General features: G+C 46.8%; 47 protein-coding genes (2 of these 47 cut by a window edge). 22 read left to right on the top strand and 25 right to left on the bottom strand.

What is annotated here, in order from left to right; translation table 11 throughout:
• Together NCI00_RS22165 and trpF are read left to right on the top strand one after the other, a co-directional pair.
• A protein-coding gene (locus NCI00_RS22165) for an SdrD B-like domain-containing protein (protein ID WP_253531349.1) crosses the window boundary here: on the top strand, positions 1–3,001 show its 3' portion. The gene continues 203 nt to the left of window position 1, outside the view; only the last 3,001 of its 3,204 coding nucleotides appear in the window; its start codon lies beyond the left edge, outside the window; its stop codon occupies positions 2,999–3,001.
• Between the two features lie 111 nt (positions 3,002–3,112).
• Entirely contained in the window at positions 3,113–3,730 is a 618-nt protein-coding gene (gene trpF / locus NCI00_RS22160; protein WP_253531346.1) for a phosphoribosylanthranilate isomerase, read from the top strand.
• A 177-nt stretch (positions 3,731–3,907) separates the two neighbouring features.
• Here the strand turns inward: trpF and NCI00_RS22155 are convergent, their stop codons facing one another.
• The 4 genes from NCI00_RS22155 to NCI00_RS22140 form a co-directional block, all read right to left on the bottom strand.
• On the bottom strand, positions 3,908–4,540 hold the full coding sequence (locus NCI00_RS22155) for an NAD(P)H-dependent oxidoreductase (protein ID WP_253531344.1): 633 nt from the start codon (positions 4,538–4,540) through the stop codon (positions 3,908–3,910).
• Between the two features lie 207 nt (positions 4,541–4,747).
• On the bottom strand, positions 4,748–5,299 hold the full coding sequence (locus NCI00_RS22150; RefSeq protein ID WP_253531342.1) for a hypothetical protein: 552 nt from the start codon (positions 5,297–5,299) through the stop codon (positions 4,748–4,750).
• A gap of 51 nt (positions 5,300–5,350) precedes the next feature.
• On the bottom strand, positions 5,351–6,961 hold the full coding sequence (locus tag NCI00_RS22145; protein WP_253531341.1) for a SusD/RagB family nutrient-binding outer membrane lipoprotein: 1,611 nt from the start codon (positions 6,959–6,961) through the stop codon (positions 5,351–5,353).
• Positions 6,962–7,054: 93 nt separating this feature from the next.
• Positions 7,055–10,345 carry a SusC/RagA family TonB-linked outer membrane protein gene (locus NCI00_RS22140; protein WP_253531340.1) on the bottom strand — a complete coding sequence of 1,097 codons (3,291 nt, stop codon included), beginning with the start codon at positions 10,343–10,345 and terminating at the stop codon, positions 7,055–7,057.
• Positions 10,346–10,983: 638 nt separating this feature from the next.
• Here NCI00_RS22140 and NCI00_RS22135 point away from each other — a divergent pair.
• The 6 genes from NCI00_RS22135 (at position 10,984) to NCI00_RS22110 (ending at position 18,944) form a co-directional block, all read left to right on the top strand.
• On the top strand, positions 10,984–12,339 hold the full coding sequence (locus NCI00_RS22135) for an enolase C-terminal domain-like protein (protein ID WP_253531339.1): 1,356 nt from the start codon (positions 10,984–10,986) through the stop codon (positions 12,337–12,339).
• Between the two features lie 56 nt (positions 12,340–12,395).
• Positions 12,396–13,637, top strand: coding sequence for a mandelate racemase/muconate lactonizing enzyme family protein (locus NCI00_RS22130; RefSeq protein WP_253531337.1), 1,242 nt, complete (start codon positions 12,396–12,398; stop codon positions 13,635–13,637).
• Between the two features lie 5 nt (positions 13,638–13,642).
• Positions 13,643–14,614 (top strand): hypothetical protein, encoded by a 972-nt coding sequence (locus NCI00_RS22125; protein WP_253531335.1) that lies wholly within the window; start codon positions 13,643–13,645, stop codon positions 14,612–14,614.
• Between the two features lie 143 nt (positions 14,615–14,757).
• Complete coding sequence (locus NCI00_RS22120; protein ID WP_253531333.1) at positions 14,758–16,965, top strand: outer membrane protein assembly factor BamB family protein; 2,208 nt, start codon at positions 14,758–14,760, stop codon at positions 16,963–16,965.
• Between the two features lie 36 nt (positions 16,966–17,001).
• On the top strand, positions 17,002–17,643 hold the full coding sequence (locus NCI00_RS22115) for a bifunctional 4-hydroxy-2-oxoglutarate aldolase/2-dehydro-3-deoxy-phosphogluconate aldolase (protein ID WP_253531331.1): 642 nt from the start codon (positions 17,002–17,004) through the stop codon (positions 17,641–17,643).
• Positions 17,640–18,944, top strand: a complete 1,305-nt coding sequence (locus NCI00_RS22110) for an MFS transporter (RefSeq protein ID WP_253531328.1) — start codon at positions 17,640–17,642, stop codon at positions 18,942–18,944. The genes NCI00_RS22115 and NCI00_RS22110 overlap by 4 nt, the downstream gene beginning before the upstream one ends.
• A gap of 103 nt (positions 18,945–19,047) precedes the next feature.
• Here the strand turns inward: NCI00_RS22110 and queG are convergent, their stop codons facing one another.
• Entirely contained in the window at positions 19,048–19,992 is a 945-nt protein-coding gene (gene queG, locus NCI00_RS22105) for a tRNA epoxyqueuosine(34) reductase QueG (RefSeq protein WP_253531324.1), read from the bottom strand.
• A gap of 123 nt (positions 19,993–20,115) precedes the next feature.
• On the opposite strand from queG, the gene NCI00_RS22100 reads away from it, so the two are divergent.
• From NCI00_RS22100 to dnaG, 4 genes are all read left to right on the top strand, one after another.
• The gene (locus tag NCI00_RS22100) at positions 20,116–20,535 is read left to right on the top strand and encodes a lysozyme inhibitor LprI family protein (RefSeq protein WP_253531321.1); all 420 of its coding nucleotides are present in this window, start codon (positions 20,116–20,118) and stop codon (positions 20,533–20,535) included.
• A gap of 9 nt (positions 20,536–20,544) precedes the next feature.
• Positions 20,545–20,892: a PD-(D/E)XK nuclease family transposase gene (locus tag NCI00_RS22095; protein WP_310586786.1), complete on the top strand. Its 348-nt coding sequence runs from the start codon at positions 20,545–20,547 to the stop codon at positions 20,890–20,892.
• A gap of 34 nt (positions 20,893–20,926) precedes the next feature.
• Positions 20,927–22,150, top strand: coding sequence for a dipeptidase (locus NCI00_RS22090; protein ID WP_253531314.1), 1,224 nt, complete (start codon positions 20,927–20,929; stop codon positions 22,148–22,150).
• A gap of 426 nt (positions 22,151–22,576) precedes the next feature.
• Positions 22,577–24,634: a DNA primase gene (gene dnaG / locus NCI00_RS22085; protein WP_253531311.1), complete on the top strand. Its 2,058-nt coding sequence runs from the start codon at positions 22,577–22,579 to the stop codon at positions 24,632–24,634.
• A 6-nt stretch (positions 24,635–24,640) separates the two neighbouring features.
• Here dnaG and NCI00_RS22080 read toward each other — a convergent pair whose 3' ends face one another.
• A complete protein-coding gene (locus NCI00_RS22080; protein WP_253531306.1) occupies positions 24,641–25,624 on the bottom strand; it encodes a phosphotransferase in 984 nt (327 codons plus the stop codon).
• A gap of 330 nt (positions 25,625–25,954) precedes the next feature.
• On the opposite strand from NCI00_RS22080, the gene NCI00_RS22075 reads away from it, so the two are divergent.
• Together NCI00_RS22075 and NCI00_RS22070 are read left to right on the top strand one after the other, a co-directional pair.
• On the top strand, positions 25,955–28,075 hold the full coding sequence (locus NCI00_RS22075; RefSeq protein WP_253531303.1) for a Tex family protein: 2,121 nt from the start codon (positions 25,955–25,957) through the stop codon (positions 28,073–28,075).
• Between the two features lie 118 nt (positions 28,076–28,193).
• Positions 28,194–28,850, top strand: a complete 657-nt coding sequence (locus NCI00_RS22070) for a hypothetical protein (protein ID WP_253531300.1) — start codon at positions 28,194–28,196, stop codon at positions 28,848–28,850.
• Positions 28,851–28,944: 94 nt separating this feature from the next.
• On the opposite strand, the gene NCI00_RS22065 is transcribed toward NCI00_RS22070, so the two are convergent.
• From NCI00_RS22065 to NCI00_RS22040, 6 genes are all read right to left on the bottom strand, one after another.
• Complete coding sequence (locus NCI00_RS22065) at positions 28,945–29,517, bottom strand: DinB family protein (protein ID WP_253531297.1); 573 nt, start codon at positions 29,515–29,517, stop codon at positions 28,945–28,947.
• 67 nt (positions 29,518–29,584) lie between these two features.
• On the bottom strand, positions 29,585–30,172 hold the full coding sequence (locus tag NCI00_RS22060) for a Crp/Fnr family transcriptional regulator (RefSeq protein ID WP_253531294.1): 588 nt from the start codon (positions 30,170–30,172) through the stop codon (positions 29,585–29,587).
• 29 nt (positions 30,173–30,201) lie between these two features.
• Positions 30,202–31,329 (bottom strand): acyltransferase family protein, encoded by a 1,128-nt coding sequence (locus NCI00_RS22055; protein WP_253531290.1) that lies wholly within the window; start codon positions 31,327–31,329, stop codon positions 30,202–30,204.
• A 331-nt stretch (positions 31,330–31,660) separates the two neighbouring features.
• Positions 31,661–32,353, bottom strand: a complete 693-nt coding sequence (locus tag NCI00_RS22050; protein ID WP_253531287.1) for a formylglycine-generating enzyme family protein — start codon at positions 32,351–32,353, stop codon at positions 31,661–31,663.
• Between the two features lie 11 nt (positions 32,354–32,364).
• The gene (locus NCI00_RS22045) at positions 32,365–33,588 is read right to left on the bottom strand and encodes a hypothetical protein (protein ID WP_253531284.1); all 1,224 of its coding nucleotides are present in this window, start codon (positions 33,586–33,588) and stop codon (positions 32,365–32,367) included.
• Positions 33,589–33,666: 78 nt separating this feature from the next.
• Positions 33,667–34,383 carry a DJ-1/PfpI family protein gene (locus tag NCI00_RS22040; protein ID WP_253531282.1) on the bottom strand — a complete coding sequence of 239 codons (717 nt, stop codon included), beginning with the start codon at positions 34,381–34,383 and terminating at the stop codon, positions 33,667–33,669.
• A gap of 206 nt (positions 34,384–34,589) precedes the next feature.
• Here NCI00_RS22040 and NCI00_RS22035 point away from each other — a divergent pair, with 206 nt between their 5' ends.
• Positions 34,590–36,605, top strand: coding sequence for an aceric acid hydrolase (locus NCI00_RS22035; RefSeq protein ID WP_253531280.1), 2,016 nt, complete (start codon positions 34,590–34,592; stop codon positions 36,603–36,605).
• 100 nt (positions 36,606–36,705) lie between these two features.
• Here NCI00_RS22035 and NCI00_RS22030 read toward each other — a convergent pair whose 3' ends face one another.
• Positions 36,706–37,266, bottom strand: coding sequence for a DUF3841 domain-containing protein (locus NCI00_RS22030; protein WP_253531278.1), 561 nt, complete (start codon positions 37,264–37,266; stop codon positions 36,706–36,708).
• A 242-nt stretch (positions 37,267–37,508) separates the two neighbouring features.
• Here NCI00_RS22030 and NCI00_RS22025 point away from each other — a divergent pair, with 242 nt between their 5' ends.
• The gene (locus tag NCI00_RS22025; RefSeq protein WP_253531275.1) at positions 37,509–39,053 is read left to right on the top strand and encodes an SBBP repeat-containing protein; all 1,545 of its coding nucleotides are present in this window, start codon (positions 37,509–37,511) and stop codon (positions 39,051–39,053) included.
• Positions 39,054–39,388: 335 nt separating this feature from the next.
• Here the strand turns inward: NCI00_RS22025 and NCI00_RS22020 are convergent, their stop codons facing one another.
• From NCI00_RS22020 to NCI00_RS21995, 6 genes are all read right to left on the bottom strand, one after another.
• A complete protein-coding gene (locus NCI00_RS22020; RefSeq protein ID WP_253531273.1) occupies positions 39,389–40,165 on the bottom strand; it encodes an alpha/beta hydrolase in 777 nt (258 codons plus the stop codon).
• A gap of 78 nt (positions 40,166–40,243) precedes the next feature.
• Entirely contained in the window at positions 40,244–40,831 is a 588-nt protein-coding gene (locus NCI00_RS22015) for a Crp/Fnr family transcriptional regulator (protein WP_253531271.1), read from the bottom strand.
• Positions 40,832–41,116: 285 nt separating this feature from the next.
• Positions 41,117–43,033, bottom strand: a complete 1,917-nt coding sequence (dnaK, locus tag NCI00_RS22010) for a molecular chaperone DnaK (protein WP_253531269.1) — start codon at positions 43,031–43,033, stop codon at positions 41,117–41,119.
• A gap of 226 nt (positions 43,034–43,259) precedes the next feature.
• A complete protein-coding gene (locus NCI00_RS22005) occupies positions 43,260–43,976 on the bottom strand; it encodes a LytR/AlgR family response regulator transcription factor (RefSeq protein WP_253531266.1) in 717 nt (238 codons plus the stop codon).
• Positions 43,948–45,051 carry a sensor histidine kinase gene (locus NCI00_RS22000; protein ID WP_253531263.1) on the bottom strand — a complete coding sequence of 368 codons (1,104 nt, stop codon included), beginning with the start codon at positions 45,049–45,051 and terminating at the stop codon, positions 43,948–43,950. The genes NCI00_RS22005 and NCI00_RS22000 overlap by 29 nt, the downstream gene beginning before the upstream one ends.
• A 31-nt stretch (positions 45,052–45,082) precedes the next feature.
• Entirely contained in the window at positions 45,083–46,147 is a 1,065-nt protein-coding gene (locus tag NCI00_RS21995; RefSeq protein WP_253531261.1) for a sensor histidine kinase, read from the bottom strand.
• 290 nt (positions 46,148–46,437) lie between these two features.
• Here NCI00_RS21995 and NCI00_RS21990 point away from each other — a divergent pair, with 290 nt between their 5' ends.
• Positions 46,438–46,842 (top strand): hypothetical protein, encoded by a 405-nt coding sequence (locus NCI00_RS21990; RefSeq protein ID WP_253531259.1) that lies wholly within the window; start codon positions 46,438–46,440, stop codon positions 46,840–46,842.
• Between the two features lie 76 nt (positions 46,843–46,918).
• On the opposite strand, the gene NCI00_RS21985 is transcribed toward NCI00_RS21990, so the two are convergent.
• On the bottom strand, positions 46,919–47,896 hold the full coding sequence (locus NCI00_RS21985) for a Smr/MutS family protein (protein ID WP_166558861.1): 978 nt from the start codon (positions 47,894–47,896) through the stop codon (positions 46,919–46,921).
• A gap of 77 nt (positions 47,897–47,973) precedes the next feature.
• Complete coding sequence (locus NCI00_RS21980; protein WP_253531257.1) at positions 47,974–49,878, bottom strand: RecQ family ATP-dependent DNA helicase; 1,905 nt, start codon at positions 49,876–49,878, stop codon at positions 47,974–47,976.
• A 220-nt stretch (positions 49,879–50,098) separates the two neighbouring features.
• On the opposite strand from NCI00_RS21980, the gene NCI00_RS21975 reads away from it, so the two are divergent.
• A complete protein-coding gene (locus NCI00_RS21975) occupies positions 50,099–50,572 on the top strand; it encodes a c-type cytochrome (protein ID WP_253531255.1) in 474 nt (157 codons plus the stop codon).
• Positions 50,573–50,680: 108 nt separating this feature from the next.
• Here the strand turns inward: NCI00_RS21975 and NCI00_RS21970 are convergent, their stop codons facing one another.
• From NCI00_RS21970 to lipB, 3 genes are all read right to left on the bottom strand, one after another.
• Positions 50,681–51,034: a HepT-like ribonuclease domain-containing protein gene (locus tag NCI00_RS21970; protein WP_253531252.1), complete on the bottom strand. Its 354-nt coding sequence runs from the start codon at positions 51,032–51,034 to the stop codon at positions 50,681–50,683.
• A complete protein-coding gene (locus NCI00_RS21965; protein ID WP_253531249.1) occupies positions 51,031–51,312 on the bottom strand; it encodes a nucleotidyltransferase family protein in 282 nt (93 codons plus the stop codon). The genes NCI00_RS21970 and NCI00_RS21965 overlap by 4 nt, the downstream gene beginning before the upstream one ends.
• A gap of 100 nt (positions 51,313–51,412) precedes the next feature.
• The gene (lipB, locus tag NCI00_RS21960) at positions 51,413–52,129 is read right to left on the bottom strand and encodes a lipoyl(octanoyl) transferase LipB (protein WP_253531246.1); all 717 of its coding nucleotides are present in this window, start codon (positions 52,127–52,129) and stop codon (positions 51,413–51,415) included.
• A 451-nt stretch (positions 52,130–52,580) separates the two neighbouring features.
• Here lipB and NCI00_RS21955 point away from each other — a divergent pair, with 451 nt between their 5' ends.
• Positions 52,581–53,423 (top strand): N-acetylglucosamine kinase, encoded by an 843-nt coding sequence (locus tag NCI00_RS21955; protein ID WP_253531242.1) that lies wholly within the window; start codon positions 52,581–52,583, stop codon positions 53,421–53,423.
• A gap of 3 nt (positions 53,424–53,426) precedes the next feature.
• On the opposite strand, the gene nudK is transcribed toward NCI00_RS21955, so the two are convergent.
• Positions 53,427–54,008 carry a GDP-mannose pyrophosphatase NudK gene (gene nudK / locus NCI00_RS21950; RefSeq protein ID WP_253531240.1) on the bottom strand — a complete coding sequence of 194 codons (582 nt, stop codon included), beginning with the start codon at positions 54,006–54,008 and terminating at the stop codon, positions 53,427–53,429.
• 63 nt (positions 54,009–54,071) lie between these two features.
• Here nudK and NCI00_RS21945 point away from each other — a divergent pair, with 63 nt between their 5' ends.
• From NCI00_RS21945 to NCI00_RS21935, 3 genes are all read left to right on the top strand, one after another.
• Positions 54,072–54,824 carry a DeoR/GlpR family DNA-binding transcription regulator gene (locus NCI00_RS21945; RefSeq protein ID WP_253531238.1) on the top strand — a complete coding sequence of 251 codons (753 nt, stop codon included), beginning with the start codon at positions 54,072–54,074 and terminating at the stop codon, positions 54,822–54,824.
• Positions 54,825–54,934: 110 nt separating this feature from the next.
• The gene (gene rbp / locus NCI00_RS29515) at positions 54,935–55,570 is read left to right on the top strand and encodes an RNA-binding regulator (protein WP_310586785.1); all 636 of its coding nucleotides are present in this window, start codon (positions 54,935–54,937) and stop codon (positions 55,568–55,570) included.
• A 187-nt stretch (positions 55,571–55,757) separates the two neighbouring features.
• On the top strand, positions 55,758–57,671 hold the 5' portion of the coding sequence (locus NCI00_RS21935) for a DUF7133 domain-containing protein (RefSeq protein ID WP_253531235.1). The gene runs 678 nt beyond the window's last position; the window shows 1,914 of its 2,592 coding nt (coding positions 1–1,914); the start codon lies at positions 55,758–55,760; its stop codon lies off the right edge, out of view.

Below are 57,671 nucleotides of genomic sequence, written 5' to 3'. Positions count from 1 at the left end.
TATATCGCCAGGGGTATCATGGACGCAAGCCTTTGGATTTAACGTTAGTGGAAACCTCGTCATCAACAATTATGGTACGTTCAACATGAATGGTAGCTATAATATCAACGGTGGTGGCACAATGGAGGTTAATAATCAGGCGGGGGCCACGCTTAACACCGACTCACAGGGGTTTGGCTCAGGAGTAATTATTACCAACAGCAGTACTATGACCTGGACGGCAACTTCTGCTATCAACAATCAAGGTACTTTTCAACTCTATAACGACACTCCGACGTCGATAATGACTGCCACTGTCACGTCTTTGTTTAAGATTGGCAATGGCAATACTTTTGAGAATTACGGCATTTTTACGGTGTCCAACTTAGAGAATGAAGAAGCCTTTCGTTTTTATAATGACGCTAGCGGCAAGATTACGATTGGCCGTTACTTCTATAATCATGGGGCTTTTTTGAATGAAGGGTTGGCCGAAACAATTTGTGGTAACTTTGGCTCAGTTGCGTGTGAGTTTATTGTCGGAGATAAAGGCCCGGGAAAAGAATACATCAATAGTGGATGTATGAAAGTGAAGGGGAATGTGAATTTTAACGGGCCAGGTAAATTGAACGAAGGTACGCTCATCATTGAAGATGGTAACCTGACAATCAACAAACAAGTAACGGGAACGAATGGACGAATAGTGGTCTTAAACGGCACGAGTACCATTTCGGTCAGTGGTGGTTTTAACGGTACAAACATGAAGTTTTGTGATCAAAATACCGCTGGGAATGCCTTTGATGTAGTGAATGCCAACAATCAAGCGACAGCGGTTGTCTACACCGTCGATTGTTCAATAACAGATTGTGGAAGTGCTCCCGTATGTACACCCCCCACGCGCACAGTAGTAGCCACCGACCCTACTTGCATCCTACCCGGCAAAATCGAATTGACGGCCACCAATGGAGATAAATACGGTATCAGTAAAGGCAATACCTATACAGGTCCAGCCTATGTGGCAGCCACGGCGGTAGGAGCACTGCCGATGGTGTTGAAAAATAACATAAGTCACACAGCCGATTCGACATGGACCATTCGGGTGTTTAACGCAGACAACGATTGTTTCAAAGATACCACTGTCACAGTGAAAGCTTTGGTGAAAGAGGCCGCTGTTGTAGTCAACAGTGGTTTTCCTGCTTGTCGTCAAAACGGTACGGCCTACACCATCAAGTTTACTAAATCGCCTTCGGGTGCGGTTGTGACGGCCAAAAATATCGCCTCAGGTGCGGCCATTGCCGTAACTGGAGACTCAGTGGCCAACATACCGCTGACGGTCGCAGGTGTGCGATTGATTGTGACCAACGGAGTTTGTATAGATTCTGTGGAAGTCACGGCCCCCGCCTGCGACAAGCCAGTGGGTAGCATTGGTGATTTGATTTGGAAAGATACCAACGACAACGGCTTGCAGGACTTGCCCGCTGAAACAGGCGTGGCAGGCGTAAAAGTAAACTTGTACGCAGCTTCGGGAGGCACCAAAACAGGAGCTGTATTGCAAACAAAAACCACCGACAATGACGGATTGTATTTGTTCAGCAATCTGCCCGCAGGCGACTACATCGTCGAAATCGACCCAACGAGTTTACCAGATACCTGTGTTATTACAACCAAACAAAATACTCCAAGCGACGATACGAAAGACTCTGACTTTGACCCCGCTACGGGCTTGAGCCAGGTCATTAAGCTGGCTCCCGTCTTTAATCCAACGACACCCGCCGATAGCTTAGCAACCAATAATCTGACGATTGATGCAGGCTTGGTGGTTCCTTGTATCAAATCAAGCGTCACGTTGACGTCGGCGCCTGTTTGTTCGCCCGACGTGCAAACCTACAGCCTGAATTTCAATGTAACGAATAAAATGGGTACGGTAAAAGTTGACAAAGGCGTATTGACGGGCAATAATCCTTACACCGTTACGGGTATTCCGTCGGGAGCTACGCTGAAAATCACCGATAGCTTGAGTGCGGTGTGTAAATTCGACACCCTGATTACGGGCCCCAATTGTAACTGTACTCCACCATTACCCGTATTAATTACCCCAAGTTTAACGGCTTGTATTGGCGATACCTTCCCGACCATCAAAGCAACTGTCGTTGGTTTGGCCACGGTCGAGTGGTTTACAGCTTCCTCCGGCGGTGTGGCGGTCTTTACAGGCCTCAACTATAAACCAGCGGGAAGCATCACGGGCGACACCGTCTACTACGCACAGGCCCGCAGCACCGATGCTAGTTGTCCAGCCGCCATCAGTACTGGGCGGGTAGCCGCCACCGTCAACGCGCAAAACTGTACCGTTGAAGTAGATTTGTCGCTTAGGAAGTCCATCAATACCAAGATAGCCCAGCTCGGCGATACGCTGACGTATACGATTAAGGTTTTCAATCAATCCAACACGGCGGCCACGGGCGTGGAAGTGGCCGATAGCATTGCCACGACGGTACAGTTTGTAGCGGGTAGTCTTGTGGCGAGCCGGGGCGGTGCAACCATCAATGGAAATGTGATAACGTGGACGATTGGCAGTATAGCGGCCAATACAGGAGCCGATGGCGACACCGTCACGCTGACGTACAAAGTAAAAGCCGTTCAGGAAGGGGTTCATTTTAACACGGCAGAAATCAGCAAGACCAATGAGGAAGACATTGACTCCACCCCAGGAGATGGCAAACTAGGAGAGGATGACATCGAAAGTCAGTGTTTTACGGTTCCGTTCAAGCTGTGCCCAACTGAAAAAGTGGAGGTCAATGTCCCAGCGTTTTTAACCAATGTGCAATGGTTTAAAGACGGAGGAACAGCCCCGATTGCCGCTGGCAACACCGTATTATTGACCGAATTAGGAACGTATACATTCACGGCCTCCAATCAGACCTGCCCTGCCAATGGCTGTTGCCCGATCATCATTGAGCTGGGTGTCAATTGCTGTCCCGAAGATTTGTGCATTCCGTTTACCATCCAAAAAGTTAAAAAGAAGTAAGGAGAAGGTAATTGCGGGCGTAAGTAAATTCGTAGAGAAATCACTGTGGGGCATTTCCCGCAGTGATTTCTCATTTTCAGCCGTATATTTGTTCCTCAATTTTATGGAAGTATGTTAAAAACCATTGTAAAAATTAGTAATGTTACCAACCTGTCCGACGCCCGCTATTGTGCGGGGATGGGGGTTGAGATGCTTGGATTTTCGATTGATGAAACAAGTGATACCTACGTTGACTTAAAGCGTTTTCAAGATATTCGTTCTTGGGTATCGGGGGTTCAAATTGTGGCCGAAACCGACTCCCTTGAGGCCGAGACCTTGCTGGAAAGGTTGATTCAGTACCAACCCGATGCCATTCAAGTGAGCCATGCCGAATTGTTGCCTTGGCTCAAAAGTGAAACAAGTAAGCCCCTTATCCTCCGCATAGAAGCCGATCAGGATGCCGATACGATTGAAGAAATCATGACCAATTACACGGCCTACGCGACGTATTTTTTGCTCGAATCAAGTTCAGACACCGCTTTAGATGGCGACTGGCCCTCATTTTTGAACACCTTGGCCGCTCGTTTTTCCATTTTATTAGGCTTCGGAGTCACCGTCGACAATGCAGATTTTCTCCTTGATGACGTAAACATTGCGGGCATTGCCCTGCGCGGAAGCGACGAAATTCGTCCGGGCTACAAAGAATTCGGGGAATTGATGGATGTGTTGGAAGCTTTAGAAGAGGAATAATTAAAGGGCGGCAGTTTAAGTAATACCCGTTTTTTACACCGATGTGTGGGATTTCTTTCGTCAGTTCAGGGTGTTGCCTCATGAATACAAAAAATGCTCTCTGCGGCGAAACAGAGAGCATAAGTACTACTTAAAAAACACAGGTAAAGTGTTGACTATAAACCCGTAAAGAGTTTATTAGTTCAAGTGGGTGTACAGCAACTCGCTAGGAGTTCTTACTTTTTTGAGTTTTGCCAACCAGTCGTTTGCTTCATCGCGGTAGCCTAAAGCTAGGATGGCGGTGCTTTTTAATCCCTTGTCTTTCAAGCCCAAAAGCTCATCCAGCGCTGCTGCATTGAAACCTTCCATCGGGGTGGCATCTACTTTTTGTTCGGCCGCTGCCAGCATCGCAATGCTCAAGGCAATGGCTGATTGCTTGGCGGTATGCGCAAAATTTTGTTCGGGTGTTTGGGTCGTGGTCATCGTAATCAACCGCGTGCGGTAGGCATCGGTGGCGCTGTCGGGCAGGCCTCTTTCGGCGTTTGAAAAAGCAAAGAAATTATTGATGCGTTGCTCGGTATATTTATCCCAAGCGGCAAAAACCAACAGATGCGAAGCATCCGTGATTTGGCTTTGGTCAAAGGCGATGGGCCGTATTTTTTCTTTCAATTCCTGATTTGTAATGACCAAAATCTCGTAAGGTTGCAAACCCGACGAGGAGGGCGACAGGCGTATAGCTTCCAGTATATAGTCAATTTTTTCCTGCGGAATTTTCTCTCCCGTCATTTTCTTAGTGGCGTAGCGCCACTGCAAATTTTCAAGTAAGCTCATATCTGTAAATACATTAATTGTAATTGTATATATTACAACTGCCTACTTAAAATCGTTCATTTATTGAATGGAATGAATATGTTTTTGCTGGTAAATATTTGTATATCAACAGGTTGGTATGTGCATAATTTTGGTGTATCAATAAATCAGGACATAAAAAAAGCGGCCCGCAAATCCACGGGCCGCCAAGTTTATTTTGATTTTGTGTTATTGTAACAACACATCAAGCAGTGGCGTAAAGGTGCTGCCGAGTGGGTTGACGGTGATTCCCGGCCCTGAATTTTGCCATGAAAATACCCGGCCATCTTTCATCGTGGCCACAAAACGCACCCGAATACGGTCGTTGGCGCGCAAATTGGCGGTCGCAAATCCCGTCTTGGTCAGTAACTCGCTGACTGAGATTTGCTCTTTTCCGTTGAGTGCCGTGATGGATTTTACCATTACTCCGTGGGGGGCGCTTGTCGTAGCCGCTGGCGTAACGACGGTTCCTCTGACGTGGCTGACGTACGCATCCACTTTCTCAATTTCAACTGCGTTTTGGCTTTTGGTGGTAAAACTCATAGAAGCCGAAGTCACACCTGTCAATGGTACGGTAATAGTGTTGACATTGGCGGCGGTAACGGCCGTGGGTAGTGGGTCGGGCAATGCCACGAAATGGGCACCGTTTTTAATTTCAGGAATAGGGCTTTTCTGCTCGCAGCCCAAAAAAGCGACGGCCAGTAATGCGCCAACAAAGGATATTTTTACGCTATTTTTCATGTTTTTTTTCATTATTGATTAACAAATGAGGAGTTACTCTTCAAGAGACAACTACTTTTGCCAGAACACTTTATCGTTGGCAACCACGCGTTGTGCGGGGGCATTGGGGTTCAGTTGCAGCTCTCCGGGAGTGGGGTAGGGGTACGATTGCGGATATCCCCGGTTGACGTTGGTAAAGGCGATGCCGTCGGTGTTGGGGTCATAAATTTTTGGAAAACCCGTCCGACGAATATCGTTGTACGATTCAAGCGCAAAACCAAAATTGGAAATCCACTTTTCGGTCATGATAAGCTCCAATTTACCGCTGTCGTTAGCCGCGTCGTACTTCACCAACACCGCATCTACGTATTCTTTGATGGCGGCCGCTGTGATGGCAGGCGCTCCGCCCCGGGCGGCGGCAGCGTTGACTTCGGCAAATGCCGCGTTGATGGCGTCGCTGAAAAGCTGTTTGGCATTTCCAGTACTTACCCCCGTTTGGGCCAACTCGGCCCGGGTAAATAGGTGCGAGTGATACGGCAAGATACGTTGGGGCCCGTCGCCGCGCGCGGAAGCTCCGCTTACCCCAGCGGCGCTTACGCCATTTCCGTCGTCAAAACGCCCTCCACAGTAGTAAAGCCCAATGATTGCGATGGAAGAAGATTGGTCAAATCCTTGGTTGGGCCCTTGCGACGAAAAGTAAATAGAAACAAAGTTGCCGTTGCGATATTCCACCGCGTTTTGGGCGTTGGGACGCGCCGCCGAAAGCTGATTGAAATAATAATACGGAATCCGGGGGTCTTGAATGCCCGTCAAAATGGGGTTGAGCGTACTCGTTCCGAGCAAGATTTCGTGAAAATACGGGCTGATGTAATTGTCACGCCCCGTGGTGGTGATGTTGTAATCTTCCCTAAACGCAGGGTGACGGTTGTCGGGGGCGCTTGAGGTGCCGTAGTTCAGCGAAAAATTCCCGCCGGGTTTCATTAAGTCGTCTTCTGCAATCAGCGCATTGACAGGCGCACTTACATTTTGGACCAACCGAATTTGGTTATACAGTTTTAGTTTTAAAGTTTTGGCAAACTGCCGCCAACGCACCAAATTGCCCGCGTAAATCAAATCATCGGTACGAGGGCTAAGTGCCGACGCTTTGGCGAGGTTGGCAATTCCTTCATCAATCAGGGTAAAGAGCTGCGGATAAATATCCTGCCCCTTATCAAACTTCGGAAATTGAATTTTGGCCGCTGTACTGGCTTCCGTAAACGGCACATCACCCCATACATCGACCATGTAACTAAACGCCAGCGCTTTCATGATCTGGGCCACCCCAGCGTAGGTAAATTGTTGATTGGCAGTGGCTTGGTCAGATAATACATTTAGGTTCTGGATGGCGCGGTAGAGGTTGGCCCAGGCCTGCGTTCCCGAAAAATCCTGCCCAGTGATGGCATATTGGTCATTGGTACTGCGTTGGGTTACCTGATGCACAAAAACGCCCGCAGGGTTGGACAATCCGGGAGGCCCTGACCCAATCGAATTGACGATGTCCAATTGTGCATTGGTCAGCAACTGGGCCGTCGAGACTGCCGAAGGGTTGTTGGGGTCGGTGTTGATGTCGAGATTACAGGCGTTCAGGAGCAGCATGGCCACCGTCAGCATGGCATATTTTATATAATTATTTATTCGGTTCATTGTGTTGCAGAATTAAGTGATGTAGTCATTTACCTTGGTCCGTTTTACAGAATTTTGGATTTACGATTGCATTTTCCATTTTCTGTATTCCGTTTAGAATGTAACGCTCAAATTGACCCCGAAACGACGCACGGACGGAGCCGAGAAAAAGTCAATTCCTTGGGTATTGGTGTTTCCAAACGTGTTGACTTCAGGGTCAAAGTTGGCGTGTTTGGGGAAGTGGGGCGCAAAATACCACAGGTTGCGGCCGCTCAATGTGAGGCTTACGGCGCCAAATGGCGTTTTGGTCAACAACGTTTTTGGCAAAGAATATCCCAAGGTGATTTCGCGTAAGCGGACCACGGATGCATCCCATACCGAAAATTCGTTGGGGCCGTTGATGGCCAAGGCACCGCCCGCCGCCTGAAACCACAGGTTGTTTTCCATCACCTGAATGTTGTTGGGGATGGGTTGTCCGTCGCCGCCGAGCAGTGGTTTGAGGGTATTGGCATCGCCCAAAACGCCCGCCACTACTTTAGGCACTTCGCGGTCTTCGGTGTCTTGTGTTACTCCACGACCCAACAAAAACTGGTTTGTCCACGAGTACAGGTCGCCGCCGTGGCGATAATCGACCACACCGCTGAGGGTAAATCCTTTGTATTTCAGCGTGTTGGTTACTGCCAAAATAAATTTGGGATTGGGATTGGCGATGATTTTCTGTTGGATGTCAGGAATGGTCAGGCCCGTATTGGGATTGATGAGGGCGTTACCTTTTTCGTCGCGGGCCACGGCCGTTCCCCGCAATACCCCAAACCACTCGCCGGGGCGAACCACGGGAATCGGGTTGTTGGTAAAAATATTGCGCAATGTCACTTCTTCGACGCCGTCGGCCAGTGATTCTACGATGTTTTTATTTTGGGTGTAAGCGGCGAAAATATCCCATTTAAAACTATTGGCGAGTTGAATTGGAACCAAGGTAATCCCCGCTTCGATGCCTGAGTTGCGAATCGAGCCGAAGTTGGTCACAAAAGAAGTATAACCCGACGACTGCGGCAACGAACGACGGGCGATAATATCGGTACTGAGACGATTGTAGTACGTAAAGTCAATCACGGCCCTACCGCCAAAAAACTCAAGGTTGGTTCCGAGTTCAATCTCTTTCGTAAATTCAGGTTTTAGGTTGGGGTCAAAGGCCGAAGAAGCCACCGACGCACCCGGCTGACCGTTGAAAGGATAATCGTTGTAGCGGGTGGAGCCCGTTTGTCCAGAGCTTTCTCCAAAATTGATTCTGAACGTATTGAGCGTTTGGTAAGGGTCGGCATCGCGGCCTACTTTGGCGTAACCCAATCGCAGTTTGGCGCTGGTCAAGGCTTTCGATTTTATATTAAACGCCTCGGTCAAAATGAAGGAAGCACTGCCAGAATAGTAAAAATAACTGCGGTTGGAGGCCGGCAGGGTAGACGACCAGTCGTTGCGGCCCGTGAGGTTTAAGAATAAGTAATTTTTGTACCCCAAAGTCATGTCGGTAAAGGCCGCGTACATCCGGCGCTTGCTGATGCCCGTATTTCCAGTATTGGGCGTTACGGTACTGACGTTGGTTATCAAATCAATGCCTCGGGTGACAATGCCTAACCCGTTTACGCTCGTTTGGTCGTTGCCGCGTTGGTTGTAGTTGGCGCCCACAATGGCTCTCAGATTAATGTCCGAGGTTAGGTTTTGCGTGAGATTAAACAGCAGGTTGTGGTCTTGTTCTTGAAATTCAATGGCGTCAAACTGCATACTTCCCACTCCCTGAGCACCCGACAGCGAACCCGCCGAAATACGCTGAAAACGGTTGTCGTTGTAGCTGTTGAAACCTCCTTTGTAGGTCACGTTCAACCAATTGGTAATGTCGTACAAAATGCTGCCATTCAGGGCAATACGGTTTACTTTGCTCGTAAAAATGCTGTTATTAACCGACCAATACGGGTTGTCGGCCTGCCCAAACGGGAAGAAAAAGACGCCATTGCCAAACGGGTCTTCGTAGGGCAGCTGGTCGAGTGGCCAGTTGCGGGGTTGTTGAAACATCCGCGCTAGGGGAGAGGTTCCGTCACCCCCAAAAAGCGGGCTGTTCTGAAGGGTGTTGGTATAAGCTAAGTTGGCTCCGACGATAAAGCCGTTGTCGAGGGTGGAATTTCCGCCCACGCTGATGTTGGTTCGTTCAAAACCCGACCCCGGGAAAAAGCTCTGCTGGTCGGTACGCGAAATCACCGATGTGATGCTGGCTTTGGGGCCGCCACCCGTGATACTGACCGAGTTTTCGTAGACACTCCCCGTGCGGAAGAAATTTTTCACGTTGTCGGGATATGCTTGATACGCCACGTTTCCGCCGGGGCGCAGGCCGTATTGCGCGGCCAGTGCAGGGTAGTTGGTGGCGTAGGTGTTGTAGCCAACCCAAATCGGGATGGAGTCGACGGGGGCGGTAGAATTGGCCCAACCGCCCGCCGCGTTGTAGGTGCGGCCTAGGCCGAATGCTGGCCCCCAAGTTCCGTTGGCGTTGGCGTAGACCTGCTGCGAACCCGAGCCATATTTGTTTTGGAAATCAGGATAGCTCGCGATTTTCTCGGCCGAGTAGGACGTATTGTACGTAATTTCCAATCCTTTCTTTGACAGCTTGTTGGTGCCCGATTTGGTCGTGATTACAATCACCCCGTTGGCGGCGCGGGTTCCGTAGAGGGCAGCAGCGGCGGCTCCTTTCAAGACCGTCATAGAGGCGATGTTGTTAGGGTCAAGGTCGGCGATGCGGCTAGAAAAGGCCGCACCGTTGTCACGGAAATTGCCGCTTTCGTTCAGGTCATTGTTGTACGGAATGCCATCCACCACAAAAAGGGGTTGGTTACTTCCAAAAAAAGAGTTGGCTCCCCGAATGGTAATCCGGGACGAGCTCCCCGCTGCCCCTCCTGAGCCGTTGATGTTGACCCCTGGAATCTTGCCCTGCATGGCTTTCAACACATCAGGTTCTGATTTCTGCACCAACTTGTCGGCCGAGAGGCGCTCCACCGAATAGCCCAGAGATTTGTTGCTACGCTCAATCCCGACGGCCGTTACCACCACTTCGGTCAATTGCTTGACATCGTCGCTCAGAATAACGTTAATGGTGGTCTGGGCCCCAACGGCCACTTCTTTGGAGGAATAACCGATAAAGCTGAATACCAGCGTGGCGTTGTTGGGAACCTGGATTTGGAAGGTCCCGTCGGAGTTGGTGGTGCTGCCTGTGGCAGAGCCTTTGATAACGACGTTAACGCCCGGTAGTGGGGTTGCGTCGGAGGCGGCGGTCACTTTGCCCGAAACGGTGCGATTTTGAGCATGGCCGTGGATGACACTCAGGAAAACCCCAAGCATCAGGAACAATAAATTTTTTTTCATAAATGAATGGAAAATTTGGTTTTTTAAATCTGTTGTGAGCAACCTTTTACGATTGCTGACAACAAAGTTCTCCAATTCAATTTTGTTAAAAATCACCCATTTATAGGGGTTTATCAGTGGCGATGTTATCTAAATATGAAATTGGATTTTGCCCAAAAAAGGCGAATATTTTAAGCATGGAGCAGAATTGCACCTTTGGGGAAAGACGCTTGCTGACCAAAAAATGAAATATTCTATCGTCATATCCCTCATTTACGGTTACCCCTATTGTTAGGGAGGGGAAAAAACATAAAGAAAGCCTAACAGCCAAAATGCAGATACATCAAGCTCCGAAAACTACTTTTGCCCTGAAAATAATGGGTTAAAAATGGCGCAATTAGGGTGATTTGCCGCATGATTTTTTTCAGGAGCTTTGTCCCATCAATCAACAATGACTTTCTACTGCAAATAGTATGAAGTAGACATTTGCAGGTATTCATAGATAAAAGATTCTCATACGATTTAGTTTAGGTTAAGAATTATAGCCGCAGGACCTTGTCTTGCGGCTATTTACTTTTTATCCCCTGGGTCAATAAAGGCTGAAAGTAAAATAGTACGATAAAAGACTTTTATTTTCATAAACCTTTAGCACGCTGAAAATGAACAAAATAGATGTAAACCGCCGGGAAACCATGAAAATACTGGGCCTCGGTGGCTCTGCCGGACTCCTTGGACTGTTCGGTGGTGTATCCAACGCCCAAGCACGGGAAGAAAAAGGTACGCCGTCGTACGCCAAAGCGATGAAACCCGTCAAAATCACGAGCGTAAGGGCCATCGCTACGGCCCCCCAAGGCTCCAATCTCATTGTAGTAAAAGTCGAAACTTCGGAGCCGGGCCTCTATGGTTTGGGGTGTGCTACCTTTACCCAGCGCGCGGCTACCGTGATTGTGGCCATCAACACCTACCTCAATGAGTTTTGTGTAGGGAAAGACGTCGACAACATTGAAGATATGTGGCAGGCCGCTTATGTGAGTTCGTATTGGCGCAACGGCCCCGTGCTGAACAACGCCCTTAGTGGTTTGGACCAAGCCCTTTGGGACATCAAAGGCAAACGCGCGGGAATGCCGCTTTATCAATTGCTCGGTGGTAAAGTTCGTTTTGCTATTCCGTGCTATACACACGCCAACGGTAACACTCCTGAGGCCACGGTAGAGAGCGTAAAAAGCATCATGGAGCGCGGTTTTAAGTACATCCGAATCCAGCAGGGCGGCTACGGCGCCGTGGGTAGTACCGAACAAAAACCCGATTTTAAAGCGGCAGGTTTTGGCGGAGAAACCGACAACTATATGAATGAGCGCACGTACCTGAAATCTATCCCTAAATTGTTTGAAACCGTGCGGAAGGGCTGCGGCGACGACATTGAACTGCTGCACGATATACACGAGCGGGTGCAGCCGATGGATGCCATCAACATGATTAAAAAATTGGAAGATTATCGCCCATTTTTTATTGAAGACCCCTTTTCTCCCGAAAATATGAAGTGGTTTAAGCAACTGAGGGCCAGTACTTCGGTGCCGATTGCGATGGGTGAGTTATTTAATAATATCAATGAATTTGTGGAACCAATGGTTAACCAGTGGTTTGACTACATTCGCATCCACGTTTCCCAAATCGGGGGAATTACGCCTGCCATGAAGGTAGCGAGGCTGGGCGAATGGTTCAATATCAAAACGGCTTGGCACGGCCCCGGAGACGTGTCGCCCGTGGGACACTCGGCACACGCTCACATTGATTTGGCGGTTTGGAATTTTGGAATTCAGGAGGCCGTCTCTTTCAACGAAAAAACGCTGTCGGTTTTTTCGGGTTGCCCAACCATGAAAGACGGGTACATGTCGGTCAACGAAGTGCCGGGTATCGGGGTGGATATCAACGAAAAAGAAGCCGCCAAATACCCCATCACCACCAAATCTAACTGGCAGGTAAGGAAGTTTGACGGAACCATCATCCGACCGTAGGGGCAGGGGTTACTACGTTTGCCCTTTTTTATCTTCCATCCAAACCTTGCTACTACATGCAACGAAGAAACTTTATAAAAACGGCGGTGTTAGGCTCAACTGCGCTGGCGATTGGATTGCCATTGTACGAAGCAGAGGCCGCTTCCAAGCTAAAAATTACCAAGATTCGCTATTATGCAGCGCCCGGCTACAACAAACCCCTTTTTAATCAAGCCCGTGGCATTGTTGAAATAGAAACCGACGGCGGTATCATTGGCATTGGCGAAGGCGGCTCCAAAGATATGATTGAGCAATGCGCTCAAATGCTGATTGGCGAAGACCCGTTCCGTATTGAGCACCTCTGGCAGTATCTTTATCGTGGCATGTTTTATCCACCCGGCCGCGAAAAACTCCACGGACTAGGCGCGTTGGAAATGGCCCTTTGGGACATCAAAGGCAAGGCCCTGAACGTGCCCGTTTATGAACTATTGGGCGGTGCTACCCGCGATTACATCGAATGTTACGCTACGGGTTTTCGTGCCTCCAAAGCCACAACGGAAGAAGGCCGAGCGCAAGACTGCATCGCGGCAGGCTTACGCTCGTACCGCATCGGTCCTACGGGTGGAAATGGCACCGAGCCTTTTGATTTTTACGAAAATGTCAAAAAAACCATTGACTTCTGCAAGCGAATCGACGCAGCCGTGGGTGGGGGCGGTAAGTGGGCCATTGACCTGCATACCCGTTTTGACATGACCGACGGCCTTAAGATTTGTACGGCATTGGAAAACCTCGAACCCTATTTTGTCGAAGACATCGTGCGTTCTGAAAATCCTGGGGTGTATAAAACCGTACGCGCCATGACCAAAGTGCCGATTGCGGTGGGAGAACAATTTGGGGACCGTTGGGATACCAATGAACTGATTGAAAATCGGCAGATTGACTACACCCGCTTTACCCTGCCCAACACGGGTGGTATCAGTGAATTTAAGAAATTGGCCGCAATATGCGAAACGCATTATGTGGGTATGATTCCGCATTTTACGGGGCCTTTGTCCACGGCTGCCCTCGTGCACGTGTTGGGGGCGAGTAGCCCCATGCGTTGCTTGATGGAACTCGGCGGGGGCGAACCCGAACGTCCGCCGTATTTCAACGAAGATTTTATTAACTTCAAAAATGGTAAACTGTACCTCAACGACAGCCCCGGTTTGGGCGTGAAGTTTGACCCCAAAAAAGCTACCTTTGTGATGGAAATAAAAGAAAAAACCAAGTTTCCACACCCTATTTTAAAGGCTCCCGACGGTTCTATTCATAATTGGTAGTTGATATGAAACATACATTTTTACCCCTGATGCTGTTGGTAATCGGATGGACAGGTTTTATTGCCTCCGCAGATTTTCCCACGGCCAAAATTTCCAATGGCCTGATTGAGGCCGAACTATACCTGCCCGATGCCCAGCGAGGGTATTATCAGGGAACCCGCTTTGATTGGTCGGGTGTGATGCCTCGGCTAGAGTACAAGGGCCACAGTTATTTTGGTATTTGGAATCCCGCCCCTTACGACCCCAAACTGCACGATGCCATTGCAGGCCCCGTGGAAGAATTTGTGGCCGTAGGGATGAACGAAGCACCCGTTGGCGGAGAATTTCTGAAAATCGGCGTAGGAACGCTCATCAAACCCGATGCTAAACCCTACTCTTTTTTGACGCCCTATACCCTCAAAAATGGCGGAAAATGGACGGTGAAAACCTTTAAAGACAAAGTGGAATTTACGCATGAGTTGACTGATGCCGCGGGCTACGGGTATCTATATCGTAAGACCGTAAAACTCACCAAAGGAAAGGCAGAATTGGTTTTGGAACACAGCCTGAAAAATACGGGTACAAAACCCATCGAAACTCAAACCTACAATCATAATTTCTTCATGATTGACAATGAGCCAACAGGCCCAAATATGCAAACCCTTTTTCCGTATGAAATCAGCGCCGAAGGCAAAGGGTTTGGTACAGTGGTGAAAGCAGAAAATCGGATGCTCGTTTTCACCAAAGAAGTGCCGCCGGGCGAGAATGTATTTAGCAGCGGCGTAAAGGGATTTGACGCTACGCCCGAAGATTACGACATCCTGATTCAAAACCTGAAAACGGGTGCCAGTGTACAAATTAAGGGAGATAAACCTCTGGAAAAATTGGTATACTGGGCCTGTCATACCACTTCTTGCCCAGAGCCTTACATCAAGCTGTCGGTGAAGCCGCAGGAGGAAGTAAAGTGGAAAATTAATTATATGTTTATTGCCCGTTAGAACGCCCGATTTGTTTCGAGTGTAGGTAGTGTAAGATTACCAACAAATCAGTCTTTGTGAAACTCAGTGTAACACTTTGAGCACCTCATGTGTTAAAAAAACGCCTAACAACCGTAGAATTTTAAGGAAGAAAAAAGACAAATATGAAGTATTGGAAACACGCTTTGGGCGGTTTTTTTGCCTTATTGATTTGCGGAGCTGCGTTTCAGCTAACAACCGATAGCAATACCGACTGGCCCAAATACGGAGGCAACAGCGCGGGAAGTAGGTACGCGGAGTTGACCCAAATAAATGCGGATAATGTCAATAAATTGCAACTGACATGGTCGTACGATACGGGCGAGAACAACAATCCCGACGGCAAAGGCAACGACATTCAGTGTCAGCCCATTGTGGTCAATGGTATTCTTTATGGGACTACTCCGCGCTTAAAATTGTTTGCTGCTGATGCCGCTACGGGCAAAGAATTGTGGAAATATGACCCTTTTTCCAATCCAGAAGTAAAGCCCAATTTTCATCCCGTCAGAGGGGTAGTATACTGGGAAGATGGTGCTGATAAAAGAATCCTGTATTCCGTCGGAGCTAAGCTCATGGCGGTCAATGCTTTGACGGGAGAGTTGATAACTGATTTCGGTGAAAATGGCTTGGTTGACCTCCACGCTGGGCTCGGCGACCAGCAAACACTGGGCTACGACGTTAATAATTTCAACATTCGTTCCACAACGCCCGGTGTCATTTTCAAAAATTTGCTCATCATGGGTTCGTCGGTTTCGGAAGGCGGCGACGCACTCCCTGGCAATATTCGGGCGTTTGATGTGCGCACTGGCAAATTGGCGTGGGTATTCCGCACCATTCCGCTGCCGGGAGAATATGGCTATGAAACTTGGTCGAAAGATTCGTATAAGAAACTCGGCGGGGCCAACTGCTGGGCAGGTATGGTTTTGGACGACAAACGCGGCACGGTGTTTTTGGGAACGGGTTCGCCTTCGGTTGATTTTTACGGCGGCGCGCGCAAAGGCACCAATCTGTTTGCCAACTGCGTTATTGCCCTCAATGCCGAAACGGGCAAACGCCTCTGGCATTTTCAAACGGTTCACCATGATTTGTGGGATCGCGATATTCCCTGTCCGCCCAATCTGATTACGGTGATGCACAAAGGCCCCGACGGTCGCTCCCTAAAAGTGGATGCCGTAGCGCAGGCCACAAAAGACGGCCTTATTTTTGTTTTTGACCGCGACACTGGCAAGCCGCTTTTTCCCATCAAAGAAGTGCCCGTGCCCAAAGTTGCGGCGCTGCCCGGCGAAGCCCCTTGGCCGACCCAACCTGTGCCCGTAAAACCTGCGCCCTTTGCCAATCAGACATTTACCAAAGCAGATTTGACCAACATTTCTCCAGCATCAGCGTCGTATGCGCAATCGGTTTTTGAAAAAAGTAGAGGAGGATTGAAAAACCTTCCACCGAGCACGACCGAAACCCTTTATTACGGCATCGGGGGTGGCGCTGAGTGGGGAGGCAGTGCGGTTGACCCCAACGGAATAATGTACGTTAATGCCAATAATATGCTTTGGTTGTTGAAAATGCAGGCCACCAATCCCCCAAAAACCACGGAAGCATTGACCAAAGGCGAGAAATTGTTTACCACTAACTGTGCCGTTTGTCATGCAATGGATGCCAAAAATACCGCCCTTGCGACTACGCAGGCGTATCCTAATTTGCAGGATGTGGGTAAAAAACTTACCCGTCAACAAATCAATACACTCCTCGAAACGGGTCGGAGCAGAATGCCGTCTTTTCAGCACCTTGCTAAGCCCGACCGGGAAGCCATTGTTCACTTTTTACTAAAAACAGAAACCCCTACGAAGTCCGATGATATACATCGGGTAACGACGGTTGAGACCAAAACGGGGCGGGATTTTCCGTATACGCCTTTGTACCAAAATAAGGGATTTCGTCAGTTTAGGGATGCCGACAATTACCCAGCCATCAAACCGCCTTGGGGCACGCTGAATGCCGTGGATTTGAACACGGGGGAATATCTTTGGAAAGTTCCGTTGGGAGAATACCCCGAATTGGCAAAAAAAGGCATTCCGACCACGGGCACCGAAAACCACGGCGGCCCCCTCGTAACGGCGGGTGGTCTGCTTTTTATCGCGGCCACTTACGACGAAAAACTGCGGGCTTTTGATACAAAAACGGGAAAAGTGGTGTGGGAATATAAACTACCAGCGGGTGGCTTTGCCACGCCGATTACGTATCAGGTCAAGGGAAAACAATACATTGCCATCGCGGCGGGAGGCACCCGGTATGACTTAAAACCTGGCGGCAAATACGTGGCGTTTGCCTTGCCTTGATTACAATCACTATTCACAAATTCACTGTTAATTTTTATGAGTAAAACTGCATTTTCGTGGGAACTATTTAACAAAGCGCCCATCGTTGGTATCGTTCGAGGACTGTCGTTGGAAGAAGTAAAGCAAATTCTGCCACTGTATCGGGAAGCGGGTTTGACCACCATCGAAATCACGATGAACACTCCCGATGCCGAGAAAATTATTGAGTATGCCGTTGAAAATGAACAATATGGCCTGAACATCGGTGCAGGAACGGTGTGTACAAAAGATGATTTGAAGAAGGCTCTGGAGGCAGGCGCACAGTTTATTGTGACGCCTATTCTGGATAAAAAAGTAGTCAAGGCCTGCGTCAAAAAAGAGATACCCATTTTTCCCGGGGCGTTTACACCTTCCGAGATTTTTAAAGCATGGAGTTTAGGCGCGAGCATGGTGAAGGTGTTTCCGGCTACGCAAATGGGGCCGTCTTACATCAAAGAATTGAAAGCACCGCTGAATCAACTCAAATTACTGCCCACGGGAGGCGTGAGCTTGGACAATATCGCTGAGTTTTTAAAAGCGGGTGCCGACGGAGTAGGAATGGGGGGGCAATTGTTGGATAAAAAGTTGATTCAAGAAAAAGATTGGCAAAAGCTCAAACAACATTTTTCACAATTTATTAAACAACTCCCTCGCCGATGAGCGCCCCTAAAATAAAAAACTACCGTTGGTTGATTGTGGTTTTGCTCTTCACCGCCACCACAATCAACTACTTAGACCGGCAGATTATTGGGTTGTTGAAGCCTATTTTAGAAAAAGAATTTGCGTGGTCAGAAACAGACTACGCGCGTATCATCATGGCGTTTACGGCGGCGTATGCCATTGGTTTGTTGGCATTGGGCTGGTTGATTGATAAAATCGGGACCAAGCATGGCTACTCCATCACCATAGTTTTTTGGAGTGTGGCCGGAATGCTGCACGCGCTAGCCCGCAGTGCCTTCGGTTTCGGCGTGGCCCGGGTGGGTCTAGGCTTAGGTGAAGGCGGAAACTATCCAGCGGCGGTGAAAACGGTGGCTGAATGGTTTCCCAAAAAAGAACGCGCGTTGGCTACTGGGCTTTTCAATGCAGGTACTAGCGTGGGCGTGGTGGTAGCCCTGATTCTTGTACCCTGGATTTTGACGACCTACGGCTGGCAGGAAGTTTTTTGGATTACGGGGGCGCTCGGTTTTGTGTGGTTGATTTTTTGGCTTATCTATTACGATATTCCAGCCAAACAAAAACGCCTGACCACGGAAGAGTACGAATACATCGTCAACGGTCAAGAAAAGGAAGAACAGCACAGTAGCGAGAAAGCGAGTGTCAATTGGATGAAGTTGTTTTCTTTTCCCCAAACGTGGGCGTACATTACTGGAAAGGGATTAATTGACCCGATTTATTGGTTTTTTCTGTTTTGGTTGCCGTCTTATTTTGCCTCCACTTTTAACCTTGACCTCAAAAAACCGAGTTTGGAATTGATGCTTATTTATACCGCTACCACCGTGGGAAGCATCAGCGGCGGTTGGTTTTCGTCGCAACTCATCAAGCGGGGTTGGCCCGTCATCAAAGCCCGAAAAATGGTCATTTTGGTGATTGCGGTTCTTGAATTGTCCGTCATTTTTATTCAGTTTGCGCCCAATGTGTGGGTAGCGGTTGGGTTGATTAGCTTTGCGGTGGCGTTGCATCAGGCATGGGCGACCAACGTATTTACATTACCGTCCGACATGTTTCCCAAGCAAGCCGTGAGTTCCATTGTGGGCATTGGCGGGATGGCGGGCGCGTTGGGGGGGATTCTTTTTCCGATGCTAATCGGCAGTCTGTTGGACACCTACAAAGCCGCCGGAAACCTCGCGGGCGGGTACAATATCATCTTTACCATTTGCGGTTGTACTTACCTGATTGCGTGGGGTATCATTCATTTGCTGACCCGTAAATCCAAAATGCTGGAATTGACGGAGTTGGAGTAGAATGGTCGCAGTCGCTCGCGTCTCGCGACGGGGCGGCCCGAGCCGTGATGGCTATTGGTAGGCCTCTGGCCGTAAAATCGTAGATAATGACCAATAATAGCACTCATTCTCCCCGTACAAACGCCACATTTCGTTGTATTCCTTCCAATTTCGTGCGTTTAACGGCGGAGCGGCGGAAGATTTCCTGAAATACTTCCTGCGTGATTTCTTCCCAATCGCGGTTGGTAAATTCGGCCAACTCGGGATGCAGATTGAACTCGGGTGTTTGGTGCGGTTTGGAAAAACGATTCCACGGACACACATCTTGACAAATATCACAACCAAAAATCCAGTTCTCAAATGTCCCTTTTGCTTCTGAGGGGATAGCCTCTTTGAGTTCAATCGTAAAGTAACTAATGCAACGGCTGCCGTCGACCACGTACGGCTCCACGATGGCGTCGGTAGGGCAGGCATCTACGCAACGCGTGCAAGTGCCGCAATAATCCCGAACGGGCCCGTCGGGCCACAAATCAAGGTCACAGATGATTTCACCGATGAAAAAAAAACTGCCCATGTCGCGGTTGAGTAAATTTGAGTGTTTCCCTACCCAACCTAAACCACTTTTGGCCGCCCAAACTTTGTCCATTACGGGAGCTGAATCCACAAAAATACGCCCGTTGATTTCGCCAATTTCTTCCTGCAACTGCGCCACCAACTCCTTCATTTTGTCTTTTAGTACAAAATGATAATCGTTTCCGTAGGCGTATTTGGAGAGTTTTAGGTCATTTTCTCCTTCGGGGAGGCGCTGTTCGGGGTAATAATTGAGCAATACCGAAATAACCGACTTGGCACCCTCGACCAGTTTGCGCGGGTCGAGGCGTTTGTCAAAATGGTTGGCCATGTAGTGCATTTGTCCGTGGCGGTGTTGATTGAGCCAATGCTCTAGCCGAGGGGCTTCTTCTTCCAAAAAAGTGGCCGTCGATATGCCGCAAAAATCAAAACCTAGCTCGGTGGCTTTTGCTTTGATGCTTTGACTTCGCTGCTGCCTGACAAAATCGTCGGTGGTCATGGAGAAAAAGTTTAAAACGAAACTTAAATGCCAAACAATGTGCGTTCGGTGGTCAGGCAAAGTTATGTAATCAAGGCCAAGTTTTGTTAATTTGTGGTTAGTACAAAACCTTTTTCCTATTCAATGAGACCGTTTGCCTTTTTATTGCCCGCGTTTATTGCACTGCCACTTTTCGTATTTTCGCAGGAAGAGCCTGAAAAACACCCGATTGATGTCGCGTTAGACAACTGCATGGACAAAAATCCTTCCACGCAGGGCATGGTGGGTTGTTTGGATGCCGCCTACAAAAAATGGGACGCCGAACTCAACAAACACTATAAAGCCCTGACGAGCCAACTGAACGCAACTCAGAAAGCCGCCCTGCTCGCTGCCCAACGCAAGTGGATTGAGTACCGTGATTTAGAGTTTAAGATGCAAACATCCGTTTATGCCACCATGCAGGGCACCATGTATCAACCCATGGCCATCAACGATCGCATGGAAGTGGTAAAGAAACGTGCCTTAGATTTGAAAAACTATCTGGATTTACTGGAAATAAAGTAACTTAAACGAATTTATTACAACGGATGTTTTTATTGGGCAGAAAGCCAAGAAAATAAAATGACAAAAGAAAAGGTTTTTGGAAAGCTGTTTGAAGCAGCTGAAATTGCCAAATTTACCCCCGAAGAACAAGCTGGTTATGAGGCTAGTTTAAAATACTATCGAGATTTAAAAAATGTCATTGACACGGCAGTTGCAGAAGGAGAATCAAAAGGCAGATTAGAGGGTAAAATAGAAGGTAAAATAGAAGGGATAAGTAAATCTCTACGCCGAGGTAAACTGACCATTGAAGAAATAGCTGAAGATTTTGAAGTAACCATTGAATTCGTCCTCCAAATAAAATTACAACAAGGTCTTTAACTATCCATCACAAACAAAAAACAAACAAATCGTAATGAAGCTATTCCTAACTTTTCTTCTCGCTTTTTCAGTGTTTGCTTTCAATTCTAAGGCACAAAAATCGGACGAAGAATTGCGCCAATTGGCCGATAAAATTGCCCACAAATACATCCTCACCGATGGCCATGTCGATTTGCCGTATCGGCTCAAAATCAAAAACTTTCGGCTCGAGCGCCAATATTTAGGTATTCCCATCAGCACTACCGAGGGCGATTTTGACTACGAGCGCGCCAAAAAAGGCGGACTTTCGGCACCGTTTATGTCGGTTTATATTCCGTCGTCGTACCAGCAAACGGGTGGTGCCAAGCAGTTGGCCGATACACTCATCACGATGGTGAAGGGCATCGCCAAGGCGCATCCCGACAAGTTTGCCGTGGCTACAACCCCCCAACAAGTGGATGCTAATTTCAAGAAAGGCATCATTTCGTTTCCGATGGGAATGGAAAACGGCGCCCCGTTGGAAAAACTCTCCGACGTGGCGTATTTTCGCCAGCAGGGTATCAGCTACGTGACGCTCACGCACGGAAAAGACAACCTGATTTGTGATTCTTCCTACGACAGTACCTTCACCCACAAGGGTTTAAGTGCCTATGGCAGGGAGGTCGTAAAAGAAATGAACCGCGTTGGCATCATGGTTGATGTATCGCATATTTCCGACGACGCTTTTTATCAGGCCGTGGAGCTTTCAACCGTTCCCGTGATTGCGTCGCACTCGTCGTGTCGTTATTTTACACCGACATTTAAGCGGAACATGTCTGATGATATGATAAAGCTGTTGGGTAAAAAAGGCGGCGTGATTCAAATCAATTTTGGTTCCAGTTTTTTGGATGAAAACTACCGTCAACAAGCGGAAGTTTTGCAGGGGAAATTTATGAAAATACTGAAAGACAAAGGTTTGAAATTCACCGACCCCGCCGCGCAAGACTTGTTGAAGCAATTCCAAAAAGAAAATCCTGTGTTGTTTGCCGACGTTGAAACCGTAGCCAATCACATCGACCACGTGGTGAAACTAACGGGCAGCACACAGCACGTCGGCATCGGCTCTGACTTTGACGGCGTGGGCGACAGCCTGCCAACGGGCCTGAAAGATGTATCGCAGTATCCCAACCTGATATATGTATTGCTCAAACGAGGCTATTCCGAAAGCGACATTGCCAACATCATGTACAAAAACGTATGGCGTGTGTGGTCAAAAACCGTGGCCAATGCCAAAATATAATTGAAGGACTTATAACTACAAAAAGCGCTGGTTGACCCGTTTTGTAAAATTCGTGTCAATCAGCGCTTTTGTTTATCAAACTTGGCCGCGTTCCTCTTGTCGCTCTGTTAAGACAGAACGAGCAAAGAAAGAAGGGTTAATCCACTTAAGATAAAGAGGATGCCCGCGATTTGTTTTTTAATTGAAGTTGTCATAGCTGTATGAATTTTTGTGTAAAACTAACAGGGTGCAAAACAGCTTTCCAATGAAATGGGTTGAACCGTTGAAAAATGTAAATAAATGGTTCAATTTGGAGGCTAAGCCGTTGTTAGTTCAAAGACGCAATCCTCAATTAAAAGGTTGGTAAGGGTTGAGATTTTTATTTTAAGGGTTGTTTATGCCAAAAATCAATGGCAAAAACACCCCTAAATCCCGTAACTTTGCCCCATGCGAATTAGTAACGAAATAACCGAGCGAATCAAACAAGCTGCCGACATTGTGGAAGTGGTGGGGGATTTTGTGTCTTTGAAAAAAAGAGGGTCCAACTACACTGCCTGTTGTCCGTTTCACAACGAAAAATCACCTTCGTTTAACGTTAATCCCGTTCGTCAGATTTATAAGTGCTTTGGTTGCGGAGCCGCGGGTGATTCCATCAAGTTTGTGATGGACATTGAGGGTATAAGCTACGGCGAAGCCTTGCGGCATTTGGCCCAAAAATACAATATTGAGGTCGAGGAAGAACAGCAAACCCCCGAGGAAGTGCTGCGCCAAAATGAACGCGACAGTCTCTACATCGTCCTGAATTTTGCCCAAAAATACTACCAAAATCTGCTCATGGAGCACGAAGAAGGGCAGTCTATCGGCTTAAGCTATTTTCGGAATCGGGGTTTCAACGACCCCACTATCAAGTCGTTCGGGCTTGGCTATAGTCTTACCGACTGGGACGGGCTGACCAAAGAGGCCGCCAAAAAAGGCTATAATCCTGAATTGCTCGAAAAGGCGGGCTTGGCCCTGCATAAAGAAGGCGACCCCCAAGCTAACCGTGCTACGCGCTACTACGACCGTTTTAGGGGACGGGTGATTTTTCCGATTCATAATGTTTCAGGCAAGGTGATTGCCTTTGGCGCACGGATTCTGTCGGCCGACAAGAGCCAACCCAAATACATCAACTCTCCCGAAACCGACGTTTATCACAAAAGCAAAATCCTGTACGGCATCTATCAAGCCAAAAACGCCATCCGGCTGGAAGACGTTTGCTATTTGGTAGAAGGCTACACCGATGTAATTTCGCTGCACCAGGCGGGTATTCAAAACGTGGCGGCTTCCTCGGGTACGTCGCTGACGGAAGAGCAAATCAAGCTGATTGCGCGTTTTACCAATAATATTACGATTCTTTACGATGGCGATGCAGCCGGTATCAAAGCGGCCCTGCGCGGACTTGATATGGTGCTCGAAGAAGGGCTAAACGTGAGCCTCGTGACCTTGCCCGATGGCGAAGACCCCGACAGCTACGTGTATAAGGTGGGAGCGGAGGGCTTCAAAAAGCACGTTCAGCAGGCTACGAAAGACTTTATTACTTTCAAAACCGAAATGCTTTTGAAGGATGCGGGCGATAATCCCTTTAAGCGCGCCGAAGCCATCAATGAAATTGTGACGAGTATTACCAAAATTTCGGACCCGATAAAGCGCCAGATTTTCTTCAAACGCACCGCCGATTTGATGAAAATGGACGAGCAAACGCTCATTTCGGAAGGCAATAAACACCTGCGCCGGCGGGAAGATAAAGCTGCCGAAAAGCCCCTACAGTCCAAGCCGAAAGACCGCTTTAGAGAACGGCCGCAGGAGCCTGCGGATATCCACTTTTCGGATAATTTTATCGAAGAAGAATTCGGAATTTTGGTGGAAGACTCTGTCCCCAATGCCGTGCCCGATGTAGCGTCTAGGCATGAGCCGCCTACGGATTTGTTCAAGCAAAGACTGTATTTTCAGGAACAGGCATTTGTGAAATTGCTGATTTTGCACGGCCAAACGGAACTGGAGACGGGCATTTCGCTGTGTCGGTATTTACTGCACGAGATTGGGGAAATATCATTTGAAAATCAGCTGTTTGACTTGGTCCTGAATATCTTCCGTCAGCGGTTTGGTTTGGGAGAAATTCCTTCTACTGATTATTTTCTTTCGCACATCGACCCTGATATTCAGCGTTTTTCGATTGATTTATGCACCAGTAAGCACCATTTGAGCGAGAATTGGGAAAAGCACGATATTGTAGTCCCGACCGACGAAGAGCTGCTCCACGAAATCGCCTTTAAAAAAATCCTTCGCCTTAAAATGGCATATTCGGCCACTAAGATGAAGGATTTGTTAAATCAGATGGGAAAAATAACTGGTAACTCTGACGAAGAATTTGCCCAAATTATGGAAGTCCAACGTCAGTATAAATTTTACAAAAATATCAACGACTTGGCCGCCAAAGAACTTGGTACGGTGGTGCCGGGGTATTAGCCTTTTTTATGAACGCATGATTAAATCGTAGGCCGTTTCGAGCAATTCTTCTTTGTCCAACAAACTCAAAGACAGCGGCAACTGCGCCAATCCGATGAGTCGACGCATGATTTCAACGCCCGTAAATTGGTCGACCAATTGCGGGTTTTTGATTTCTCCGTAGGCCTGATACACCTTGCGGATGGTTTCTTCGGGTTGTTTGGCCATCATGAGGTGGGCGGTCATCACGCCCAAATCAAATTCAGGGCATCCATAAAAACAAAATTCGGGGTCGATGACTTTGAGGCCATACGTGGTTTTGAGCCAGCTACCTGGGTAAAAATCTCCGTGCAACAAACAGCGTCCGTCTGAGAGGTACATCATGCCCAATTCCCTGACTTTTTGTTTCAATTTTGTGTCGATTTTGTAGCCCATCGAAATCATTTGTAGCCCGCTAGAGATGGTGTCAAGGTCGAAGCCGTTGTTTTCTATCAGTGGATAATTAAAAATGTGTTCGTGGTTCAGCACCCGCATCTCACGGTTGGCAAAAGACGCATCAATCGTTTCTTGCCAAGTGAGGCGGTGGAGCATGGCGAGGTAATGCGCCAAGGCTTCCGCTTCGGTCATGGTGAGGTGTTGGCTGGGCTGGTACAAAAAAGTATAGTCGCTTGCAGTGCCTAAGTCTTCCAATACCAGAATATTGGCATCGATATCTATGCCAATCAATTGAGGCATCAATTCGTTGATACTGGCAAAGGGTTGAATCTTTTCGTAAAACCGTCCCTCCGTCACAGCGCGGTTGGCAGGTGCGGCGATTTGTGGATATTTTTCCACGTACGGCCGCGACTGTTTTATGATGAACGTACGGTCGTGGGTGCGTACCCGCAAGGTATAATTCATGTTTCCTTCGCCGGGTTTTTCTAAAATCAATACTTGCTCGTGTTGTTTGAGCCAGTTTTTGCTTTTTAGATAGTCTTCGAGGAGGTGTGGTTGGGTGATGTCTAAGTGCATATTGAGGAATGAATAGGATTCGTGCTGAATATTTTGCTGGGTACTAAGATTGTTTTTTCACAAAAAACCATAAACGGGAGATAGTGAGTGTAAATTATTTACTACAAAAAATAATGCCAGTCATGCGGCACTCAACTCGAAATCATCACTCGCCTAAAGTGTTAGGGATGAGTTTGTTCTGGCAATAGTATCTGTTTAAAACGCAAATTGCCCTTTTTTACTGAAAAAATGTTTGCCACAATCGTTTCCTGTTTGCTTATTTGCAACCCCAAAAAAGGAGTACTGGTAGCGTTTGAATGCGATTTACCGTCATAAATACGAACTAATTCAATGACAGCATCCCAATTTATTGCTCCTATTGTAGGAGTCAGTGAGCGTCAGGCCCACAACACGATTACATTATTTGATGAAGGAGCCACGGTCCCGTTCATTGCGCGTTACCGTAAAGAAATGACCGGACAACTTGACGAAGTCCAAATCAACGCCATTAAAGAGCAATATCAGAAATTTCAGGAGGTTTTGAAGCGCCGAGAGGCCATGTTGAAGAGCATCGAAGAGCAGGGGAAACTCACGCCCGAACTGCGCAAACGTCTCGAAGAAACCTACGTTTTGCAAACGTTGGAGGATATTTATTTGCCTTACAAACAAAAGCGTAAAACCCGCGCTTCGATGGCCATTGAAAAAGGCCTTGAACCTTTGGCACAAGTGATTTTTGCGGGAAAAGAAGCCAATCCTGAACGCAAAGCCGAGCAGTTTTTGAACGATAAAGTCCCCACCATCGACGATGCCTTGCAGGGCGCGCGGGATATTATGGCCGAGTGGATGTCTGAAAATGTGGATGCCCGAAATAAAATCCGTTATGCTTTTGAACGTACGGCGCAAGTTTCGTCCAAAGTAAAGAAAAACAAGCAGGAAGAAGGGGCAAAGTACCGTGATTATTTCGATTTCAGCGAGCCGCTCAACAAGATTCCGTCGCACCGATTGTTGGCGCTGCGTCGCGGCGAAGAAGAGGGTTTTTTGAGCGTAGATATTTCGCCCGATGAAGAAATGGCCATCGACCTGCTCGACCGCCTGTTTATCAAAGGGTTGCCCGCCTGCAAAGACCAACTTGAACTCACAGTTTCGGACGCTTACAAACGTCTTTTGAAGCCCGGCATCGAAACCGAATTTGCCAATAACTCAAAAGAAAAAGCCGACCGCTACGCCATTCAGGTCTTCACCGAAAACCTGCGTCAATTGCTGTTGGCGTCGCCTTTGGGCCAGAAACGGGTGTTGGCCATTGACCCCGGATACCGCACGGGCTGCAAAGTTGTATGCTTGGATTCGCAGGGAAATCTGTTGGCTGATACCGTTATTTATCCGTTCGACAAAGCGATGGAAGCGGAAGCCACCGTTAAAAGTTACCTCCAAAAATACCAAATAGACGCCATCGCCATCGGAAATGGCACCGCTGGCCGCGAAACCGAAGATTTTATTAAAAGAATCATCGCTGCCCAATCATCCGAGAAAACCGTAGGGTTATTTATGGTTTCGGAGCAAGGCGCTTCCATCTATTCCGCCTCCGACGTTGCGCGGGAGGAATTTCCTGCCAAAGACGTCACCGTTCGCGGGGCCATTTCCATTGGTCGCCGTTTGATGGACCCCTTGGCTGAATTGGTGAAAATCGACCCCAAATCCATCGGTGTGGGCCAATACCAGCACGATGTGGATCAAGGAATGCTCAAAACAGCGCTGGATACCGTGGTAGAAAGTTGCGTAAACTCCGTTGGGGTCAACCTCAACACCGCCAGCAAGCACTTGTTGCAATACGTTTCGGGTTTGGGTGCGTCTTTAGCGAAAAATATTGTGGAATATCGCGCTCAAAATGGTGATTTTAAATCCCGTCAGCAGTTGATGAAAGTGCCGCGTTTGGGTGGGAAAGCTTTTGAACAGTGCGCTGGGTTTTTGCGTATCGAAAATGCTGCTAATCCGTTGGACAACAGTGCTGTTCACCCCGAAAGCTACCCAGTAGTGGAAAAAATGGCCAAAGATTTGGGCACCAACGTGGCCGAATTGATGAAGAAGCCCGAGCTTCGTCGTCAAATCAACCCGCAGAAATACGTAGGCGAAACCGTCGGTTTGCTGACATTGCAGGACATTCTCAAAGAATTGGAAAAACCCTCCCGCGACCCGCGCGAAGCCATCACCGCATTTGAGTTTGACAGCCGCGTGCGCAAACCCGAAGACTTGCACGAAGGAATGATTTTGCCGGGTATCGTAACCAACATTACTGCTTTTGGGGCATTTGTGGATATTGGCGTCAAGCAAGACGGTTTGGTTCACGTCTCCCAAATGGCAAATCGTTTCATCAAAGACCCCAATGAGGTGGTCAAATTACAGCAGCACGTCACGGTCAAAGTGGTGGAAGTAGACTTGTCGCGGAAACGGATTGCGTTGACGATGAAATTTTAGTTGTTAACGTCGGTATGTTAACGTCGGCGAGGTTTTAAACCTCGCCGACGTTTGTAGGTTCAAAATCTCGCTGACGTTTGTTTTGTGACGAAAATAATCAAAAATCGTCATAAAAGGCATGAAAGCAAACACTCCAAAACTAGAGCCTGATACGTATTATCATATTTATAATCGGGGTATTAACGGAGAAAAGATATTTAAGGAAGAACGTAATTATGCCTATTTTCTCAGCAGATACGCTTATCAAATCGAACCGATTGCTAAAACATTTGCCTATTGTCTTTTAAAAAATCATTTTCACTTTTTGATACAAACGCGAAGTGAAACTGAAATCTTACAAAACGTCGGCGAGGTTCAAAACCTAATAAAAAACGTCGGCGAGGTTCAAAACCTCGCCGACGTTCAGAAAACAGCTTCATTTCATATTAGCAACCAATTTGCCAAACTGTTTAATGGCTATTCACAAGCCATTAATAAAGCATATAAACGCACAGGCGGGCTTTTTGAAGAACCTTTTCTGCGGATACCGGTTGATACAGAAGATTATTTTACACGTTTAGTGTGGTATATTCATCATAATCCCCAAAAGCATAATTTTGTGGCTGATTTTAGAGAATATCCTCATTCATCCTATCACAGCATATTGTTACTGAAACCTACTAAATTGCAACGAGAAGAGGTATTGGAATGGTTTGGAGGTATATTAGATTTTCAACGATTTCACCAACTCCAAATTGACGAAAAGGAAATGGAGCATTTAGTGATTGAATTTTAATGATATATAAGGTCAGTGAGGCGTTGTTAACGTCGGCGAGGTTCTGAACCTCGCCGACGTTTGTAAATTCAGAACCTCGCCGACGTTTGTAAATTCAAAACTTCACCGACGTTTGTGTAGACACGTTCCTCATGGCTTGCCTGATATGGCGCTCATCATGGGCGATGATAAACTGGAATACATCACCCAGCTTTAGCGTGATAAAACGCGCAATGGAAATGGGAATTCGAATGGAGTTCAGGTCTACTGAACGAGCTTCTTTTAGATAAATCAGTAAATTTTCCTGTTGCTGAATGAATTCGGCCACTACCGCATAAGCATCTAAGTCGGGTGCTGGAATGTGCCCTTTAAACGCTTTGTATTTCTTTTTGCCCGTTTCGGGGTCCATCATTTTGATGAAATAAGCCCCAAGCCAAGAACTTTTGAAGGTGTCTTTGGGCGATAAATGAACGTTTTTTGCAATCCCTTGCTGAATTTTTGGTAGATAATAATGCCCGTAACTATTGAGGTGGTCAAGACACTGCGCGATGCTCCAGCCACCATTGGAGGCGGGCTGGAGCAAATCGTGCGCGGTCATGTTTTGAAAATGCCGGATAGCCTGCTGTAAGTGGCCATCCACGAGGTGTTCGAGGCTGTTCAATAATTGTTCTTTGGGGAGTGTTTCCATGGCTGTTATTTTTATGGTCACAAAATTGGGGCGTTTTGCCCATACAATTATTGGTATTTACCAAGATTTAATCCATTTTCACTTTGTTCATAAGTTTGCTAAAATTGGTGGCATCCATGCCCAGATAATTGGCCAGATACTTGTGCGGAACCAATTGTAAAATATGAGGACTGCGTTGCAAAAGTCGCCGGAAACGTTCTTCGGTACTGAAGCATTGCAATTCAACGAGTCGCTCCAATACTCCCGTAAGTGCCCCCGTAATGCCCTGTCTGATAAGGAGTTCAAAGGAATGTTGCGATTTCATTAACGTCTGCAAGTCGTGATAAGAAGCCCGTAAAAAGACGGAAGCGGTGAGGGTTTCGTAAGAATAACGCGACGGTTGTTGTAACATCAGCGCATCGAGTACCCCGCCAAACGACGGCGCATAGGTAAAAACCAGCGTTGCTTCGCGGTGTTGTTCGTCAAAATAATAAACCCGCTGTACGCCTTCAACCACAAAATACAAATACTTTTCCTTCTCGCCAGCCGACGTAATCACCTCTTTGCGTTTGGCCGAAAAAGGTTTCCAAAGTTTAGAAAAAGCATCCCATTCCTCGTCCGAAAGCGGCTGAATCGAAAGCGTAAGTTGTTTTAAGGAATCAAAAGCACTTTGCATGGTTTTAGGGTTGATTTCTACGTAGAAGTTCAGGCCGCCAATTCCTCTTTTTTGGGTTGCTTGGCTTTTTCGCCAAAGTACATATCTTTTAGTTTTAAAATGGGTTTTTCAATATATTCAAAAGAGAGAGCCGCCACGGCAAAAGTGGCTAAAAAATTTAAACAAACGACCCACCACTCAAATCGGTTGGGGGTTAATCCAAAAGCATGAAGCCCTTTTAAGAGGGCCGAAGCGGCCAAAAAATGATAAATATAAATCCCGTAGCTGATTTTGCCAGTATAATTAATAAGGGGATGTATACTTATTTTTGTTAACGTTTTGGAGGGATAATAAATGCCCCACGCAATAAACCAGACGGAAAACAGTGAAACAAACGTTCGTTCGGTAATTCGATAAAGGTTATTGTAAAGTGAGTAATAATTAAAATCTAGCGCATTTTTCGAAATGTTATAATAGCCTGGCATACTGCACAAATAAAGAAAAATTAATATGCCTAAAAGGGCTTTATTGGCCAATAGCTTCTTTAGTTGGTGGGGGTGCTTATAATGATAATACGAGATTAGCGCCCCAATGCCAAAACAATCAATGCAACATTCGGTCGTGTAGTGGTTATAGGTAAAAGGAAGCTCCAATGAAAAATACCAAAGTCGGATGGCCAACCCCGCAATGGACAAAAAAATAAAAAAAAGCTTGTGAAAACGATTGGGTATCAGGTAAATAAACAGTGGAAGAAAAATGTAGAATTGTTCCTGAACTGCCAATGACCACGTTTGAATGTAGTCTATGGGATTGGTGATGGGGTCTTTGTGGTAAGCAATGACGTAGTTTTGCGTAAACGTAAGAAAATTGATAATGTACTCACGAAAATGATAACGATTTACAATGACATAAATCAACAGAACCAATACATAGACGGGCAGCGTTCGCAATAATCGTCGTGCCAAAAAGCGGCTTGTAGTATACCAATATGATGTCTTGCTTTCTTTGCCTTTTAACAAAGGACCTGTCAACAAAAAACCAGAAAGCACAAACGCGATGGTGCTGCCGAAGGGTAAAAAAGCAAAGGGGTTTTCGGCCATCCAGTGGTGCAGCAAGACGATAAAAACAAAAACTACCCTCAATAAGTCCAGATGTGGAAAGTACTGACGTTGAGTCATTTGGAAATGGTGTACGCCCAATGATGTTTTGATAGCTGTCTGTTAACTACAAGATTAACAGGTACTTGTTGTAAATGGTGTGGAAATTATATACCAATCGGGGCGTGTATCAATTGGTATATAACTTTTGCCAAAGGAACTATTTCTAAAAAGAAAAGCCAAGAAAAACAGGAAATAGTTATCAAACGGTTGTTCGCCTAAAATGCCGTATGACCCATGGGCTGACTTTTGCGGATATTTACGCAATAAATTTAGCCTCCGTTGCATAAACGGAGAGTGAAGAAATAAAAGTATGACTTTTAGTGAGGTCTTTTTATTAAAAAAAAGCTATCTATTCAACATCCATAACGCAGCGAAACCCTACATTGTACCGGCTGTTTTTTTTGGGATGTAAATAATACCGATGCGTGGTACGGGTCAGGGCTTGGTCGTTGAAATTAGAACCGCCACGCATTACTTTATAGGTTTCGCCGTACTGCTCCATCGGGGCGTCATTGCCGGGATAAGGTTTGTACCAGTCGGCGGTCCACTCCCACACACTGCCGGCCATGTCAAAGCAGCCGTAAGGGCTTTCTGGCTTGGCAATTGAGCCGCCTCTCGATGTTTTTTGGTCCCAAACCACAAAGGATTCATCGTAATAATTACCCCACGGGAAAACACGTCCGTCGGTACCCCGCGCGGCTTTTTCCCATTCTTTTTCGGTAGGGAGGCGTTTTTTTGCCCATTTGGCGTAGGCAGTTGCTTGGTGCCATGTTACGATTACCGCGTTGTTTTCTCTACCCGCTGGAAATTTGAATTCGGGGTCAAATTGGGCAAATTCGGCATTGCTTACTTCGTATTTATCAATAAAGAAGGCGTTGGTCATGGCCATTTGCTGTGGACGCTCGTCGGGGTCGCCGTAGTGGCTACCCATGATAAAAGCGCCAGCGGGTACATACACCATCCCTTTGGGTGGGGTAGGTTGGGCCAAGGCTGATTGCGCAATCGCGAAACTGAAGCACAGCGCGTAAATGTATTTTTTCATCTTTGATTTCTTTACCATTTTGGGTCAATTAAACCATAATACCGGCCAAACCAGTAGTTGCGAATCATGGCGGCGGCGGTGCCCTCTTCTTCCGATTTTACCATTTTTGTGCCGCCACCCTTCATCGGAATCTTGAACTCCCGCGTTTGGCGCTCAAATCCCCACATATCTTTGATGGCCTTCTTGCGCTCTTCGGTCATGATTTCTTCGCCCGTGAGGGCCTGATAGACCATGATAAACCAGATGTTGCTTTCCCAATCGAAGTCAATCGTTTTCCAATCTTCCCAGTGGCGGTTTAGACTCATGCGGTACTTGTTTAAAAGGTTTCGGTCTTTTTCGTAGCGCATAAGCATGTACAGGGAGCGGGCCGCGTGGTAATCGTCGCCCACGTTTCGCCATTCTGCTGGAAAGAGCATTTTGGCTTTTAACTGTTCGTCGTCGTAGTGGTAACGGTCGATAAGCATGTGATAGGCAGCATTGTAGCGTTCTTTGCCAGTGAGGCGGTGCGCTACTTTGAGGCCCATCAGCATCTTCAACGAATTGAGCGGCTGGTGCGGTAGGTCAGGGCAAAAATTGCCCCACATCGTCATTTTGCCATCTAGGTCGGTAAGTTTAAAATTGTTGTCAACGACGCGCCCCATGAACCGGTCGAGCAATCCCGCCGCTTTTTGTTTGTAAGCATCATCGGCGCAGAGTTCCCAGAAGGTGCCAACCCCATAACAGATTGAAGTAAATTTATCCGAACTCAAATCTCCAAGCCAACGATAACCGGGCAGGGAAGTGGACTGATGCCATTCGTGGTACCACAAAACCTCTTCGTGCCACAGCGGCTCGTCGGTTTGGTTAAAGCTCCGCGCCACCAATCCGGGCACGCCCGTTACTTTCTCAAGTTTGAGCACAGCCTCAAAAATCTGATTGGCAATGTCGCGGTCTTTGGGGTCTTTGGTGAGCGCGTATTTGTGCGAATAGGCCGCCAGCATTTCGGAGGTAGGGTCTAGACAATCGGCCTGTGAACCCACAATCGGGCGTTCCAAGCCCGCTGGCGGGAAGATAACGTGCTGCATAATGGCCCCTTCATTCCAGTGGTTGCCGCGCATCAATTGATCAAATAGCTCTACCTTAACGTGGAGAGGGTCGGTCTTTTTAGGGAATTTATTCACTTTTTGCCCCCACGAATCTGTACGACCACTGAGGTAGAAAAACATAAAAAGCAACAATAGTGCGCGTAGAAGCATGAAAAAGTCTAAGGTTGAGGGTGTTTTCCTGAAATACTGCCCAATAGCCGTAACAGGCCACTGTCAACCCTCATTATCTTATTTGGTTTTCAAATCCTGTAAATAGAATTCGTCCACCTCTTTGTTTTCCTGCCATGTATATTCAATTTCGTAGGCTATTTTTCGGGCCAAGTCAAGGCCGTGCCTATCGCTGATAAAGCCTAGCGTCATGTCCATGCCAGCCGATATGCCCGCAGATGTGTAAAACTTGCCGTCGACGGTCCAGCGGGCTTTTTTTACCCAATTGACCTTTGGCCCCTGCGACGTGGCCCAGTCGTAGGCGCGTTTATTGGAGGTGGCGGCTATTCCGTTCAGTTGCCCCGTTTTGGCCAGCAACGCCGAGCCAGTACAAACCGTCAGGGTGTAAACGGCGGTGGAGGAAAGGGCTTTGATTTTTGTGAGCAGTGCTTCGTGCTCTACTTCTTTGCGCGTTCCTTGTCCGCCGGGAATGAGGAAAATGTCCAATTTTTCGTTTTCAGGAAGCTTTTCCGTGACAATTTTTACGTTTTGTGTGCTTGAAATGATTCCGCCTTCTAAAGAATAAAACTCGATTTTATATAAATCTTTCAACCGCCCGAAGACCTCCACGGGTCCAAATACATCCAAGGTTTCGAAGTTATGGAAAAGTAAAATTCCAATCGTTTTGGGCTGGGCTTTGGTGGTGTCGGCAACCGCACCTGACTGCGAAAAAGCAGCAAAAGAGGATATTACCCATAAGGCCGATAGTAATTGTTTTTTCGTAAAAAGAGCGTTCATGATGAAGTAAAATGTTAAGGGTTGCCCAAAGATACAAAAGGAAACCTTCACCTAGGGCTGTGTCATCGCTGTCCAGATGGAATTTGTGACTTTTCCGCCTTCGTTGTTCTTATGACCAAGAATTACCCAGCCGTAGCGGGAGATTTACCGCCCAGAATGCTTTTGTACATCAACGGTCGGGTTATTCACCTTCCAGATGTATCCCCATGAAAAAGCACCTTTTTGTATTCTTATGGGCCACTTGTTCGGCTACACTTTTTGCCCAAAACGAAGGGTTAATCAACACCGCCAAAAGCCCCTTCGCAAAACTTTATTCGCCGGGAATGTCAGACGTTCAGTGGACGGGTGGTTTTTGGGCCGACCGCTTTCGGGTATGTAAAGAAACGATGGTTCCGCACCTGTGGAAGGTCTACACAGACCCCAATATCAGTCATTCGTTCCGTAATTTTGAAATCGCCGCTGGGGTAGCGGAGGGTAATTTTAAAGGGCCGTCGTTTCATGACGGTGATTTTTACAAAACTTTTGAAGCCGTGGCCAGCCTCTATGCGGCCACCAAAGACCCTGCATGGGACGCCATCATGGACAAGGCCATTGACATCATGGCCCAAGCCCAGCGCGCAGACGGGTACATTTATACCAAAGCCATCATTGAGCAAAAGAAAACAGGGAAGACCAAGCTGTTTGAAGATAAACTCAGTTTTGAAGCCTACAACTTCGGCCACCTCATGACCGCGGCCTGCGTTCATCACCGCGCGACGGGTAAAAATACGTTGCTCGACATTGCCAAGAAATCCGCCGATTTTTTGATTGGTTTTTACAAAGTGGCCACGCCCGAACAAGCCCGCAACGCGCTCTGCCCGGCGCATTATATGGGGCTGACGGAGTTGTACCGCACTACGCGTGAAAAAAAATACCTTGATTTGGTTACTTACCTCATCAACATCAAAGGCACGACCGAAGGGACCGACGACAACCAAGACCGTATTCCGTTTCGGCAGCAAACCGTGGCCATGGGGCACGCCGTGCGCGGCACGTATCTTTACGCTGGAGTGGCAGACGTGTATGCCGAAACTGGTGAAGATTCGCTGATGCGCTCGCTGAATCTGATTTGGGATAATCTCACCCAACGAAAAATGTACGTGACGGGGGCCTGTGGTGCGCTTTTTGACGGAGTATCTCCCTACGGGACTTCTTATAAGCCTAACGATGTCCAAAAAACGCATCAGGCGTTTGGGCGTGACTATCAACTGCCCAACGTCAGCGCCCACAACGAAACTTGCGCCAACATCGGCAATGTGCTTTTCAACCGACGGATGTTTACGCTCACGGGCGACGCCAAGTACATCGATGTCGTGGAATTGGCGTTGTACAACAGCGTATTGTCGGGCATTAGCCTTTCGGGAGATGCCTTTTTTTATACAAATCCGTTGAGTGCCTCCAACGATTTTCCGTACCAACTCCGTTGGATGGGGGGCCGCCTTCCGTACATTCGCATTTCCAATTGTTGCCCGCCCAATACCGTACGTACCATTACGGAAGTGAGCGACTACGCCTACAGTCTGAGCGACAATGCCGTTTGGTGTAACCTGTTTGGCAGCAGTCAATTACATACATCTCTCAAAAACCGACAGCCGTTGCATTTACAACAAGAAAGCAATTATCCCTGGGATGGCAATGTGAAAATGACGGTAAAACAAGCACCTGCCGCCCCATTCCAAATCAAATTGCGTTTGCCGGGTTGGTGTGCGGAAGCCAAATTGATGATTAACGGGAAAGCAACTGATTTTACCGTTGAAAAGGGATACGTAACGCTTCAGCGTTCGTGGAAAAAAGGAGATGTTATTCAATGGGCCTTGGAAATGCCCGTTGAACTGCTGGAATCCAACCCGTTGGTGGAAGAAAACCGTAATCAAATAGCCGTAAAACGAGGCCCCATTGTGTATTGTGCCGAATCCAATGATATGCCCGCCAACACAAGGGTATTTGATATTGCTTTGCCTGCAAACATGGCCTTTCAACCCATTTCAGTGACCATCGGCAATAGTTCGGTTATGGGTTTGGAGGGAAATGCCGTGGTAATCAACGAACAAAAATGGCAAAACCAACTCTATCGACCCCTATCAAAAAGTAAAAAAACGTTGCCCTTACGACTGATTCCCTACTACGCATGGGCCAACAGAGGTCCTTCCGAAATGACGGTTTGGCTGCCAGTGGTACGGTAGGTGGGGAGAAAAGAAGCTGAAACTCCAAAATTAAGACCCTGACGCAGTTCAGGGTACATCCCTTCATCATATGGAAGACAACAAACAACGGATGGGTATCTCATACTTCTTCTTCTGGATTATAAGTACGGTCATTGGGTTTTAAATTCAGGTCTCTTATGTCTTTCACCCATTCTAGCTTCAAATAGGGCAACGTAGCTTGGATGTCGTCATATTTTCTAAATTTTTTTCTGCTTGTTTCAAATAGTAGCACCTCTGTTTTCATGTCAATGGCAGGGTCTTCTTTTCTGGGAATGAAATTATCGTGCAGCATCACATTCCACCTACCATAACTGGATAACAACACTAATTCAACGGGGCACTCAAACTCAATCGTTTGTATTCCATTTTCTATTGCTATATCACTCAGTAAACATCTTGCATCTACCAATTTTGGGGCATTTTCATATTTCTTACAGGAATGCCATGCCCAAATGGGTGCATTCGTACAAGTTATTCCTCTCAGTGACATTTGGTTAGCCATCCATCTATACGCCTTTGTGAAGGAATCTGCTTCCCAATAACTATCCCAATTTGCTTCAAGTATGCCTTTGTTTTTGAGTTCCTCCACTGCTTTTATTCCCTGAAAAGTCCAAAGCCTGTATGTCTTATCTGTCTTCATCTTGCAATGATGTTGTCTATATCATTCACTTAGCCGCTGTCGTAAGGGATTTGCCGTCTTAGATAAGTTATTGGAGACCACGCCGAACACGCGTTTCTATTTCGTTGCAAAGTAAGATAAAACTAAACCTAAAGGGTATCCGTAAAATAAAAATCGGGGGTAATAACAAATTTAAATTCTTTGATTTATTATATTTATTAAGCATTTTGTGTCATACTTGGATATTTTTAACCGCCCCTACTATGACAAAGCATCTACTTTCGTTCGTATTGGTTTGTGCGTTGTTTACCAAATCATTCGCCCAAAACGTAACCATCCTTCCCTCGGGTATCACACCTGCTCCGAGTGGCAGTTACCCCCGTCTGAACTACGATGCCATCTTGGCCTTGCCGAGCCCTCAAACGGGTGATATGGCCTACGACCTGACTTTTCTTTGCCTTCGGGTGTACAACGGCAGCAAATGGGTATGTACCTACCAAAGTCCCAATGACTCAACGCCTAATAGTGCGGCTATTGCCACGGCGGGCGGGACAGGTGGGGACGTTGGTCGTGGGATTGGGGTAGATGCCAGCGGCAATATCTACGTAACAGGATATTTTCAGGGAACTGCCACCTTTGGCACTACGTCAAAAACTTCGGCTGGGAGCTTTGATTTTTTTGTGGCTAAATACAACAGTGAAGGCACATTTCTGTGGGTACAAACGGCAGGTGGAACGGGTTCGGACTACGCCAATGGGATTGCGGTCGATGCATTCGGCAATGTCTACGTTACGGGATATTTTTTCGGAAAGGCATCCTTTGGGGAAACGTCTAAAACCTCGGCTGGGGATGATGATATTTTTGTGGCTAAATACAACAGCGCTGGCGTTTTGCAATGGGTACAAACAGCGGGTGGAATTAATAGCGATTATAGTCGTGGGATTGTATTAGATGCCAGTGGAAATGTCTACACAACGGGAAGCTTCGAGGGAACTGCCGCTTTTGGTGCAACGTCTAAAACCTCGGCTGGAGGGACTGATATTTTTGTGGCTAAATACAACAGTGAGGGAATATTACTATGGGTACAAACGGCGGGCGGAACAAATAACGATTACAGTCGTGGGATTGCTATACACACGACTGGAAGTATCTATATTACGGGGTATTTTGCTGGAACTGTCACCTTTGGCACTACGTCAAAAACTTCGGCAGGGGGTTTTGATATTTTTGTTGCCAAATTTGACCCCGTCGGTTTGGTGTGGCTCTGGGTACAAACGGCAGGGGGAGGTCCAACGAGTTCAGACTTTGCTGAGGACATTGCAGTAGATGCCAGCGGAAGTGCCTATATAACGGGGAATTTTCAAGGAACCGCCACCTTTGGCGCTACGTCTAAAACCTCCGAAGGTAGCTATGATATATTTGTGGCCAAATACAGCAGTTTAGGCACTTTTCAATGGGTACAAACGGCAGGCGGGACCGATGAAGACGATGGTCAGGGCATTGCTTTGGATGCCAGCGGTAATGTTTACGTTACGGGCTATTTTCAACAAACCGCCACTTTTGGCGCAACGTCTAAAACCACAGCTGGGAGTAATGATATATTTGTGGCTAAATACAGCAGTGCAGGCGCTTTGAGATGGATACAAACTGTGGGCGGAATATTTCCGGATAATGGAGATGATATTACGATAGATGCCAATGAGAATCTTCATGTTACGGGAAGTTTCAGTGGAACTGCCGCCTTTGGCGCAACGTCTAAAACCTCGGTAGGGCAATCTGATATTTTTGTGGCCAGATTCCAGCAATAAAATGTGTACACGATGGTTTTTATCTTCCAGTATTTGGGTGAGGAGCAGTACTTTGTAAAGTCTAATGACTGTCATCTTGCTCCCGACTTTCATAAGAGAATGTGCATTTGAAATAGTGGCCTGTGGAGACACAAGGCCACTGAGATGTTTGAAGGCTTTGATTCAAGAAGTTTGGCACTTACCGTGTTGCAAACACTATGATTGTTTTGAGTTCGGTGTGGCCTTTGGAAGATACCGCACAACGGTTTGGCTGCCAGTGGTGCGGTAGAAAAACATCCCCAAGCAAAGTGTATTTTCAACCTTGCTTGGGGATGTTTTCGTCATTGAAAATCAGCTTATGCATTTACTTTTTTTATCCAGTTCAATACATATTCGGCTACTTCTTCCCAGCCTTTTTCGCCCGCAATAAAGTGGCTTCTCCCTGCAAACTCCTTAAAATCGGTGGTACTGTTGCTATCCTTGTACGAACCTGCAATTCGCTTTGTAAAGGATGATGAAAAGATATTGTCTTTTTCTCCTCCAATAAACAACAAGGGATTGTGGGGCTTTTTGAAATCAATTTTGGCAAACGACGTAAGAAGCGTGTCACGCGCAATTTTTCTGCTTTCGGGTACGGCAATTTGATCAAACAGCAAATCACTTTCTTCCTTGGTGTAGTTATTGAAAAAAGCGCGGTGGTACCACTCTCTGCTTCCCAAAAAAGCCTCGTTGCCCTTGAAGAAATTGACCACGGGCAGTACGATTTTGACGGTGGCCCAAGGTGCCAATACGTTTTTTGGAGGCGCTCCGTCGATACTTACACCTGCAACGGCTTTGTCCATTTCGATCAATTTTTGAACGACCAAGCCAGCCAATGAGTGCCCAACGACGATTGGTTTTTCGGGTAATGTGTCAATCAATTTTATGATGTTCATCACCACATCTTCAAATCCTGTTTGGGTGAGGTCGGGGTGGATATTGCTGCGAAGTTGGGCAGGTGTACCTTCGTGGCCAGGGTTGGCAGGCGTATATACTTTATAGCCTTGCGATTCAAAATACTTTTTCCATTGCGCCCAGCTTGTATTGTTTACAAATAGTCCGTGAATAAGTACGATTGTTTTTGTCGATTTCATTGTCGTAAGTGGTTTGTTTTGATGATACAAAGGTGCCACTCACCCACGGCAATAATTTTAACCCAAGTTAAAATCGAACTATTTGCGAGAAAGTCTTTTTCGGATACGGCTTAACGAAGGGCCTTGGATGCCCAAATAAGAAGAAATATGGTACAAGGGCACGTTGTTGAAAATATCTGGGTGGTCGTGTATCAAATCGAGGTAGCGTTGTTCGGGCGATTTGAACAAAAATCCCTCCAGTCGAGTCATGGTTACATTGAAAGCTTCCTGCGCCAAAAGCCTTCCGAAGGTTTCCCATTGGTGCGATTGTCGATAAAGCGATAATAAATCAATGATATTGATATAAACGATTGTGGCGTCGGTCAGGGCTTGGGTGTGGTAATCGCAAGGAATTTGATTGATAAAACTCTTAAAAGTGACCAAGAAGCCATGGGAAGAGTACAAAAAAACGTTTTTCTCCTCGCCCGTTTCTTCGTTGACGGTATAAGAACGGAAAGTCCCCGAGGTGACAAACCCTAAATCTTTACAGATGTTGCGGTGAACGTTGTAAAACTCGCCTTTTTTGTACGTTTTATGTTTCCAATACGCGGCCGACAGTTCAAAATCTTCGGCACTCAGGCTGGCAAATTGCTGAAGGGCATATTTCAATTTGTCGATTTCGGTCATTGCTTTTTCTCTCTGTGAATGGGTATCACAAGATAGCAAAATACTTCTAAAATAGTGGGCTGTGAAGACAAAAGGCTACTATGATGTTTGAAGGCTTTGAATCAAGAGGTTTGACATTCACCGTGTTGCAAACACTTTGTTTATTTTGGGTTCGGAGTGGCCTTCGGAACACTCCGAACAACGGGGGGGCAAGCCGCTCAATTTGAAATAAGATAGCACAATAACAAAAAAATAACAGCCCCACCTCGCGGCAGGGCTGTTATTTATATTTCTAATTCCTAAGAATTACTTCACTTCTTCAAAGTTCACAAACTCGCCTTCTTCTTTGCCGTTTGCGTTGGATGCCTGACCCGCGTTAGGGTCTTGCGCTCCTGGCTGGGCACCTGCGCCCTCTGCGCCAGCGGCGTAGATTTCTTGCGAGGCAGCGTTCCATGCTTCCGTGATTTTGGTCATGGCGGCATCGATGGCGGCTACGTTGCGGGTGCTGTGTGCGGTGCGAAGTTCTTCAAGCGCTCCTTCGATGGCCGATTTGTTGCCTGCCGAAAGTTTGTCACCGTACTCCTTCAATTGTTTTTCAGTGCTGAAAATCATCGAGTCGGCGGCGTTTACTTTCTCGATTTCTTCACGGGCGGCTTTGTCGGCGGCTTCGTTGGCTTTGGCTTCTTCACGCATACGCTGGATGTCGGCGTCTGACAAACCGCTGGAAGCTTCGATGCGAATCTTCTGCTCTTTGCCCGTGCCTTTGTCTTTGGCGGTTACGTTCAGAATACCGTTGGCGTCTACGTCGAAAGTCACTTCAATTTGTGGTACGCCGCGCGGTGCTGGTGGAATACCGTCTAAGTGGAAACGTCCGAGGGTACGGTTTTGGGTCGCCATCGGGCGCTCTCCTTGCAACACGTGCAACTCCACCGAAGGTTGGTTGTCGGATGCCGTCGAGAACGTTTCTGATTTCTTAGAAGGAATCGTCGTGTTGGCTTCGATAAGTTTGGTGAATACACCGCCGAGGGTTTCGATACCCAACGACAACGGAATCACGTCGAGCAACAATACGTCTTTTACTTCACCCGTCAATACACCACCCTGAATCGCGGCACCAATCGCCACGGCTTCGTCGGGGTTAACGCTCTTGGATGGTTTTCTGCCGAAGAATTTTTCTACTTCTTCCTGCACCCGAGGAATACGGGTCGAGCCACCCACTAAGATTACCTCGTCAATTTCCGAAATCTTCAATCCTGAATTGCTCAATGCGCGCTTGCAGGGTTCCATCATGCGCTGGAACAGACGGTCGGCCAATTGTTCAAACTTAGCTTTGGTCAACGAGCGCACCAAGTGCTTAGGAATTCCGTTGACGGGGAAGATATAAGGTAAGTTGATTTCTGATTGGGTCGAGCTTGAAAGTTCGATTTTGGCTTTCTCGGCGGCTTCTTTCAAGCGTTGGAGCGCCATGGCGTCCTGACGCAGGTCGATGCCTTCGTCTTTCTTGAATTCGTCGGCTAGCCAGTCGATGATTACTTGGTCAAAGTCATCACCGCCAAGGTGCGTGTCACCGTCGGTTGATTTTACTTCAAATACGCCATCGCCGAGTTCGAGGATAGATACGTCAAACGTACCACCACCTAAGTCAAATACGGCAATTTTAACGTCTTTTCCTTGCTTGTCGAGGCCGTAAGCCAAGGCAGCGGCGGTAGGCTCGTTGATGATACGTTTTACATCCAGACCCGCAATGATACCCGCTTCTTTGGTCGCCTGACGTTCGGCGTCGTTGAAGTACGCAGGTACGGTAATTACGGCTTCGGTTACGGTTTGTCCGAGATAATCTTCGGCGGTTTGCTTCATTTTTGTCAAAATGTGCGCCGAGATTTGCTGCGGAGTATAGAGGTTTTCACCGATACGAACGCGGGGAGTGTTGTTGGCACCCTGCTCAACGGTGTAGGCTACGGTTTTCATTTCGTTGCTTACTTCGTTGAAGCGTTTTCCCATGAATCGTTTGATTGACGAAATGGTGTTGTTAGGATTGGTAATGGCTTGACGCTTGGCAGGAGCACCTACTTTACGTTCGCCGTTACCATTGTCCATAAAAGCGACTACAGAAGGGGTGGTACGCGCGCCCTCGCTGTTTGCGATTACGACGGGTTCGTTACCTTCCATAACAGCCACGCAAGAGTTGGTAGTACCTAAGTCAATTCCAATTATTTTTCCCATGTCTTTGTTAATTATTAAGCGGTTGGCCGCTGTTGTGAATGAATAGGAGATTGAATGTTTACTTTTTCAATCTGTACGGTCATCATTACACAATGAGCGTGCCAGCCCAAATTTGGGGCTTAAAAGTGACAATTTGGCAGAAAGACAAACTGCATTTCCGACGACTTTGGCAATTTTTGGGGAACTGGAACGACCAATCGGCAGAAAATGCTGGGTTGGTGTGGTATCAAACTATTTTTAAGGCCCGTTCCACTCCCTTCTGAAACAGCCTCCCGATGGGCAGCTCGGTACCGCCAATCTCGATATGGGAGGAAGTATAGGTTTTTATTTTGTCGATGGCGACCAGATAAGAGCGGTGAATCCTGACGAAATGGCTTTCGGGTAGTATTTCTTCCAACGAACTGATGGCCTGTTTTACAACCAATGAATTGGAATTGGTGGTAGTGATTTTGACGTAATCTTTCAGGCTTTCTACGTACAAAATGTCGTTGGTGAATACTTTTATCATTTTTCGGTCGGCGCGAAAGTATAAAAAAGCGTCTTTATTGGGCTGATATGCCATTTTTTCGGGGTCGATGCCGCCGTTGTTGTCAGACTTTGTCAGTTTGGCCACGGCCTTTAAAAAACGGTCGAAAGAAATGGGTTTGAGCAGATAATCCGTGACGTCCAAGTCAAAGCCATCTACGGCGTACTCGCGGTAGGCGGTAGTGAAGATGATTTTGGGGGGATGCCGCAGACTGCGCACAAAGTCGGTTCCGAGTAGTTGAGGCATTTTGATGTCCAGAAACAGTACATCAATTTGTTTGTCCTGCAACAGGCTAAAAGCGTGGATTGCGTTTTCGCATTTACCCACCAGTTCCAAATTTTCGACCAATCTGACGTATGATTCGAGTACCGCTAAGGCCTCGGGTTCATCATCGACCAACAGGCAATTCATTTTCATCGTAGTAAGGGAATTTAGGGTGAGTGTGTTTGTGGAGGCAGATTTCGAGCTTTACCAAAAACAATTCTTCTTCGGGCAGTATTTTTAGGGTATAGTGCGCTGGATAAAGCGAGTCAAGTCGTTTGATGACGTTTTGAAACGCGGGTTCGGGTGTGGCATGGGGCGGTATGCCGTGGATAATTTTAAACTTCAACCACCCTTCCGTTACCCATAAATCAATACTTACCCAAGCCTGTTCCAGCGAAGTATCTTCTTTGAAGGCGTTTTCCACGAAAGGCAACAACAGCAGGGGGGGGATGTATTTTTCGTCGATTTCGCCCGCGAAGTTGAGCGAGACTTCTAAGTTGTTTTGCGCGTGGGTTTTGGCCAAATACACGTAGTTATGAATCATCTCAATTTCTTTTTGGAGCAACACTTCCTCCTTTTGGCTATCGTAGAGGAGGTAGCTCAGAAAATGGGAAAGATGCAGCACCACTTCGGGCGATTTTTTCGACTTTTGGAGCGTCAGTGTGTGGAGATGACTCAGGGTGTTGAACAGAAAATCGGGGTTAATTTGGGTTTTTAGCAATTGTAGTTCGGCCGTTATTTTTTCGGTGGCAAGGCGTTCGCTTTCGGCCTGCATCCGTCGCCAATGTTGGAGTATTTTGAGCCCGCCGGCAAACATCCCGACGAAAACAAAATAGTAAGCCAGCTGCTGCCGAAAGGCCGATTCTTCAAAAATACAGCTACAAAAAGGTCGGGTAGGCTGCCCAACCAAGAGGGGGTGAATGGTGCTTTGATAAAGTTCTCTAAAAATCAGGGTAAACAAGGCCGTCAAATAAATTAACGCAATGAGCATCGCTACGCCCGTAACAAATTTTCGATTGGTAAAAAAAGGTAAAACTACATAGAGGAAAATGTAAGTATAGAGGAGAAAAACGGGGAGTTGGGAAAAAAGTAAGCCATTAAAAATTTCTTGCCAAGCGTACTCGTCGCTACCTGGGGAGATGAGTTGAAGCAACAAAATAAAGGTAAAAATACTACCCCAAAAAAGGCCATGTCGAAAGAGGCGGCTTTGTTGAAATAACTTTTGCATAAACCTTGATGGGTAAGAATGTGACAATAGTTCAGGTAAGGGCTATCCTGAGCCACACAATAAATTTTTCACTTTGAGAATCCACTTTTAGCTCGTACCGCTGTCGGTAAATTAAATCTAATCTTTTTTTGACGTTTTTCAGGCCGATACCCCCAATATTGTTGTTGTGAGGCTCATTAAGGTATTCATTCTTACTGTTTACAAGTTCAAAAAACAGGAACTTCTCTTTGACAATCAGATGGAGGTCAATGTAGGCTTGACTTACCTGTTCGGCGGCTCCGTGTTTAAAAGCATTTTCTACAAAAGGAATCAACAGCAAGGGCGCAATTTTCTGGTCGGCTAAATCACCCAAAAACTGGGTCTTGATGGTCAGCCTTGGTCCGTAGCGCAGGCGTTCGAGTGCGATATAGTCTTGGACAACCGCAATTTCTTTGGTCAGAGGCACTTCGGGAGCGTTGCATTCATAAAGCATATAGTGGAGTAGTCCCGAGAGTTTGAGCACAATTTCGGGGGCTTTGCTCGACTGTTTTTGCGTGAGCGAATAGAGGTTATTGAGCGTATTGAATAAAAAATGCGGGTGCACCTGCGATTTGAGGAGTTGCAGTTCAATGGTGCGGGTTTCGCGGGTGAGTTGTTGGTTGGCGCGTTCCTTTTGGTACTGGTAGCGCAGTATTTTAGGGATCGCCGCCACAAAAGCAATCGCGTTGGTCAGCATATAACTATTAACGGTGAAGGCTACACGGTAGGTTGAATGTTCGGGAACGGGCATGGCACGGGTTCGGAAAGGAATAAAGACAAAATAGCGAAAGAGGAAATTACCCAAAAGTCCCAGCAAAAGCCAGATAATCAGAAGGATAAGCGCAGTTTTGTAGCGCTTTTTGAAAAACCAAGGAATAATACCATACAACAACAAATAGGCGACGGCTATTTGATAAGGCATCCACACCAAGGTATTTTGAATACTTAGCATCAATGGGAAATTATGATTATAACCGACCCCAATGGAGATGATGGCATTAAAAATGATCCAGAAAGATGCGTGCCTCAGTAACCAATTTTGCCAAGGGTGACTCGGATTGTCTTCTAATAAATTCATGGGAATCTATCGCCTTAAGCGTTTGGAGGGCTGAATAAATCAGGGCAAAATCAACGGATATGAAAGGGAATTTAATGAAAAAACAATGAAACATCAACGAAACGCTTCAATTATCGCTGAACGACGCTTTTTCGTCGCTAAACGGCATTGACCGTCGCTTAAAGTTGTTCGTAATTCTCAACAAGTCTTGTAGCGATAAATATCCTTACTTGGGCGAATAAGTTGGTAGCGAATTAGGATATTTTACAATTTAAAGGGTTCTTTTTTTTCAAAAATTAACTTACCCTGCTATGAAAACGCTCTGCCAAATAATTGCAACTTCGCTTGTTTTAGGTGTGTCGGCCATTGTTCAGGCCCAGGAATCACCCAAGTGGGCTGGTATTGAAACACCCACCTTTCAGACCCTCACAACGTCGGTGGAAGGAACCTCCATTATAAAGGTCCACGTCAATAAAGACTTAGCTAGTACCGTGAGAATCATCATGGTCGACCATTCGGGGACGGTGCTCGCCAGTCAAAAAATGGGCAAGTATGAATACCAAAAACTGGTTCGTTTTGATTTGAGTCAATTGCCCGCGGGAAAATACAGCATCGTGGTCTGCGACCGCGAACATACCGCAACCAAGACCTTCCGAAAAGAAGTAACGACCTTGGGTATTCCGCTTACAGCCCAGAATTTAGTGGCCGCACATTAATTTTCATCATAGGTTTGGTAGTACAGCAAGGCTTGCTGAATATCTCAGCAAGCCTTCTACATCATTTTATAAAATGTTATTTAATCTTCACTTTGGTGGCGCCGTACCCAAACTTTTCTTTTTGGGCATCCTCAAAAAATTTCACGTTTTTGTGTTTGCTCATGCGGCGGTGCAGCTCAGTGCGGAGTACTCCATTGCCTACGCCGTGGATGAACGTAATCTCATCCATGCCGCTGGCGATGGCTTTTTCGAGTTGTTGTTCAAAAGTTTTTAGCTGAATTTCAACCATTTGTGAGTTGCTCAGCGTCATAAAATCGCGGGTAAGCTTTTCGATGTGCAAATCAATGACCGCCGCTGGGCGTTCTACTTTTGTCGGAAGCGGTGTATCAGGCTCATTTTTCTCAAACATCTTTTCTTTCAGCGCCTGCGCGTTCAGCGGTTGGTCAGATTTTTCCTTTTCATCGCTGTCGAGTTGATACAGATACGCGTCTTTGTCGAGGAGCGGAGCTTTGCGTTTATTTTTAAAAAACGTGTTGGCCCGAAACTTCACCCGCTTGCTAAACGGCGCACGCTCGGGGGCAAAACCAACGGTGTAATACAGGCAATTGAACACAAACGTGCCCCACTCGTCAAAGTCCTTGATTAACAAATCTTGCACTTTTACGCTGGTTTTGGCTTTCATCACCCCGCCCGAAAGACCGCGTTGGTGGCGCTCGGTGGGCATCGTAAGTGCGTAGGGAAGGTCCCAGTCGGTATTGTTGACCAGATGCAATGCAATTTCTCGGTCGTTGAGCGGCACAAACGCCATAAAAATACCTTTTTCAGCCTTGATGCCCGTCGGTCGTGATTCGGATGACTTTTCGACAGTCGGACTGACTTTTTGTCCGCGAAAAAACTGCCCTTCTACCGCCGACACCACGGCCAGCTCTCGTTTGAGGACTGGTAAACGGAACCCTTCTTCAATTTCAATCTCCACCACATCGTTTTGCAAAAAACGCGTAATGATGCCTTCCTCTTTGGAATGGACTAATCTGACTTTATCGCCTATGTTCATTTGGGTATGGTACTTATTTCTTGTAAAAAATAATTAAGGTGTAAGGAGGTTTCTCTGCGCCTTTGCGTGAATATTCGCTACTGACGCAGTCGCAAAGTGCCTTCTCCTTCATAGACAACCACTTCATCCTCTAATAGTTCCCGAATGGTGTCAATGGCCGCCTGTTCGTTTTTAATGCCGAACGACGCCACCAACTGTTGGGGCGTAAGCGGGCTTAAATTTAGTAACCGTAAAATCTCCGCTTTGAGCTTGCCGTTTTCGGGATTGGCGGGCGTTTTTTTCTTTTTGGCCAAACAATTATCACAAATTCCGCAACGTTCGTCGGTGTGTTCTCCAAAATACTGTTGCAACAACTGCGTGCGGCAGCGGGTGGAATGTTGCACATAATTGGCAACGGCCTCGATACGCTCAAGGTCGGCCCGGTGTTTTTCCTGAATCGCCAAGGCATTGATGGGCAGCATGTCGGCGTCGTAGCGGGGCGTGAGGAAGCTTAATTGTGGCTTGTCGCGCTGCTTTTCGTACACCAAAACGCCCAAATCATGCAAGCTCTGCAACATCTTCACCACGTCGGGTTCCATGATGTAGTGTTTTTGTGCGATAATGGTTTCGGAAATGTTGACAAACTGCGTGAAAATTTCGCCGCCGTACATTCGCAGCAGCAATTTGATGAAACTATCGTACTGCGGATACTTGAGTTGAAGGTCGTACAGCGCGCGATTGTCGACCACAATGTGAATCTTGGACGAGCTATTGTAGGCGTCGCTCAATTGCAAAAAACCTTCTTCTTCCAGCAATTTGATGACGTAGTGGGTTTCGGAAGCAGGCAAGCCAAACGTCCCTGTAAAAGCCTGTAAATCAAAGTCAAAATACTCCAGTTCTCCGCCACCCACGGGCACGCGGTAAAAATTAGCCAACGCCTGATACACCCGCCGAACTAGCTCGATAGGCGGGTATTTTTGCTCCACATTGCGCACAAGCTCGTTCAGGTCTTTGGGCGAATACAGCGCCACGGCGTAGGCTTTTAGGCCATCGCGTCCCGCGCGCCCCGCTTCTTGGTAGTAGGCTTCGAGGTTGTCGGGCAGGTCAATGTGAATCACCACCCGCACGTCGGGTTTGTCGATGCCCATGCCAAAGGCATTGGTGGCCACCATGACCCGCACGCGGTTGCGAATCCAAGCTTCCTGTATTTCGCCGCGCTGATTGGTGGGGATGCCCGCGTGGTAAAACTCCGCCCGAATACCTTGTCGGTTCAGCCAATCCGCCACTTCTTTGGTGCGACGGCGGTTGCGCACGTAAATAATGGCCGAACCGGGTACATTCTGCAAAATCCGGACGAGGCGAGCGTCTTTGTTTTCTTCAAAAAAAGCCGAATACGACAGATTGGAGCGCGCAAACGTTGCCTGAAAAACGGCAGGCTCGCGCATTTGTAGCTTTTCGCAAATATCCAACTTTACGGGTTCAGTGGCCGAGGCAGTGAGGGCGATGATGGGCACGCCCGGAATCAGGGCGTGGAAGTCGGCAATTTGCAGGTAGGAAGGACGGAAATCGTAGCCCCATTGCGAAATACAGTGCGCTTCGTCGATGGCGAGCAGGTTGATTTTCATCATCTTGGCCCGCGCCAAAAAAATATCGGCCCGGAGCCGCTCAGGCGAAACATATAAAAACTTGGTGGTGCCGTGGATGCAGTTGTCGAGCACAATGTCGATTTCGTGCCAGTTCATGCCTGAATAAATGGCGGCTGCCATGATGTGCCGCCGCCGCAGTTGCTCCACTTGGTCTTTCATGAGGGCAATCAACGGGGTAACCACAATGCAAACGCCCTCCATGGCTAAGGCGGGAATCTGAAAACACAGCGACTTGCCGCCGCCCGTAGGCAGCAGGGCCAAGGTATCGCGCTTGGCCAGCACAGACTGAATGATTTCTTCCTGTAAAGGGCGAAATTGGTTGTATCCCCAGTATTGTTTAAGAATCTCGTGAATCATGGACAGGTACTCAAATGAACTGCAAAGGTAATAGTTGGGGAAGTAAATAAAATTTTATAATGTTGCTTTGGGGTAGGGCGAGAAAGAGACTTTTATGCCCTTGGAGGTGTTTTCACCGCCAAGCTTTTTTGATAAAGTTATGATTAGAAAATACCCATAATCATTAGAGAAATTCAGGCATTGTAAAAATTGTGGGTGAAAAACACCCACAACGGCTAAAATGGATAAAAATCAGATAATCATCATTGTTAGCTTGCTTAGGTGGTGTATAATCCTAACAATACTTGCTATATTTTTGATGATTTTTTCATCCTATGAGTACATAGAAAATGATAATGCTGGAAGTCAACAACTTTATTGTGCTGTGATAGACTATAGTAATAAGCAATATGATGATTTAACAATCATGACCCCGATTCAATTATACGGAAAAGAACTTTTTGATAAAAACTGCATTTCCTGTCACAGTTCGAGTGATGAAATGGTAGTGGGGCCTGGCCTTAAAGGAATTACTCAAAGACGCAGTGAGGAATGGATACTGAAATGGGTGCAAAATCCGCAAAAAGTATTGGCAAGTGGGGATAAATATGCCAATGATTTGTATCTGAAATTTAATAAAGCATCAATGACCCCATTCCCCAGTTTATCAAAAGAAGATATTGGGGCTATTTTGGCATATATCGAAAGAAAATAGAGGTGATGTCACTGCCCAATTTTGTTTGTTAAAGTTATGCTTAGTAAATATCCATAATAGTTGAAGAAAATCAGGCATTGCAAAAACTATGGATTAAATACACAACGGTTAAAAATTATTCTTTTCCAAATCATTCACTATATTTTTGAAATCAATTGCCTGTTGTGGTAAAATAGTGGCTACGACCTCCCATACCGCCCATAAATCTACACCCATATAATCGTGAATAAGTTTGTCGCGCAGACCTGCCATTTTTCGCCAAGGGATTTGAGTGTATTGCTCACGAAAGGGGGTATCAATTTGCTTTGAGGCTTCACCAATTACCTCAAAGTTTCTCAATACCGCGTCTTGAACGAGTTTGTTGCGTAAAAAGTCATCTTCATTCATCCCCGATGTATATTCAAGAATGGATGTAATGCACTGTAAAATATGTCCAACGTAGATATGTGGCTCTTTCTTCACAGGAGAATGTGTAAATCTTTTTCAATATAAGGTCGCATGGCAGGCAGGATGGATTTCTCGGAAACTAGATCTACTTTGATACCAAGAATGTCTGTTAAATCCATCTCAATGCCAACAATATCTAATAAATTGACCGTTTTTTCAAAATTGACCAAAATATCCAAATCGCTTTCCTGCCGTTGCTGGTTGCGGGCGTACGACCCAAAAATACCCACCCGAGTTGGCTTGTAGGGTTTGAGATAGTCTACTATTTTCTGTTGCAGGATAGTCGAAATCATGGGTGAAAATGTATTTTCAGTAAAATTAAGAAATTCAGCCCTTGGCAGTGTTGTCTCCGCCCAATTTTTTATGGCTAAAGAATTCCCAAAACGGCACCCATTATACCCACTCCATCCCAAACAACTCCGCCAAATGCTCTTTTACCTTTTCTTCTACTTCCGCCATCGGGAGTTCGCGGCCGAGTTCTTGTTGAAGAGAGGTGACGGCTTTGTCGGTGATACCGCAGGGGACGATGTGCCCAAAATACGATAAATCGGTGTTGACATTAAACGCAAAACCGTGCATCGTGACCCAACGGCTGCATTTTACGCCCATGGCGCATATCTTGCGCGGGTTTTGTAGGGTTTCAAAATCCAGCCACACGCCCGTCAGTCCGTCGATGCGCCCTGCCGAAAGACCGTAGTCGGCGCAGGTCAAGATGATGGCTTCTTCCAGCGTACGCATGTAGCGGTGAATGTCGGTGAAGAAATTCTCTAAGTCCAGAATCGGATAGCCGACCAATTGGCCCGGGCCGTGGTAAGTAATATCACCACCACGATTGATTTTATAGTAAGTGGCCTCTATTTCAGCTAATTGTGTTGCATCAACCAATAAATTGTCGGGATGTCCGCTTTTGCCCAACGTGTAGACATGCGGATGCTGACAGAAAAGCAGGTGATTGGTGGTGCTGCGTTGTTGGTCGGTGGGGGCATTCCGATTGTGGGCTTTGATGGCTACATTTTCGGCCAAAAGCTTCTCCTGATAGTCCCAGGCCTGCTGGTAATCAATCAGGTTTAATTCCTCAAAACGGACTTTTTTGTTCAATACGGTGTTCATACATCACTAACGAAAAGGCGAAATTACCTAACTTTGTCGAAACACTTACGGCTATGCGTCAAATAACCATTCAAGTGCCTGACCAACAATACGAATTTTTTATACAGTTGGTTCGTAATCTTAAATTTGTGAAAGTGAAGCAGGAATCCCCGCTTGAGGCACAACTTACGCCTTCACAAAAAAAACGTGGAAGAATATTAAGCAGGGATTTGAGGAGTTGAAACAAATAGAAGCAAGGTAAAATGAAAACCATTTCTGCCGAAGATTTTTCATTTATCCGTGAAAATCCGTGTTAGAATATCAGTGTCATCCGTGTTCCAAATCGTTTGCTTTATTCAGTATAATTTTACGAAGAAGACTATTGGTTTCTACCAAAAAAAACACCGATTGAAATAGATTCCTACGGAATGACAAAAAATGGCAGCGAAAAAAAGGGAGTGATAGAAAAATTATGATTTTAATAGCAGACAGCGGCGCGACCAAAACCGATTGGCGCATCATCAACCCACAAGGAGGAATTCAACAGGCAAAAACGATAGGTCTGAGCCCATATTACCAAACATCTGAATCCATTGCGGCCGAATTGACCCAAAACTTACTGCCTGCGGTCGAAGGCGAAGTAACCGAAATTCATTTTTACGGCACGGGATGCGCAGGGGAAGAACCCTGTGCCATTGTACGACGCGGATTACAGGCCGTTTTCCCGACGGCCCAAACCATCGAAGTCGATAGTGATATGCTCGGTGCGGCGCGTGGGCTTTGTGGACACGAAGCGGGCATTGCCTGTATCTTGGGTACGGGCTCCAACAACTGTTTGTACGATGGGCGCGACATAGCCGATAAAATCCCCTCGCTGGGTTTTTGGCTCGGCGACGAAGGCAGCGGCGGTTATTTGGGCAAAACCCTCGTGACGGCGTTTTTACAGAAAGAAATGCCCGAAGACTTAGCAGAAAAATTTGCCAAGCGCTACGGGCTAAATCGTGAAATCGTGTTGGAAAATGCCTATAAAAAGTCGTTTCCCAATCGCTACTTTGCTACTTTTTCTAAGTTTTTGTTCGACAACCGCAGCCATCCGTTTGCGTACAAATTGGTGTATGATGCGTTTATTGAATTTTTGACCAAATACGTCTGCAAACTTCCTGATTATCAAAAATATAAAGCTCATTTTGTGGGCTCTGTTGCTTTTTATTACAGCGATATTCTGCGCCGGGCTGCTGCCGAAAAAGGCATTGTGGTGGGGCACATCATGGAAACGCCCATTGCAGGTTTGGCGCTCTACCATCGGCCGCAATGAATTTTACAAAAGCCCGTGAATATGGGCGTATTGAAGCAGCATAATCGTTTTTCCGTCTTTGATTTCGCCCGTTTCTATCATTTGGAGCGCCTGTTGGAAGGGAAGCTCTAGCACCTGTATGTTTTCCTGCTCATGTTCGGCTCCGCCGCCCTCGTTGACTTTCATGTCTTTGTGATATTCGGCCACGAAAAAGTAAAGAATTTCGGTCACGGAACCGGGCGACATGTAGGCTTCAAAAATTTTCTTTACCTGCGTAATTCGGTAGCCCGTTTCTTCTTCGGTCTCTCTTCTAATACAATCTTCGGCGTTATCTTTGTCGAGCAATCCCGCACAAGCCTCAATTAACATTCCCGTAGCGTTGCCGTTGACGTAGGTTGGCATTCTGAATTGTTGGGTAAGAATCACGGTTTGGCTTTCCCGGTTGTAAAGAAGAATCACAGCGCCGTTGCCCCGGTCGTAGGCTTCACGTGATTGTTGGGCCCATTGCCCCGCAGGATTTCGGTAATCAAAGGTGATTTTTTTGAGGGTATACCAATTGTCTGAAAGCAGTTTTTCTTCAATGATTTTAACATTTGGGTTATTCATGGCTGTTAATTTGATTGTTTTTGAATGGATTTGATTATTTTTGAGCAAAATAAATGAGTTGAGATGAGTTATCAAAGCAGAAAGCAAATCATTTTAAAAATCGTTGAAGAAAAAGGGGAGGCAGAAGTCAAGGAATTGGCGCAATTGATTGATACTTCGGAGATTACGATAAGGCGCGATTTGGGGCAAATGGCGGCCGATGGTCTCATTTACCGCACCCACGGCGGAGCCATGAAATTGAGTCTGGTGAACCCACCCGTCAGTTTTGCGCAAAAATCAGGAGTCAATGCCGAAAAAAAGGAGCATATCTGTCGTTTGGCAGCGGCTGAAATCAACGACGGAGACGTGATTTTTATGGATTGTGGCAGTACCGTTTTTCGGCTTTGCCCGTTCATCAAAAACAAAAAAATAAAGGTCATTACCAATTCCCTGCCTGTGGTGTACGAGCTGATGAATACGGAAGTTTCCATCAATTTGATTGGTGGTGAATTGGATAATGAGCGTCAGGCTGTTCATGGAATCATTGCCACCGAACACATTCAACGGTACCGTGCCAACAAAGCCTTTCTGGGAGTAGATGGCATTTCAACAGAAAACGGCCTGAGTGCTGGAAGCGAAAAAGAGGCTGAAATGACCAAAGCTATGGCTGCCAATGCCCATGTAACTTACTTGTTGTGTGATTCTTCTAAGTTGGGCCGAAACCGATACCTGACCTTTGCGCCCCTTCAATTGGTGGATGTATTGGTGACTGATGAGCAGGAAGAAGACAAAATAGAGGAGTTTAAAAACGCGGGTTTGCGGGTTTTAAATCAATAAATAACGGCTGAAAATCCTTTGTTTATTCCCCTTAAAAACAAAAAAAGTCGAGGACGGCAGTTGCTGTCCCCGACTTGCGCGTGTGCGTTCCTCAAATAATAAAGGCAAACATGCCCTGTAAGTCCAAGCTCCCTCAGCCTTACAAAAAGTATGTACGGAAAAAATCACTTAGGGGTTGCGCTTTTCTGAGAAATTTCTGTAAAATCCTTGGAAGGGATATAAAAAATGAGAAAATTAGTTTTTACCTTTGTCTCGCTATTGGAAGTTTCTCTGTTTCTCTCGACCGCATTGCTGCGTACTTGTCATCTGTCGGACGGAGTTTAGATCGAAGGCCGTCCGTAGCGCACCAAACGTTTTTACTGATCAAACAAATGAACATTTATGTAGCAAACGTCCCGTTCAAGGCGAACGATGACGAATTACGCGAATTATTCGAGGAATTTGGCGAGGTATCTTCTGCCCGCATTATCATGGACAAGTTTACGGGTAAGAGCCGGGGTTTCGCTTTTGTCGAAATGCCTAATGACGACGAGGCTAAGCAAGCCATTTCACAGTTGAATGAATTTGATTTTATGGGTAAAGTGCTCGTTGTAAACGAAGCACGTCCCCGTGAAGATCGTCCACGCACTGGTGGCGGTGGCGGTTTTGGCGGCGGCGGCAATCGTGGTGGCAGTGGCGGCGGAAGCCGTGGCGGCTATGGCGGTGGCGGTGGTGGCCGTGACAACGATTTCAAGAAACGTTGGTAATAATAACTACATGATTTCTGTAGGGAGCCGATTCGAAAGAATCGGCTTTTTTTATTTGTTTTATATGGGGAAATGTAAGTAGGGTTTTTGACTCTCCCCTTACTTCTTAAAATTGATTCAGTAAAAATTGTTCAATTTATTCTTGTAAAGTCAATAGCAAGGTCAGCTACCAAAAAACACCTTTCTAATGACTCGTTTTAACCTCAAAGCTAAATTATACAGGAAATTCTGGACGTATTCAAGAGGGAGCATTTGCGTCGGATTGGCAGGGGGTATGAGCATATTTGCCCTGTTGTCGACCCAACAAAAGGACGGGCCTTCTCCCGCCAAAACGCCTGCCGAAGAGAAACTGACCTTCCAGCTTGAACCGGGTTTTAAAATACAATTAGTGGCTGCCGAACCAATGATTCAGGCACCCGTGGTGGTTACTTTTGATGAAGACGGACGGCTTTGGGTAGTCGAAATGAGGGGGTTTATGCCCACCATCGACGGAGAAGGTGAGGAAAAACCCGTGGGACGGATTTCGGTGCTCGAAGATAAAAACGGCGACGGAACAATGGACCACAGTACCGTTTTTTTGGATGGATTGGTGATGCCCCGGGCCATCGCGTTGGTCAAAGGCGGTGCGCTTGTGGCCGCCAATAATTCCCTGTGGTTGGCGCAAGACTTGGATGGAAACCTAAAAGCCGAATCCAAAATACTCCTTGATTCTACCTACGCCCGCAATGGCTTGCCCGAACATACAGACAATGGGCTGATGCTCAACACGGACAACTGGATTTACAACGCCAAATCGCGTTTACGGTATCGGCTTGAGGATGGCAAATGGCGGCGCGATAGTACCGAATTTCGGGGACAATGGGGCATGAGCCACGATGATGAAGGGCGTCTTTATTATAACTACAACTGGTCGCAGTTGCACGGAGATTTGGTGCCGCCCAATTACCTTTCACGCAATAAAAACCACACACCTACTACGGGTATTGACCACGGGTTTACGATTGACCGTCGGATTTATCCCATACGGCCCAATCCCGCCGTCAATCGGGGGTATATTCCTGGAACATTGGATGCTACGGGAAGATTGCTAGAGTTTACGGCAGCGTGCTCCCCGTTGGTGCTCAGGGGCGGTGTTTTTCCCAAAGAATACAACGGAAATGTATTTGTGTGTGAGCCTGCGGGAAATCTCATCAAACGCAATGTGGTAGACAAAACGGGCTTTATGGTATCGGCCCGAGACCCGCACCCGGGCAAAGAATTTCTGGCTTCGACCGACGAACGCTTTCGCCCCGTAGCTTTGACGACTGGACCCGACGGGGCCTTGTACGTGGCTGATATGTACCGTGGACTCATTCAGCACGGGGCCTACGTAACTCCCTATTTAAAAGAGCAAACCCTCACCCGAAAATTGATGCAACCCATCAATCGGGGGCGTATTTGGCGGATCGTTCCAGCCGACTGGAAACCCACCAAGCCGCGTAAGTTATCGAAGGCATCTTCGGCGGAGTTGGTAGCGGCCCTGTCGCATACCGAAGGGTGGCAACGAGACATGGCGCAACGTTTGCTCGTTGAGCGAAATGATAAACAAAGCATTCCGTTATTGACGGATTTGGTGCTAAACGGCGCCAACCACTTGGCTCGTTTTCATGCTTTATGGACGCTCGAAGGCCTTCATTCCACTTCCGCCGACTTACTTTTTATATTATTGGTGGATAAAAATCCTTTGGTTAGCGCCAATGCGCTTCGTCTATTGGAGCCTTTTGCGAAGAAAGACGCGACAGTGCGTGTGAAATTACAGCAAATTATGGGGCAGATAGAGGAGAATGCCGCCCCCGAACAGGTACTTCAAATGGCCCTTTCTGCGTACGTTCTTGAACCCGAAGCAGCTCAACCCTTGTTGGCGAGAATTTTAACGAAAAATATCACTTTTCCGCTGATGCGCGATGCGGTCATGAGTAGTTTATACAACCGTGAATTTAACTTTCTAGCATCATTGTTGAAATCACCTCAATGGCAAACGTCGCAACCAGAGAAAGAAATATTTCTAGAAATGCTGACGACGGCCGTTGTTCGTAAACGGGATGCCAAGGAGATGTCGGCG

It is taken from the genome of Runella salmonicolor (assembly GCF_024158025.1).
Classification (GTDB): domain Bacteria; phylum Bacteroidota; class Bacteroidia; order Cytophagales; family Spirosomataceae; genus Runella; species Runella salmonicolor.
The sequence above is the reverse complement of the archived record's forward strand: the minus strand, read 5'-3'. Positions and strand labels throughout refer to the sequence as shown.

Coding starts and splice junctions, on each gene's coding strand:
- trpF (WP_253531346.1), top strand. CDS start 3,113: ATGTTAAAAACCATTGTAAAAATTAGTAATGTTACCAACCTGTCCGAC.
- NCI00_RS22155 (WP_253531344.1), bottom strand. CDS start 4,540: ATGAGCTTACTTGAAAATTTGCAGTGGCGCTACGCCACTAAGAAAATG.
- NCI00_RS22150 (WP_253531342.1), bottom strand. CDS start 5,299: ATGAAAAATAGCGTAAAAATATCCTTTGTTGGCGCATTACTGGCCGTC.
- NCI00_RS22145 (WP_253531341.1), bottom strand. CDS start 6,961: ATGAACCGAATAAATAATTATATAAAATATGCCATGCTGACGGTGGCC.
- NCI00_RS22140 (WP_253531340.1), bottom strand. CDS start 10,345: ATGAAAAAAAATTTATTGTTCCTGATGCTTGGGGTTTTCCTGAGTGTC.
- NCI00_RS22135 (WP_253531339.1), top strand. CDS start 10,984: ATGAACAAAATAGATGTAAACCGCCGGGAAACCATGAAAATACTGGGC.
- NCI00_RS22130 (WP_253531337.1), top strand. CDS start 12,396: ATGCAACGAAGAAACTTTATAAAAACGGCGGTGTTAGGCTCAACTGCG.
- NCI00_RS22125 (WP_253531335.1), top strand. CDS start 13,643: ATGAAACATACATTTTTACCCCTGATGCTGTTGGTAATCGGATGGACA.
- NCI00_RS22120 (WP_253531333.1), top strand. CDS start 14,758: ATGAAGTATTGGAAACACGCTTTGGGCGGTTTTTTTGCCTTATTGATT.
- NCI00_RS22115 (WP_253531331.1), top strand. CDS start 17,002: ATGAGTAAAACTGCATTTTCGTGGGAACTATTTAACAAAGCGCCCATC.
- NCI00_RS22110 (WP_253531328.1), top strand. CDS start 17,640: ATGAGCGCCCCTAAAATAAAAAACTACCGTTGGTTGATTGTGGTTTTG.
- queG (WP_253531324.1), bottom strand. CDS start 19,992: ATGACCACCGACGATTTTGTCAGGCAGCAGCGAAGTCAAAGCATCAAA.
- NCI00_RS22100 (WP_253531321.1), top strand. CDS start 20,116: ATGAGACCGTTTGCCTTTTTATTGCCCGCGTTTATTGCACTGCCACTT.
- NCI00_RS22090 (WP_253531314.1), top strand. CDS start 20,927: ATGAAGCTATTCCTAACTTTTCTTCTCGCTTTTTCAGTGTTTGCTTTC.
- dnaG (WP_253531311.1), top strand. CDS start 22,577: ATGCGAATTAGTAACGAAATAACCGAGCGAATCAAACAAGCTGCCGAC.
- NCI00_RS22080 (WP_253531306.1), bottom strand. CDS start 25,624: ATGCACTTAGACATCACCCAACCACACCTCCTCGAAGACTATCTAAAA.
- NCI00_RS22075 (WP_253531303.1), top strand. CDS start 25,955: ATGACAGCATCCCAATTTATTGCTCCTATTGTAGGAGTCAGTGAGCGT.
- NCI00_RS22070 (WP_253531300.1), top strand. CDS start 28,194: ATGAAAGCAAACACTCCAAAACTAGAGCCTGATACGTATTATCATATT.
- NCI00_RS22065 (WP_253531297.1), bottom strand. CDS start 29,517: ATGGAAACACTCCCCAAAGAACAATTATTGAACAGCCTCGAACACCTC.
- NCI00_RS22060 (WP_253531294.1), bottom strand. CDS start 30,172: ATGCAAAGTGCTTTTGATTCCTTAAAACAACTTACGCTTTCGATTCAG.
- NCI00_RS22055 (WP_253531290.1), bottom strand. CDS start 31,329: ATGACTCAACGTCAGTACTTTCCACATCTGGACTTATTGAGGGTAGTT.
- NCI00_RS22050 (WP_253531287.1), bottom strand. CDS start 32,353: ATGAAAAAATACATTTACGCGCTGTGCTTCAGTTTCGCGATTGCGCAA.
- NCI00_RS22045 (WP_253531284.1), bottom strand. CDS start 33,588: ATGCTTCTACGCGCACTATTGTTGCTTTTTATGTTTTTCTACCTCAGT.
- NCI00_RS22040 (WP_253531282.1), bottom strand. CDS start 34,383: ATGAACGCTCTTTTTACGAAAAAACAATTACTATCGGCCTTATGGGTA.
- NCI00_RS22035 (WP_253531280.1), top strand. CDS start 34,590: ATGAAAAAGCACCTTTTTGTATTCTTATGGGCCACTTGTTCGGCTACA.
- NCI00_RS22030 (WP_253531278.1), bottom strand. CDS start 37,266: ATGAAGACAGATAAGACATACAGGCTTTGGACTTTTCAGGGAATAAAA.
- NCI00_RS22025 (WP_253531275.1), top strand. CDS start 37,509: ATGACAAAGCATCTACTTTCGTTCGTATTGGTTTGTGCGTTGTTTACC.
- NCI00_RS22020 (WP_253531273.1), bottom strand. CDS start 40,165: ATGAAATCGACAAAAACAATCGTACTTATTCACGGACTATTTGTAAAC.
- NCI00_RS22015 (WP_253531271.1), bottom strand. CDS start 40,831: ATGACCGAAATCGACAAATTGAAATATGCCCTTCAGCAATTTGCCAGC.
- dnaK (WP_253531269.1), bottom strand. CDS start 43,033: ATGGGAAAAATAATTGGAATTGACTTAGGTACTACCAACTCTTGCGTG.
- NCI00_RS22005 (WP_253531266.1), bottom strand. CDS start 43,976: ATGAAAATGAATTGCCTGTTGGTCGATGATGAACCCGAGGCCTTAGCG.
- NCI00_RS22000 (WP_253531263.1), bottom strand. CDS start 45,051: ATGCAAAAGTTATTTCAACAAAGCCGCCTCTTTCGACATGGCCTTTTT.
- NCI00_RS21995 (WP_253531261.1), bottom strand. CDS start 46,147: ATGAATTTATTAGAAGACAATCCGAGTCACCCTTGGCAAAATTGGTTA.
- NCI00_RS21990 (WP_253531259.1), top strand. CDS start 46,438: ATGAAAACGCTCTGCCAAATAATTGCAACTTCGCTTGTTTTAGGTGTG.
- NCI00_RS21985 (WP_166558861.1), bottom strand. CDS start 47,896: ATGAACATAGGCGATAAAGTCAGATTAGTCCATTCCAAAGAGGAAGGC.
- NCI00_RS21980 (WP_253531257.1), bottom strand. CDS start 49,878: ATGATTCACGAGATTCTTAAACAATACTGGGGATACAACCAATTTCGC.
- NCI00_RS21975 (WP_253531255.1), top strand. CDS start 50,099: ATGGATAAAAATCAGATAATCATCATTGTTAGCTTGCTTAGGTGGTGT.
- NCI00_RS21965 (WP_253531249.1), bottom strand. CDS start 51,312: ATGATTTCGACTATCCTGCAACAGAAAATAGTAGACTATCTCAAACCC.
- lipB (WP_253531246.1), bottom strand. CDS start 52,129: ATGAACACCGTATTGAACAAAAAAGTCCGTTTTGAGGAATTAAACCTG.
- NCI00_RS21955 (WP_253531242.1), top strand. CDS start 52,581: ATGATTTTAATAGCAGACAGCGGCGCGACCAAAACCGATTGGCGCATC.
- nudK (WP_253531240.1), bottom strand. CDS start 54,008: ATGAATAACCCAAATGTTAAAATCATTGAAGAAAAACTGCTTTCAGAC.
- NCI00_RS21945 (WP_253531238.1), top strand. CDS start 54,072: ATGAGTTATCAAAGCAGAAAGCAAATCATTTTAAAAATCGTTGAAGAA.
- rbp (WP_310586785.1), top strand. CDS start 54,935: ATGCCCTGTAAGTCCAAGCTCCCTCAGCCTTACAAAAAGTATGTACGG.